The organism is Acetobacterium sp. UBA5834 (genome assembly GCF_002435675.1).
GTDB lineage: Bacteria > Bacillota > Clostridia > Eubacteriales > Eubacteriaceae > Acetobacterium > Acetobacterium wieringae.
In genome coordinates this window covers 1-57,671 of record NZ_DJGY01000034.1, presented here as the reverse complement: position 1 = coordinate 57,671, position 57,671 = coordinate 1, and the positions used below count along the sequence as shown (strand labels likewise).

At 43.2% G+C, this 57,671-nt stretch carries 48 protein-coding genes and 1 pseudogene; 14 read left to right on the top strand and 35 right to left on the bottom strand.

The window, feature by feature from the left end; translation table 11 throughout:
• Positions 1 to 286: 286 nt before the first annotated feature.
• Both B3F51_RS07335 and B3F51_RS07330 read right to left on the bottom strand, forming a co-directional pair.
• Positions 287 to 826, bottom strand: coding sequence for a DUF2284 domain-containing protein (locus tag B3F51_RS07335; protein WP_070370260.1), 540 nt, complete (start codon positions 824 to 826; stop codon positions 287 to 289).
• Positions 827 to 1,004: 178 nt separating this feature from the next.
• Positions 1,005 to 1,922, bottom strand: coding sequence for an AEC family transporter (locus tag B3F51_RS07330; RefSeq protein ID WP_070370261.1), 918 nt, complete (start codon positions 1,920 to 1,922; stop codon positions 1,005 to 1,007).
• Between the two features lie 290 nt (positions 1,923 to 2,212).
• Between B3F51_RS07330 and B3F51_RS07325 the strand changes: the two genes are divergently transcribed.
• Positions 2,213 to 3,139, top strand: coding sequence for a polysaccharide deacetylase family protein (locus B3F51_RS07325; RefSeq protein WP_286946357.1), 927 nt, complete (start codon positions 2,213 to 2,215; stop codon positions 3,137 to 3,139).
• Positions 3,140 to 3,207: 68 nt separating this feature from the next.
• Here B3F51_RS07325 and B3F51_RS07320 read toward each other — a convergent pair whose 3' ends face one another.
• From B3F51_RS07320 to cls, 7 genes are all read right to left on the bottom strand, one after another.
• On the bottom strand, positions 3,208 to 5,016 hold the full coding sequence (locus tag B3F51_RS07320) for a PocR ligand-binding domain-containing protein (protein WP_250933752.1): 1,809 nt from the start codon (positions 5,014 to 5,016) through the stop codon (positions 3,208 to 3,210).
• Between the two features lie 247 nt (positions 5,017 to 5,263).
• Complete coding sequence (locus tag B3F51_RS07315; RefSeq protein WP_286946356.1) at positions 5,264 to 6,412, bottom strand: iron-containing alcohol dehydrogenase; 1,149 nt, start codon at positions 6,410 to 6,412, stop codon at positions 5,264 to 5,266.
• A gap of 213 nt (positions 6,413 to 6,625) precedes the next feature.
• Complete coding sequence (locus B3F51_RS07310) at positions 6,626 to 7,174, bottom strand: TetR/AcrR family transcriptional regulator C-terminal domain-containing protein (RefSeq protein ID WP_070370265.1); 549 nt, start codon at positions 7,172 to 7,174, stop codon at positions 6,626 to 6,628.
• 287 nt (positions 7,175 to 7,461) lie between these two features.
• Positions 7,462 to 8,727, bottom strand: coding sequence for a carbohydrate-binding domain-containing protein (locus B3F51_RS07305; RefSeq protein WP_228878249.1), 1,266 nt, complete (start codon positions 8,725 to 8,727; stop codon positions 7,462 to 7,464).
• 216 nt (positions 8,728 to 8,943) lie between these two features.
• Positions 8,944 to 10,110, bottom strand: a complete 1,167-nt coding sequence (locus tag B3F51_RS07300; protein WP_286946354.1) for a leucine-rich repeat protein — start codon at positions 10,108 to 10,110, stop codon at positions 8,944 to 8,946.
• 282 nt (positions 10,111 to 10,392) lie between these two features.
• Positions 10,393 to 11,175, bottom strand: a complete 783-nt coding sequence (locus B3F51_RS07295) for a carbon-nitrogen family hydrolase (protein ID WP_286946353.1) — start codon at positions 11,173 to 11,175, stop codon at positions 10,393 to 10,395.
• A gap of 15 nt (positions 11,176 to 11,190) precedes the next feature.
• Complete coding sequence (gene cls / locus B3F51_RS07290) at positions 11,191 to 12,717, bottom strand: cardiolipin synthase (protein ID WP_286946352.1); 1,527 nt, start codon at positions 12,715 to 12,717, stop codon at positions 11,191 to 11,193.
• 442 nt (positions 12,718 to 13,159) lie between these two features.
• Between cls and B3F51_RS07285 the strand changes: the two genes are divergently transcribed.
• The 3 genes from B3F51_RS07285 to B3F51_RS07275 are packed head-to-tail and all read left to right on the top strand — an operon-like array spanning position 13,160 to position 15,240.
• A complete protein-coding gene (locus B3F51_RS07285) occupies positions 13,160 to 14,176 on the top strand; it encodes a uroporphyrinogen decarboxylase family protein (RefSeq protein WP_286946350.1) in 1,017 nt (338 codons plus the stop codon).
• A gap of 1 nt (position 14,177) precedes the next feature.
• Complete coding sequence (locus tag B3F51_RS07280) at positions 14,178 to 14,801, top strand: GTP-binding protein (RefSeq protein WP_070370271.1); 624 nt, start codon at positions 14,178 to 14,180, stop codon at positions 14,799 to 14,801.
• On the top strand, positions 14,794 to 15,240 hold the full coding sequence (locus B3F51_RS07275; RefSeq protein ID WP_286946348.1) for a hypothetical protein: 447 nt from the start codon (positions 14,794 to 14,796) through the stop codon (positions 15,238 to 15,240). The genes B3F51_RS07280 and B3F51_RS07275 overlap by 8 nt, the downstream gene beginning before the upstream one ends.
• A gap of 70 nt (positions 15,241 to 15,310) precedes the next feature.
• On the opposite strand, the gene B3F51_RS07270 is transcribed toward B3F51_RS07275, so the two are convergent.
• The 3 genes from B3F51_RS07270 to B3F51_RS07260 all read right to left on the bottom strand — a co-directional run bounded on the left by B3F51_RS07270 (position 15,311) and on the right by B3F51_RS07260 (position 18,913).
• A complete protein-coding gene (locus tag B3F51_RS07270; RefSeq protein WP_286946346.1) occupies positions 15,311 to 17,125 on the bottom strand; it encodes an alkaline phosphatase in 1,815 nt (604 codons plus the stop codon).
• A 77-nt stretch (positions 17,126 to 17,202) separates the two neighbouring features.
• Positions 17,203 to 17,826 carry a response regulator transcription factor gene (locus B3F51_RS07265; RefSeq protein ID WP_286946344.1) on the bottom strand — a complete coding sequence of 208 codons (624 nt, stop codon included), beginning with the start codon at positions 17,824 to 17,826 and terminating at the stop codon, positions 17,203 to 17,205.
• 22 nt (positions 17,827 to 17,848) lie between these two features.
• Entirely contained in the window at positions 17,849 to 18,913 is a 1,065-nt protein-coding gene (locus tag B3F51_RS07260) for a sensor histidine kinase (RefSeq protein ID WP_148637156.1), read from the bottom strand.
• Between the two features lie 204 nt (positions 18,914 to 19,117).
• On the opposite strand from B3F51_RS07260, the gene B3F51_RS07255 reads away from it, so the two are divergent.
• The 5 genes from B3F51_RS07255 (at position 19,118) to B3F51_RS07235 (ending at position 24,096) form a co-directional block, all read left to right on the top strand.
• Positions 19,118 to 20,050 carry an ABC transporter ATP-binding protein gene (locus B3F51_RS07255; protein WP_148637155.1) on the top strand — a complete coding sequence of 311 codons (933 nt, stop codon included), beginning with the start codon at positions 19,118 to 19,120 and terminating at the stop codon, positions 20,048 to 20,050.
• A gap of 8 nt (positions 20,051 to 20,058) precedes the next feature.
• Positions 20,059 to 21,186, top strand: coding sequence for an ABC transporter permease (locus B3F51_RS07250; protein WP_148637154.1), 1,128 nt, complete (start codon positions 20,059 to 20,061; stop codon positions 21,184 to 21,186).
• Positions 21,173 to 22,339, top strand: a complete 1,167-nt coding sequence (locus tag B3F51_RS07245) for an ABC transporter permease (protein ID WP_148637153.1) — start codon at positions 21,173 to 21,175, stop codon at positions 22,337 to 22,339. The genes B3F51_RS07250 and B3F51_RS07245 overlap by 14 nt, the downstream gene beginning before the upstream one ends.
• A 238-nt stretch (positions 22,340 to 22,577) precedes the next feature.
• Positions 22,578 to 23,192 carry a DUF6088 family protein gene (locus B3F51_RS07240; protein WP_148637152.1) on the top strand — a complete coding sequence of 205 codons (615 nt, stop codon included), beginning with the start codon at positions 22,578 to 22,580 and terminating at the stop codon, positions 23,190 to 23,192.
• Positions 23,179 to 24,096 carry a nucleotidyl transferase AbiEii/AbiGii toxin family protein gene (locus B3F51_RS07235; RefSeq protein WP_228878216.1) on the top strand — a complete coding sequence of 306 codons (918 nt, stop codon included), beginning with the start codon at positions 23,179 to 23,181 and terminating at the stop codon, positions 24,094 to 24,096. Before B3F51_RS07240 ends, B3F51_RS07235 begins: the two co-directional genes overlap by 14 nt.
• A 45-nt stretch (positions 24,097 to 24,141) precedes the next feature.
• On the opposite strand, the gene B3F51_RS07230 is transcribed toward B3F51_RS07235, so the two are convergent.
• From B3F51_RS07230 to B3F51_RS07170, 13 genes are all read right to left on the bottom strand, one after another.
• Positions 24,142 to 25,251 (bottom strand): GTPase, encoded by a 1,110-nt coding sequence (locus B3F51_RS07230; protein ID WP_286946335.1) that lies wholly within the window; start codon positions 25,249 to 25,251, stop codon positions 24,142 to 24,144.
• 121 nt (positions 25,252 to 25,372) lie between these two features.
• Complete coding sequence (locus B3F51_RS07225) at positions 25,373 to 25,681, bottom strand: hypothetical protein (protein ID WP_286946333.1); 309 nt, start codon at positions 25,679 to 25,681, stop codon at positions 25,373 to 25,375.
• Between the two features lie 212 nt (positions 25,682 to 25,893).
• The gene (locus B3F51_RS07220; RefSeq protein WP_286946331.1) at positions 25,894 to 26,313 is read right to left on the bottom strand and encodes an SMI1/KNR4 family protein; all 420 of its coding nucleotides are present in this window, start codon (positions 26,311 to 26,313) and stop codon (positions 25,894 to 25,896) included.
• Entirely contained in the window at positions 26,313 to 26,960 is a 648-nt protein-coding gene (locus tag B3F51_RS07215; RefSeq protein ID WP_286946330.1) for an HNH/ENDO VII family nuclease, read from the bottom strand. Before B3F51_RS07215 ends, B3F51_RS07220 begins: the two co-directional genes overlap by 1 nt.
• Positions 26,957 to 30,112 carry a helicase HerA domain-containing protein gene (locus B3F51_RS07210; RefSeq protein WP_286946329.1) on the bottom strand — a complete coding sequence of 1,052 codons (3,156 nt, stop codon included), beginning with the start codon at positions 30,110 to 30,112 and terminating at the stop codon, positions 26,957 to 26,959. Before B3F51_RS07210 ends, B3F51_RS07215 begins: the two co-directional genes overlap by 4 nt.
• Positions 30,113 to 30,227: 115 nt before the next feature.
• A complete protein-coding gene (locus B3F51_RS07205) occupies positions 30,228 to 30,791 on the bottom strand; it encodes a hypothetical protein (protein ID WP_286946327.1) in 564 nt (187 codons plus the stop codon).
• Between the two features lie 10 nt (positions 30,792 to 30,801).
• Complete coding sequence (locus B3F51_RS07200; RefSeq protein WP_286946325.1) at positions 30,802 to 33,135, bottom strand: dynamin family protein; 2,334 nt, start codon at positions 33,133 to 33,135, stop codon at positions 30,802 to 30,804.
• Between the two features lie 30 nt (positions 33,136 to 33,165).
• The gene (locus B3F51_RS07195) at positions 33,166 to 35,163 is read right to left on the bottom strand and encodes a dynamin family protein (RefSeq protein ID WP_286946323.1); all 1,998 of its coding nucleotides are present in this window, start codon (positions 35,161 to 35,163) and stop codon (positions 33,166 to 33,168) included.
• Between the two features lie 29 nt (positions 35,164 to 35,192).
• Complete coding sequence (locus B3F51_RS07190; RefSeq protein ID WP_286946321.1) at positions 35,193 to 36,170, bottom strand: helix-turn-helix transcriptional regulator; 978 nt, start codon at positions 36,168 to 36,170, stop codon at positions 35,193 to 35,195.
• Between the two features lie 30 nt (positions 36,171 to 36,200).
• Positions 36,201 to 36,350 (bottom strand): hypothetical protein, encoded by a 150-nt coding sequence (locus B3F51_RS07185; protein WP_286946319.1) that lies wholly within the window; start codon positions 36,348 to 36,350, stop codon positions 36,201 to 36,203.
• Between the two features lie 535 nt (positions 36,351 to 36,885).
• Positions 36,886 to 37,647, bottom strand: a complete 762-nt coding sequence (locus B3F51_RS07180) for a hypothetical protein (protein WP_070370290.1) — start codon at positions 37,645 to 37,647, stop codon at positions 36,886 to 36,888.
• Positions 37,640 to 38,740, bottom strand: a complete 1,101-nt coding sequence (locus B3F51_RS07175; RefSeq protein WP_070370291.1) for an AAA family ATPase — start codon at positions 38,738 to 38,740, stop codon at positions 37,640 to 37,642. The genes B3F51_RS07180 and B3F51_RS07175 overlap by 8 nt, the downstream gene beginning before the upstream one ends.
• Before the next feature lie 143 nt (positions 38,741 to 38,883).
• Entirely contained in the window at positions 38,884 to 39,216 is a 333-nt protein-coding gene (locus B3F51_RS07170; RefSeq protein WP_070370292.1) for a CGGC domain-containing protein, read from the bottom strand.
• A gap of 126 nt (positions 39,217 to 39,342) precedes the next feature.
• Between B3F51_RS07170 and B3F51_RS07165 the strand changes: the two genes are divergently transcribed.
• Positions 39,343 to 40,545 (top strand): diaminopropionate ammonia-lyase, encoded by a 1,203-nt coding sequence (locus tag B3F51_RS07165; protein WP_286946315.1) that lies wholly within the window; start codon positions 39,343 to 39,345, stop codon positions 40,543 to 40,545.
• Positions 40,546 to 40,638: 93 nt separating this feature from the next.
• Here the strand turns inward: B3F51_RS07165 and B3F51_RS07160 are convergent, their stop codons facing one another.
• The 7 genes from B3F51_RS07160 to B3F51_RS07130 all read right to left on the bottom strand — a co-directional run bounded on the left by B3F51_RS07160 (position 40,639) and on the right by B3F51_RS07130 (position 48,545).
• Positions 40,639 to 41,553: a DMT family transporter gene (locus B3F51_RS07160; protein ID WP_286804909.1), complete on the bottom strand. Its 915-nt coding sequence runs from the start codon at positions 41,551 to 41,553 to the stop codon at positions 40,639 to 40,641.
• Positions 41,554 to 41,668: 115 nt separating this feature from the next.
• The gene (locus B3F51_RS07155; protein WP_148638086.1) at positions 41,669 to 42,361 is read right to left on the bottom strand and encodes a DUF4956 domain-containing protein; all 693 of its coding nucleotides are present in this window, start codon (positions 42,359 to 42,361) and stop codon (positions 41,669 to 41,671) included.
• A gap of 58 nt (positions 42,362 to 42,419) precedes the next feature.
• Positions 42,420 to 43,139: a polyphosphate polymerase domain-containing protein gene (locus tag B3F51_RS07150; RefSeq protein WP_070370296.1), complete on the bottom strand. Its 720-nt coding sequence runs from the start codon at positions 43,137 to 43,139 to the stop codon at positions 42,420 to 42,422.
• Between the two features lie 183 nt (positions 43,140 to 43,322).
• Positions 43,323 to 45,275, bottom strand: coding sequence for an FAD-dependent oxidoreductase (locus tag B3F51_RS07145; RefSeq protein ID WP_286946312.1), 1,953 nt, complete (start codon positions 45,273 to 45,275; stop codon positions 43,323 to 43,325).
• Complete coding sequence (locus B3F51_RS07140) at positions 45,272 to 45,748, bottom strand: hypothetical protein (RefSeq protein ID WP_148638088.1); 477 nt, start codon at positions 45,746 to 45,748, stop codon at positions 45,272 to 45,274. Before B3F51_RS07140 ends, B3F51_RS07145 begins: the two co-directional genes overlap by 4 nt.
• 30 nt (positions 45,749 to 45,778) lie before the next feature.
• Positions 45,779 to 46,336, bottom strand: coding sequence for a DUF2284 domain-containing protein (locus tag B3F51_RS07135; RefSeq protein ID WP_286804916.1), 558 nt, complete (start codon positions 46,334 to 46,336; stop codon positions 45,779 to 45,781).
• A gap of 43 nt (positions 46,337 to 46,379) precedes the next feature.
• Entirely contained in the window at positions 46,380 to 48,545 is a 2,166-nt protein-coding gene (locus tag B3F51_RS07130; RefSeq protein WP_148638090.1) for a CotH kinase family protein, read from the bottom strand.
• A 335-nt stretch (positions 48,546 to 48,880) separates the two neighbouring features.
• Between B3F51_RS07130 and B3F51_RS07125 the strand changes: the two genes are divergently transcribed.
• Positions 48,881 to 50,794: a sensor domain-containing diguanylate cyclase gene (locus tag B3F51_RS07125; protein WP_286946309.1), complete on the top strand. Its 1,914-nt coding sequence runs from the start codon at positions 48,881 to 48,883 to the stop codon at positions 50,792 to 50,794.
• A gap of 44 nt (positions 50,795 to 50,838) precedes the next feature.
• On the opposite strand, the gene B3F51_RS07120 is transcribed toward B3F51_RS07125, so the two are convergent.
• The 3 genes from B3F51_RS07120 to B3F51_RS07110 all read right to left on the bottom strand — a co-directional run bounded on the left by B3F51_RS07120 (position 50,839) and on the right by B3F51_RS07110 (position 55,301).
• Positions 50,839 to 52,254: a glutamate decarboxylase gene (locus B3F51_RS07120; RefSeq protein ID WP_286946307.1), complete on the bottom strand. Its 1,416-nt coding sequence runs from the start codon at positions 52,252 to 52,254 to the stop codon at positions 50,839 to 50,841.
• Positions 52,255 to 52,406: 152 nt separating this feature from the next.
• Positions 52,407 to 54,323, bottom strand: coding sequence for an FUSC family protein (locus tag B3F51_RS07115; RefSeq protein ID WP_286946305.1), 1,917 nt, complete (start codon positions 54,321 to 54,323; stop codon positions 52,407 to 52,409).
• A gap of 282 nt (positions 54,324 to 54,605) precedes the next feature.
• Positions 54,606 to 55,301, bottom strand: coding sequence for a C39 family peptidase (locus tag B3F51_RS07110; RefSeq protein WP_286946303.1), 696 nt, complete (start codon positions 55,299 to 55,301; stop codon positions 54,606 to 54,608).
• A gap of 483 nt (positions 55,302 to 55,784) precedes the next feature.
• Here B3F51_RS07110 and B3F51_RS07105 point away from each other — a divergent pair, with 483 nt between their 5' ends.
• The 3 genes and pseudogenes from B3F51_RS07105 to B3F51_RS07095 all read left to right on the top strand — a co-directional run.
• Positions 55,785 to 56,612 (top strand): MerR family transcriptional regulator, encoded by an 828-nt coding sequence (locus B3F51_RS07105; protein WP_286946300.1) that lies wholly within the window; start codon positions 55,785 to 55,787, stop codon positions 56,610 to 56,612.
• Positions 56,609 to 57,262: a methyltransferase family protein gene (locus B3F51_RS07100; protein WP_286946298.1), complete on the top strand. Its 654-nt coding sequence runs from the start codon at positions 56,609 to 56,611 to the stop codon at positions 57,260 to 57,262. The genes B3F51_RS07105 and B3F51_RS07100 overlap by 4 nt, the downstream gene beginning before the upstream one ends.
• 145 nt (positions 57,263 to 57,407) lie before the next feature.
• Positions 57,408 to 57,593: pseudogene (locus tag B3F51_RS07095) on the top strand (JAB domain-containing protein); the annotation flags it as partial.
• Positions 57,594 to 57,671: the final 78 nt, after the last annotated feature.

Sequence of the window (57,671 nt, the reverse complement as noted above, 5' to 3'; positions counted from 1 at the left end):
CACTTTTGTGCCATTCTTTTTTACAGCACTCGTTGGCTGCCTGATTTAATCACTTTCGCAACTGAGACAATTTTAAATCAATTTAATGTTTATGTCAACAGTTATTTATAAAATCAATCGCTTTTACTAATTAGGAAATCATGGCTATTTACAAATCAAATCAGTCTCCGTTTTTTCCGACTATTAAGTTAATATAAAAAATCTCCCTTTCCGGGTTGGCGCTTACAGCCAGACGGAAAGGGAGATCATATTTGCTATCTGTTAAAAGGGTTCCGTGGCAAACTGACTAGTTAAATAATACACACCCAACATAGGTTAGGGTATTAGGGCCATAGTAATATTCAAGCTGATTTAGTTTACACAAGTCACTAACAAGAATTCCAAAGGCTTCCATGGATGAGAAGGCTTTCTCGGGAAAGCGGCAGGCATCTTCTGGATAGGTACATTTTTGACACAGTGAACAACATCCATCGCCCAGTGGAAGCATATCCGCTTTTTTTTCAAACAGGGCTTCAACCAGCCGATCAAAGCTGGCATTGTGCTTGTTCTTGATCTCTTCCATCCCTTCAAAATCAAAACTGTCTTCTAATTCGCCGGTGGTTTGAACAATCACGCCATGCTTGTAATTTTTTACCTTTGTTCCACATTCTTCCAATGTTCCGCATCCCGGTGGACATGCCCAATTGGTATCATAGATCTGACACTTATTATCGGCACACATTTGTCTGACTTCGGGGTTTAAATCAATGGTGGAAACCTCAAGTTTGGCTGCTCTCGTAAATCCACTTTTATCGGCCAGATCCAATACTTCTGCTAATTCGATCATTTCGTTTTCTCCGCTTTCCTGTGATAACTATTTTTAGTTTTCACTAAATTAATGATAATTCTAGCACATTTTTTCGTATAAATATAGCCTTTTCTTGAACAACCATACAATAACAAACTCTTACTCGCATTTAATTTCAAAGCTTGAAGAAAGATTATCGGGAATCTGTACCGATCGTTCACATTAACAGAAATGCGATCATTGGAATCGTAACAACCGAAGCCAGGGTCGTGATAAAAACGCCTTTTGTAGCCAGCGCAACATTGTTTTCGTAGCGATTGGCAAAAAGTACCGAAGATGTTGCCACCGGCATCGCAATGATGATAATCACAATTCCCAGTAAATAGGGATTTATGATCACATTTCTTAAAATCACCCAGGCCAATAAGGGCAACAAGACCTGCTTAATAATCACGTAGGGATACAGTCTGAACTCGGCAAAAACGCTCCGAACTGAAATCCCTGATAAAGCAATGCCGATTACAATCATGGCCAGGGGCGTCGTCGTCGACCCGACGGTTTTTAACGTATCGTTAAGAAGCTCCGGAAATTTAAAATGGCAGGCAAACATAATAACTGCAATAATCGATGACACCATCCCCGGGGATAAAAACTTTCTTACATCCAGCGCATTTCGACCCTCTTTTGACATCAGCATAATCCCCAGGGTAAAGTTGCTGACATTAAAAATTAGATTAAAGATCGTTGCATAAAAAATAGCGCTTTCCCCAAAAATCGATGCGATCACAGGAAAACCCATAAAGCCAACATTAGACCAAATGGTCATATACATGTATAAGTAACGGTCTTCTTTTGGCACCATCAGGATTCGGACAATCAAATAAGCAATAAACGGCATCACCACATAAAAAAGAATGGAAATTATAAACATCATAATGACATCCGAATTATTGGTATCGGCTGGCATGGTTGCCACCGAGGCCAGCATCATACATGGCAGCGTAATACTTAAAATAAAATTCGAAAGCTGTGATCCGAAATTCCCACTGACAACTTTTTTCTTTGCTGCAATATATCCAAAAGCCAAAATCAAAAATAATTCCAACATCTGGCTGATCACCACCATTATATCCATCGGCCTGCTCCTCAAATAAAAATAGCCTATCACAAGCTCGGTTTAAATTCAACCCAATTGCCAAAAGGAGCTCAAACTTGAAACCGTTTAAAGGTTTTGGCCGATTCTCTTAAGCCTTGTCTAATGCTGCAGTAATCGCTCTTTGCGGTTACAATGTGAATTCAATATTTTTTTTAAAAAAACAAGAAATAAATTACACATTTAGTTGGTTTTCTGCTACAATCAACTTTAGACGGGTTAGCCTCGGCGAGACTGCCCGATGTTCTGATTTTAAAACAATAGAGGTAGCGATGAGAAAGAAAACCACCCCAAAATTACGAATCAAAAATTTACCCCGTTTCCTGACATTTTCGGCAATGAGTCTGATTATTCTCGTTATCATTACCATGTCTTTGTTTTTTTTAATGAATAAAATGGCCGAAGCCTTTAATACCCAAAAACAGATCCTTCAGACTTCATCTGCTAATTCGTCCGACCCCAATGCTGCCAAAACAGAAACCGTAATCAGTAATAATCAGCAGAATGCCAAAACGGAAACCAAACCCCAGGTGACGGATGATGATCCCCTGGCCGATATAAAAGCTCGACTTCGGAGTGGAGACACTGCCGGGATCAAGGTTGTTTTTCTGACCTTCGATGATGGCCCCAGCGAAAATACCGGAGCACTTCTTGATATACTCAATGAATATGATGCCAAGGGCACCTTTTTTACCACCCTCCATGACAATGACAATGCCAAAGCCATGTATCGCCGGATTGTTGATGAAGGCCATACCCTGGCTAATCATACCAGCAGCCACGATTACGGCCTTTACAGCAATCCGGAAGCCTTTTTTGCCGATGTTGAGGAGCTGGATCAATTCCAAAAATCAATAACGGGTCAAAAAGAAACCAGCCACGTTTTTCGTTTTCCAGGTGGTTCAACAAACTCCAATGAGGCCTGTGTTCAGGGCATCGTTAGTCGGGGTTTTAATTACAGCGACTGGAATGTTTCTTCCGGAGACGGCTGCTCTGATCCACCGCCAAGTGATGTTATTGCCCAAACGATTATTGAAGGATGTCGGGAAAACGATGTATCGGTTGTTTTATGCCATGCTGAACTCAAAGAATCCAGCCGAAATGCCATTCCCATCGTTATTGAAACGCTCCAGGCTGAAGGTTATGTCTTTTTACCGATGGAGAAGGACTATACCTATCCCCGCCATTTAGAAGTTTAACCGGCCGTTTTTACCCGGAATAACCAATAGACCCAAATAGTAAACCCACCGTTTTTGCGGTGGGTTTACTATTTGGGTCTGGGTCGTATTGCCGTACTTTCATATTGCTTATGACGGTACATATCATCTTCCGCCCGTTTAAATATTTCTTCGATATCTTCTGCCTCGTTATTTTTTGTTTCGTAGCCAAAAGAAATGGATACCGCCAATCCACCGACTTTTTCCGCTGCCGCTAGGCTTTTGATCTTATTGATCATCATTTCGATGACCGAACCCGCTGTTCGTGGTAAGATCACAATAAATTCATCCCCGCCCAGTCTGGCAACAATATCGTCCTTGCGACAGACCTGGCTGATAATGCTGGCCGTTTTGATTAACAGCTCATCCCCCATCAAGTGTCCCAACGTATCGTTGACGAATTTTAAGCCATTAACATCTCCCAGCAGAAGGGTCAATGGTAAATTTTCTTTTTTATCCAGTCTCGCCAATTCCTGTTCATAATACCGGCGATTATAAAGCCCCGTTAAATAATCATGATAGCTGAGATAGAGAATCTCTTTTTCATTTTGCCGTTTTTCATTAATAAAGCGGGCTTGAAGCAGATTCTGGAAGGCCATATTTGACAGCTGATTGGCAATGGTATGGAGTAATTTTGCAATTTTTTCAAACCGTTGGATGGACATCCGGGGCACTTCTCTAAATGCCCGCAAGACATCATCTTCATCGGCACCGATTTCCCGGGCATAAGCGACTAATTGGGACTCTTTGATGTTTTCATCCCGGACCTGACCGATCAGCCAATTTGCCACGTGTTTACCACCCACCGTAATCGCCGCCCCGGCATCCCACAGACCACCACTTAAACATCTTTTAATGATGGGCCCGTCGACTGAATAGGCACCAATTGCCGCATCCGATTTATAACAATTCTGACAGCCACGTACAGTCTTGCGAATAATATCCCGACAAAGCCTGGTGAAGTTGGAGGGTTCGGTTATTGGGGTGCCATCGGTCAGGGTGATCACTGAAGCAACACCGGTTGCCTCAGAAAACTGATCCTGCAATCGCTGAATGGTCTCCAGATCGATTAATTCAGAAAAGTCAATTGTGCTGGTATCTTCAGCTGGTCTGGTCAACTCCAGCATCCGCCTTTCTAATCGCTGTTCGATTTTTTTGCGATCCGTAATATCCCGGGCAGCCGCATAAACCAACTTTCCCTGGGGCCGGGAAGACCATTCAATCCAATGATATGTTCCATCTTTGGCCCGGTAACGATTGGTAAAGTTAACCACCGGGTTCTGTTCATTAAGACGATTCATCACCTCCCGGGTTACCTGAACATCATCCGGATGGACAAAATCCAGATATTTTGTCCGGATCAATTCTTCGCAACTGTACCCCAACACCTCTTCCCACGCCCTGTTTGTTTTGACAAAATATCCATCCATATCAGCAATGCACAAAAAATCCAGGCTCAATTCAAAGAAATTGTTCAATTCCTCCAATTGTGTCTTTTCCTTCGTGATATCGATAAAATGGGTAATAAAAAAACCTTTTTTCGGGGCATATGCAAGGACCCGACACCAAATGTTAAGGGCCGCCGTATATTGATCAAACTCTTTTTTGCCACCATTTAAAGCAATGTCACCATAGAAACGAATCCAATCAAAGCTGTCATTAACAATTTCTGGCAAAACCTCTGTGATTCGTTTCCCAAGTATTTTAGCCCCAAAGAGCCCTGTCAGTTTTTCAAAAGCCGGATTGACTTCAATAAACTCATAATCACACGGCTTACCGGCTTCATCACAGACAATTTTGTGATAAGCATAACCCATCGGGGCATGTTCCAGAATCGATTGATACATAGCGTCATTCATGCGGCTTCACCCTTTCAGCTAACTTTTATGAACCATAACAATTCTTATATACCCCAATGCTGGCGATTTATGCCTGGATCTTCTGCCAATCACTTCATTTTCTTCAAATTTTATCCGTTTCTGCATCTGTTCAACTTTGATCCCATTCATTGAAAAAGAGGATCTATCCCGGTTCGGACAAATCCTCTTAACTTATTATCGTGTCTATTTTCTGCTTATCTCAATCAGGCGATTTCCATACCCAAAATTAAAATGCTGCCTTGTAAATGGCAATCACATCATCTTTTGTTGGGCATTTGGGATTTCCACCGGTACAGATATCAGCCAGAGCCAGGTCAGACAATTCACTGAAATCTTCTTCTTTAACGCCGATTTCTGCCAGTCCAGAGGGAATGCCAACATCTTTAGACAATTGTTTGATGGCTTCAATGGCCAGTTCGTTAATTGCTTCTTTGCTTTTGTGCGCTGTATCAACGCCCATTGCTTCTGCCACCGCTTTTAAACGATCACCCACCGCATCAGCATTGAAGGCTGCAACATGAGGAAGCAAAATGGCATTGCAGACGCCGTGAGGCAGATCATAAAAACCACCCAGCTGGTGAGCCATGGAATGAACGATTCCCAAGCCGCCGTTCGAGAAGCCCATACCGGTGACAAATTGTCCATAAGCCATATCATCCCGGGCCGCCACATTTTCTCCGTTGGCAACCGCTTCTCTTAAACTACCAGCGATCGCTTTGATCGCTTCTAAGTTGAATAAATCAGTAAACCGGGAAGCTCCGGCGGTGGTATAGCCTTCAACGGCATGGGTCAAGGCATCCATCCCGGTGGCTGCTGTTAATGATTTTGGCATTTTTACCATTAAATTGGGGTCATTAACCGCCACTGTGGCCAGGCAGTTTGGATCGACAATAACCATTTTCAGTTTACGATCTTCATCAGTGATAACATAATTAATCGTTGCTTCACTGGCGGTTCCCGCCGTTGTATTGATCGCTACGATTGGTAATGATTTATTGGCGGTTTTGCCAACACCTTCATAATCCCGCAGATCCCCGGGATTAGTAGCTAAAATGGCAATTCCCTTGGCCGTATCCTGGGGTGATCCGCCACCGATGCTGATTACAAAATCGCATTCGTTATCTTGCAAGGCCTGAAGACCGGCGTTGACATTGGTAACTGTCGGGTTTGGTTTAACATCAGAAAACATGGCATATGCCACTTCAGCATTATCTAACACATTGAGTACTTCCTGGACAATTCCAGCATCGATGAGCACCTGATCGGTTACAACTAATGCTTTTTTGACATTCATCCGTTTGATTTCCGGGGCAATGAGTTCGATTGCACCGGGTTCCATAATTACGACTGGTGGAAAATAATAGGTTCTTGCCATTTTGGGTACCTCCAAATTTTTTCGACTGTAAACAGTTACATTTCTTTTATCATTTTATCAAATTTTTGATGTGATTCAATTGACATAGCTCTCTAACTGTCACATAAGTGACAGTTAATAAAATGTGTCACTTTTTTCTGCCAACAAAAAAACAATCGTTATCTGATAACAGAGCTGCTGTTATCAGATAACGATTGGTATAAAAATATTAATCTACAAAAACAACAAGTAATGTCTGAGCTTTTCCGGAATTGCCTCAATCAGTAATTTAGCAAATTCAGCTGGCTCCATGACCATCCCCTCGGTCACCCATTTAAAGGTCATATCCATGGATCCCTGACAATACATGTCCAGTAGGAATTGATCATCTTTTTCCAGGGGCTTTCCGGTTTTTTGGACAATCCGATTCGTATAATAATCCGTTATCAGCTTTAAATCGTAATCAAAAATCGAATTGCAGTCACTGGATTTAAATGCCGCTGTAAAAAAATCTTTCTCCGCCCGGACAAAGGCAAATTTACGGGTTAGGCCTTCTTCCAGCGTAAGACTGACCCCCATCTGCTTAATTGATTGTTGCGCCAATTTATCAAAATACCAATTAACCAAATCATATTTATCCTGAAAATAACGATAAAACGTCTGTCTTGTTAATTCACATTGATCAACAATTTCTTTAACGGTTATTTTATCTAAAGGCTTTGTAACCATTAGCGTTTTAATCCCCTGAGCCAACCGTTCTTTTGTTCGATCATTTGCATCCATTGATAACCCTCTTAACTAAATATTTAAATTTTTTACAAATTTATCACCAGTTTCTCTTATTAATCTTATCGACCTCGGTAATCGATGTCAATGAAATATTTTATCAACTCACATAAAATAATCTCGGTTACGCTCTTTTAGATGGGCCACATAAAAAGAACTCCTTTTATTGATCATTTCGTGATGAATCGATCAGTAATCGGAGTTCATTTTTAACAACCAATAAACGCAACTAAAACCAATGGTTTTCGTCTACTGTACTGCTTTTTTGTGAATAGTGTGTGTATTTATGCTTTGATTTCTTTTTTGCTGATTAGATAAGCCATACCCATCAGTGCTAATAATCCCATAGTAGCCATTAATGCATCTTGACCCATGTCTTGAGTACCAGTTTTTGGGTTAGAAGATGATTTCTGGTAACAGAGATATGGTTCCAGATACAAACAGGATGCGGTCAGATCGACATCACCATAGCAAGGACTGATCCAAACACCTTCGCCGCCATAGATAGCTAACGGATTAACACCACCAGAGGTACAAAGATCCAGAATACCATCTCGGATTACAACCCAGCTAGCTGCATATAATGCAGTTGCTACACCAGTTTCGGTGGTTGATTTAACAGTTGTGTATCCGCCTTTAACGATGGCATCATCGCCAGCGCCAATACCCATGCTCTGGCCACTAACTGAATCAGTAATGACATCGACATCGCCGCCGTTGATTACCAGGTCATTGTCTGCCCAGAGACCATAGGCTCCGCCGGTTCCAGTATGGACTGCCGTTGCATCAAGCCATCCGTCATTGATGATTAAATCACCATTGTCAACAAGTATACCATAGGCATTATGGGTATTGTCACTTGTTAAAGCGGTTAATTCATAATCACCATCATTAAGCACGAGATCGCCGTCCATGACATGAATTGCTGAATATTCGCCGACTGCCGTCAGTTCGCCAGGTCCGCCCATGGTCAGGTTTCCGACAACTTCAACTGCGCAGCCATCCGGATTCACAACAAGGTTTTCACCTTTGAGGATCATGGCAAAATTGCTACCCATATCAGCTGCAACAACCTGTTTGCCAACAAAACCGTTTAAGGTTAAAGCATTGGTTATCGCATCATAAGAGTAGTCAGCACCAACGGTGTTCAGGAGTACATCAATAAAAGTTGTTGCATCTCTCCATAAACCGAGTGCGGGAACTGCTTTTACCTCAATGGTTCCTTCATCTGCTGCAGTTTCGATTACTGGTGCTTCTGCAACGGCTACAACCGGTGCATCAGCAGCTGGGGTTTCAGCAGCTGGCGTTTCCACTGCCGGCGCTGCTGCCACTGGTTCAACCGCCGCTGGCGTTTCCACTGCAGGCGTTTCTGCTGCTGGCGTTTCTACTGCGGTATTTAGCACCTCATCAACTGGTGCTCCCTCAACTTCCAGAACCACGAGTGTTGGTTCTTCAACAACTTCTTCTGCGGCAAATGTTGATACCGGTATTAACATTAACACCATCATCACAACCAGCAACAAAGCCATCAATTTCGACATTTTTTTCACTTCACTATTCCTCCTTTCAATGGAATTGTTTTCTGTGTACATCACACCCCAACTGGTGTGAAATTACACAGTTATCACTACGATATTGTTTTTACCCTCTTTTATCATAAATAACAAAAATATTTAAAAAAAATAAATTATTTGAAATCTTTTTTTGTTAGCCGTTGGCATTCAAGTCCAGCATTTCACCAAAGTCTTTTTTTTGACTTAGTTTTGTTAATTCAAGCTGCTGGCAAACGGCATGGCGGTCGCTCCCGGGGCCGCCGAACCACTTGGCACGACGATGATCTGAATGCCTTCCAACCGCAGTGCCATCCCTTCGGTACCGGCACTGGCACCGTTTTTAGCCCAGTCCAACCAGCCATAATTCTGGGCATGGACACGATAATAAACATCATATTTACCCACATCGACACCATCGAGCTCAATCCGGATTCCTTCCAGACGCAGACTAAGACCGGTTGTTCCACTAAGGTCACCGTTGCTGACCATTGGTTGCCAACCGATATTCTGAACATGGGTCTGATACTGAATGGCCACATTGACTTCGCTGTTATCCACCAGAATTTTGATTCCTTCCAGGCGCAGGCCCTGGCCAACCGTCCCACTGATTTCACCATTTTTTTTGGCACTCTGCCAGCCGACATTCTGAACATGCGTGGAATAGTACACATCCACATAGGAAGCAGGCAGGCTGATAAAGGGTCGCATATTTGCATACGCATACGATTCTGCGGTCGATCCGGCATAACCGTAGATGGTAAGATGGGGAATGGTTCCGAACACCTGTCCATCAAAAGTTAGGGTACTGTTAAAAATAGTAATTTTAGTCAGGGCATTGCAATTGGCAAAGGCCGCATAACCAATGGTCGTAACGGAACTGGGGATAATGATGCTGTTCAGCGCCTGGGCACCCCAGAACGAACCATTTCCGATGGTTGTTAAACCGTTTCCTAAAAAGACCGAATCCAGATTGGGACAATTGTAAAACGAACGCATCCCCAAACTTGTCACACTGTTAGGCAGGTTCACACCCGTTAAGCTGGTGTTTCCGTTAAATACATCGTTGCCTATTTCCAGCACACTTTTGCCATCAAGTGTAGCTGGGATATCGACATTACCACCGCTTCCCGTATAGGCAACAATCCTGATTCCCCCGACGATCGTATCATACCAGTAATCCCCGGCATGAATGCTGTTAAGCGAAATTTCTGACCGTTGTGTTCCTTCATTTAAGCTCTGGTTTTCATCACTGGCTTCCAAATCAAGGTTTTTGATTAATTCAGTATCGTGATTCTGTTCTTTAGCCATAATACCGATTGGAAACACACAGATACCAGCAATGATCAGCCCACAAAAAACTTGTTTTACTAACCCGTTCATTTTTGGCCTCCTTTTTTAAAAATACGCATTCGTGCTTGCGAAACTAAAAACACCGCTTACGGTACTTTCGCAATTGTCTAAATTAATTCTTTACCATGTTCTTCAATGAACTAATCTGATCGCGATCTGTTCATCGTCTTCTGTAAAACCTTTGCTTATATGATCATCTTACCCTGAACTCATGGATTTAAACGATGGGTGTCGTTTTACTGATGCCATAAAAAAAGATCCGCTACCAGGTAACGCATCTTTTTTTGGTATAATATCATTATCCAAGCTTTCTTAATACAATTCAGGTCTCCGATCTTTAAAAACGGTCATGCTCTTTCTGGTTTGATCCAGTTCAGCCACGTCCACATCGGCGATAATCAATTTTTCTTCCGGATCAGCTCCAGCATCTGCCAGTAGCTTGCCCAGAGGATCAATGATCATCGAGTTGCCAGCGTTTTGTTGATCCTTTACTGCCGCACCACAGCCATTAACGGCGACCACAAAAAACTGGTTTTCGATGGCCCGGGCCTGATTCAGAACCCGCCAATGACGAACCCGGGGTAAGGGCCATTCAGCCGGGACAAAAAGCACCTTTGTACCAGCCAGCGCCTGTTTTCTGACCCATTCGGGGAAACGGATCTCATAACAGATGATGATCCCGCAGGGAATGCCGTCAAGGTCAAAGGTAACCAACTGCTGGCCCGCCCCGAAACGCTTGTCTTCACCGGCATAACTAAACAGGTGGGCCTTGTCATAATCGGCAATAATTACTCCCTGCCGATTCACCACGTAGCCGGTATTATAAAAATAACTGCCTTTTTTCGTGGCCACCGAACCTCCGACAATGTTTATCTGCAGTTCCTCGGCCAATTGGCTCAGAAACGCTTTCGCCCGTTGCCCATCCGCCAACTGCTCATCCAGATCATCGGTAATAAACCCGCCACTCCACATTTCCGGCAACACCGCTACATCTGCCCCAGCGGCTGCAGCCTGACGAATTAAGCCCTCGGCATTACGATAATTAAGGTCGATCTGTTTTAGGATCACCTGCATTTGAATTGCACATATTTTCATTTGATATCCTTTCAATTACATCAAGGGTGCCATAATTCTTAAAACTGCCTGCCCCACTTTTGTTAAAAATGCGGTTTGCTCCCAATCCGAATAATGCACTTCCCGACTCGCATTGATACAATCCATCAAGTCCGCCTTGATTTCCTGCACTGTTGGCGAGCTGCAAACCCAGGTACCGCATTCGTAATTCCAGGTCAGGCTGCGATAGTCCATATTGATGGAGCCAACGATAGCAACCTGATCGTCGGTGACCAGTACCTTGCCATGAATAAAGCCCGGGGTGTATTCATAAATCCGCACCCCTTCAGCCAGCAGATCGCCGTAAAATGCCCGGGTGGTGGCATAAACCAGTTTTTTATCGGGAATACCCGGGGTAATGATGCGCACATCCACTCCGCTACGGGCTGCCAGCAAAATACAGTTCGTCAGATCCGTATCCAGAATCAGATAAGGGGTCGTCAAATAAAGATACTCTTTAGCGTTGGCAAAAATTGTCATATAGGTGTTGGCCGCCGGATTTCGGGGGTTCATCGGCCCATCACAAAACGGCATCACCAATTCATTGCCTGTTTCCGGGGCGGCTGTCCCCTTAAAAGCGTCCAGTTGCGAAATCGCCCCGGTCGAGTAGTCCCACATATTAATAAACATGGTGGTGAGGCTAAAAACCGCCGCCCCTTCGAGCCGAATGGCCATATCCTTCCAATGGCCGAAACGCACCTTTTGATTGATGTATTCATCACCGATATTAATGCCACCGGTGATGGCCACCCGGCCATCAACTATGGTCATCTTGCGGTGATCCCGAAAGCTGATAAACTTAAACAGTGATGGCGAAAAAGGGTTATACGGAATACTCTTTATCCCGTGTGCCGCACAGCTTTGATAAAAATCTTTGGGCAGGGTCGACAGACTTCCCATCTCGTCCACCAACATCCGGATTTCTACCCCGGCCGCCGCTCTTTCATAGAGGGCGGCCATCAGTTCATCGTACATTTTACCACCGGTAACAATAAAATATTCCAGAAAAATAAATTTTTCAGCCGTTTTAATGGCTGCCAGGTTCGCCCGATGCATGTCCTCGCCCAGCTTCAAATAGGTCGTTCGGGTATTTTGCCAAACCGGCAGATCACTCAGCCGATGAACCAGCTCCACCTGTTTTCTGATGCTCTTGTCATCAATCGATTCCAACACAGCCTGGTTCTGTTCCAATCTTAAAAAGGTACGCTGATTCACTTCATCCCAGCGTTTTTTTGATTTTTTGGGAACCCGCTGCCGTCCCCAGATAAAATAAATAACAATCCCGACGGCTGGAAATGCCAACACAAAAATGATCCATGAAATTTTATAGGCGGCCGTCTTTTTGCGATAGACAATATTAAGCACCACAAAAACAGCCACCCCTTCAATGATCCAATAGGCAACCACTGCATCTTCAGAAAACTGCAGGATAACCAATCCGATGATTCCTAATTGCAAAGCAATTAAAACCACATTGACGATCAACCTGAACCTGTTTTGATAATGGTTCGACGAACTTCTCATTGCAACCTCTCTCCCACTCATTTCATAAAAAATCGGATCTCCCCGATTTCGCTGACTACTTTTTTTGTATTTTTATACTTTTTTAATTATATGCTATGTTTAAGTCAGACACAACCAGCTAACGGCGTTTTTAGCGGATTAACAAAACCTATTGACTAAGCAGCTTTTATCGGTAAGCTCTGCCTTACTTGTCTCACTTACATATTTTGAATTTATTTAATAATCGCAGTCACCATCAATCGATTTTTTTTAACCGAGAAGCTTTTACTTGCTGACCAGTTCACATATTTTTTAGGTATTGCATCATTTTATTATGATATCAGGACAACTATCGTTTATGAAAACGATATTATGGTAAATTTATTTATTATTACAAATGTGTTGACAAAACCGTATTTGAATATTAAACTTGTTTATAATTCAACCATTAAGGAGGACAAGCATGACAGCTCATTTAACTCAGAAGGAAAATTTTTTACGGGTAGCCCGGGGCGAAATGCCGGAATATGTGCCGGTTTCATCTTATTTCGGTCCTAATGCACCGCTTCTTACCATGGCCGACCCCTGTATTTTAGGCAGTTTTCGGGGGCCTGGGGGCGGTGTCGACCCTTGGGGCGTCACCTTTGTAACCGGTGAAGAAATTAATTTTGCCGCCCTGCCAAAACCCAATGACTTTATTTTGACCGATGTGACTAAATGGCGGGATGTGATCAAAGCTCCGGACTATACCGGCTTTGACTGGGAAGCAGCAGCACGGGATGACCGTAAAAAATACGTTCAGGATCCTGACCAAACAGCCTTTGTTCTCAGTGGATTTGCTGACTTATTTCAGCAGTTCATCGGGTTTATGGGCTTTACTGAGGGGCTTTGCGCCATCTATGAAGAACAGGAAGAAGTTGAAGAGCTGCTTGACTACATGCTGGAACACTCCCTCTATATCACCAAAAATCTGCTTCACTTTTATAAACCGGAAGGCTATTACCTGCTCGATGATACCGCTTCAAAACTCAACCCCTTTATTTCGCCCAAATTATTTGAAGAGATCTTTGTACCCCGTTATAAAAAATGTCTGGATCTGGTCAGAAACGAAAATATTCCAATTTTTTACCATAATTGCGGTCGCTGCGAAGATTTGATCCCCTCAATGGTGGACATCGGGGTCAACGTTTGGGATCCGGCTCAGGTTGAAAATGATCTGGTGGGAGTAAAACAAAAATATGGCGCCAAGCTGGCAATCAACGGCGGTTTTGAATTTAGAATGCCCAGCACCTGGCCAGTGGTCGATGAAGAAGAAGTCCGGGAAGCGGTTCGGAACACCTTTGATCGACTTGCACCCAACGGCGGTTTTATCTTCAATGGGATGCTGACCTCGCTGGATTATTTTGACCCCAAGGTTCAGGAAGTCAACGGCTGGATCGTCGATGAAGCAAATCGTCTGAGCAAAACAGTTTACAATTAATATGAACATTATTATCTTAGGGGGATTTCTGGGTTCCGGAAAAACCAGCGTTTTATTGCAGCTGGCTGGCCATCTGATCGGGAATCAGCCTTCCAATACGACCCGGGTGGTCATTCTTGAAAATGAAATCGGTGAGGTCAGTGTTGATGACAGCTTACTCAAAAAAAACGGCTACCAGGTAACCAATCTATTTTCCGGCTGCGTCTGCTGTACCATGTCCGGAGAACTGATTCTGAATCTGCATCGGATCAGAACCGATTTCAATCCCGAGCTGATAATCATGGAAACGACTGGCGTGGCCTTTCCCGATAACATCCGCCAGACCATCAACCAGTCGCTGCCAGAACTTACGGTTCAGGTCACCTGTATCACCGATGCCAAACGCTGGTTGCGGCTGCTGCAGCCTATGGAGATGCTCCTGGAAGGGCAACTGGAAGCTGCTGATGTGATTCTGATCAATAAGATCGATCTGGTCGACGACCAGACCTTGTCCGAAGTGGAGACTTCCATCCGATCCTTTAACGACCACGCCAAATGCTTCAGAATCAGCGCCGCCCAGCCGATTGACCCGGTCATTTGGGGAACCATCTTGAATACCGAACAGGAGGCACCAATCAATGAATAGCCAACAACCTCACCATCGTCATGACGAAAATTGTGGTTGTCATGGTGACCATCACCATGCTGCGCCCGCCCATCAACCTGAGCGCCATCAACACAACCCTCAAGCGATTACGGTAAAAACCCATGATGCCAGCCTGGTTGGCTCATATCGCTTAACGATTGAGTTGAGCTTTGAAGAAGCAGTAACCACCCTGGATGCGGCGCTTAAAAAAATCGCCGCCCAAATTACTGAACTGGGGGGGATCATCGGCCATATCAAGGCCAATCTGACTGCCGAAGGTCAAAGCTGTATGATTTCCCTCACCGAAGAAAAATCCGATTGGCATTACAACGACAGCCGTCGCTGTCAGGTAGAAGGAGTGGCGATTGTCTTCGGTATCTTACCTGAGCAGTTGACTGCGATTCTCAACACCGTTCTGGGCCCTTACCGCTTGGCCTAATGCCGTATCTAAACGAACTTGAAAAATACCTGTTACCGCATTATTATATGCTGCGTAACAGGTATTTTTGTTATTTTAGTAATTCCCGGATCACCCTGGGAATATCGGTGTTATTGATATAGGCACCCCGAACCGGGTCGGAACCCACAGCATATTTTCTAAACAAATCGGAACCCGGCCCTTTGGCAAAAATAGGCACCAGCTGATTCGTATGGCTTTGGCTGTTCCAGACCATCGTCGGCATGACCCCTTTTCCATTATTGACCACCTCATTATAAATACCACTACTGCCTGTTAAATAGCCGGTTTCGTGATCACTGGTGACAATCACCAGGGTTTCTGACCAACTGCTGTTACCTTCCACCCAGTCACACACCGCGGCAACGGCCTGGTTAAACGCAGTTTCTTCTTCAATCATTCGACCACTCTGATTCTTACTGGCGGCCCAATCAACAGCGCCGCCTTCAATCATCAGGAAAAATCCCTCCTCGTTATTGTCCAGTACATTAAGGGAAGCCCGGGCCATTGTCGCCAGCGAGGGCACCTGATTATTCAACGCAACCGCAAAAGGCTGGGCATTAACATCGCCAGTCCGGCCATACTGCAGGGTCGTATAAACCGGCGGTACGCCGATCACCCGATCCGGTGCGGCTCCGCTCTGGAGGGCTTCAAAATCGGCCTTGGTCTGGATCAGCTGCCATGAGTCAGGATCGCCATCACCATCAGCATCATTGCCCAAGGCTCCCGCCTCCAGAGCCTCCCAGGTTTCCTGACCTCCAACAAATTGATAATGCTCGGCTTCAATGCTGCTACGTTTAACGCTGTCATCATTATATAAAGGATTTCCAGCGCCCATGATCACATCAATCCTACTGTCTCTGATCATTTCATTGGCAATCCCACTGTAATTACTGCGATCCGTGTCATGCGCCACAAAAGCTGCCGGGGTGGCATGACTGAGTTCCACTGAGGTGACCACTCCGGTGGATTTTCCGTTTGCTTCAAAATCTTCAGTCAGATTACGTAAATTATTCTGATTGGGATCGACTCCGACCGCGCCATTATAGGTTTTAGTACCGGTGGCCATGGCGGTGGCAGAAGCGGCGGAATCCGTCGGCCTGTTTTTCAACTCATCAAAACTGCTCCAAATCGTGGCTGGATCATAGGTATAACGGGCATCATCTGCAGATTCGATTTTTCCGGTCGAGTAGGTGCTCATAAAATACTGGGTTGGAAAGTTCTCATATACCTGGATTCCGCCCTGACCACCGGTGAAATAGTCGGTAGCTAGAATATGGTTGGCACCGCATCCATCTGAAATCAGCACGATTACGTTTTTAAAAGCAGTTGTGTCGTCCGGCGGGGCTGCTCCTTTGGGGGTGATCACCATCCGGATCGCTTCCATCCGATAGGAAAGCCCTTCGGTTCCTGCTAACTCACCGTTTTTAACCCATTGTTGCCAGCCCTGATTCTGAACATGCGCCTGATAATACACGTCAAATTTCTCCGCTTCAGAACCAGTGAGTTTGATGCGGACTGCTTCCATCCGTAATGACCGGCCTGTCGTCCCAGCCTCGGCACCGTCATCAACCCAGTTCTGCCAGCCGATATTCTGAACATGGGTTTGGTAGGTAATTCCTAAATTAGGGTGATCGTTGATTTTTAATCTGATCCCTTCCAGGCGCAGTGAGCGGCCGGTCGTTCCGCTGACACCAGCATCCGACTGCCATTCCTGCCAGCCGACATTCTGGATATGGGTTTGGTAACTGCTCTGGAAAGTCACAGCCTGCGGCTTTGTTTCCACTGCGTTGACACAAGCCGACAAGGAAATCATTAGCATCAATCCGAGCAGCATCATCCACGTTCCAGTTCTTATCTTTTTCATGGTTTCATCTTCTTTCATCGTAAAGAGATTATCCCCAACATCAGCGATGGCTTTTTTTGCTTTTAACTGCTAAAACCTCAGTTCAGGTTTTTGTAGAAAAAGATGGCCAACTGAGTCCGATCCCGGAGATTCAGTTTTTCCAAAATCACGCTAATGCGGTTTCGCACGGTTCCTTCACTTAAATACAGGCTCTCGGCAATTTCCCGGTTACTAAGCCCCTGGGCCACCCGGTCGAGCAGTTCCCGTTCCTTCTCACTCAGATCAAAACAATCTACCGACCGGGGTTCTTGCTGATTAATCAGTCCTGGAATCTTGGTCACAATATCCTGCCCAAAGACACTTTGACCAATCTGTACTGCTCTCAAGGCAGGCACAATGCTTTCAAAATCCTGTTTGATGATATACCCTTTTGCTCCCAGTTTAAGCGCTTTGATAATATATTCATCATCTAAAAAAGTAGTTAAAAATAAAATTCGGGCCGTTTGATCAATGGCCAGGATGGCCGCAGCGGCTTCCAGCCCGGTCATCACCTCCATCCGGATATCCATCAGCAGCACATCCGGTTTAAGCTTACGGTATAAGGCAATCGCTTCTTCGCCATTGTGCCCGATTCCAATCACTTCAATATCCCCCTGAGCTTCAATAATGGTTTTTAGTGATGCACAGACCAGCCGGTCATCATCGACAACAAGTATTTTCATGGTTCCCCCTTATTTATTTTAATTAGTCATTTTTAGGCACGGAGATAAAGATCCGAAATCCCCGCTCCGTGGTGATATGAACGTTGCCATTCAGGGCAGCCACCCGGTCACCGATATTTTTTAGCCCGATACCATCGCCATTAAGATTTCCGCTGCCGCTGCCGTTATCCTGTACCACCAGCTGGATCAATCCCGGATGTTCCCGAACCACCAGTTCCACTTCATTGGCCTGAGAATGACGGATCGTATTGGAGAAGGCTTCCTTGACCACCGCGATAAAACAATATTTCACTTCTTTATCCAAGGGTGATTCCACATCATAGTCAAATTTAACCGGACAAAATTCAAAATTCTTAATCAGTTTCTGCAGTTCCAGCTGCAAATCCAGTGATTCATCGTGAAGATCGTGGACGCTGTTTCGAATGCTATCCATGGCTTCTGAAAGGGTTTCTTTGATCTGAATTAACCCTTCCCGGGTTTTTGCTTCTTCACTGATTGCCAACAGTGCCCCGGTTTGCAAAATACTCCGGGACAGCATATGGCCAACATTATCATGAATATCCCGGGCGATCCGGTTGCGTTCAGTCAGAGTGGCCAGATTCAGTTCATAATCCTGCTTTTCCAGTAGCATCTGATTCTTTTTTTCCAGCTGCAGGGCCGTTTCCCGGGTGGTATCCCGAAGAGCCTTATAATCGTGTCTCAATTTTTCCAGCGAAAGCGAACGCATTTTAAGAAAATAGGCCACCAGCATAAAGATTGGTATCAGCACCACCGCAGTGCCACTCAGCGCTGTAAAACCGGTTGCGGCTGGCAGCAGCGCCAGCGTCCACAACCATTTATAGCGGGAAATCAAAATGTCATAGCCGATCAGTGGCACAAATAAAAGATAAACCGGCTCAAAAAAACAGATTAGCAGATAGCCGCCAAACAATCCCACCGTCACCGGCCCTTCCGTTAAATAACTGGAGGCCGCTGCAAAAATCACCGCCACCAGTACCGGAGCAATCAGCAGCACATTATCCACCGTGGTTAGATACAAGGCCAGACAGAATCCAAAAACAATTACCTTATCAATCAGCTTATTCATTTTTACCTGCCTTTATCAGAATCGTATCGCTGTTAGCACTACAATTTTATCACTACTTTAACATAAATGGTGACATTTGTCATACCCGATCGGGAGGCTTATCACTATTAAAGCGTGTGCCAATGGCGTAAAATAAAAGCATCAACCAATATAAAACTGTTTGCGCTGCTGCTTAAGCAGGCATACCGATAAAGGAGAAAGAAAATGGTCATTAATGTCAAAAATCTGGTAAAACGTTACGGCGATCTGATCGCTCTCGATCACTTCAATCTGGCGGTACAGGAAGGGGAAGTCCTCGGGCTGCTGGGCCCCAACGGTTCAGGAAAAACCACCGCCATCAACTGTATTTTATCGCTCTTAAAATACGATAAGGGAACAATTGATATCTTCGATCAACCGATGACTCCGGATGCCTACCATCTTAAGCGGGACATCGGGATTGTCATGCAGAATGTCGCTGTTTTTAATGAACTGACTGTATATGAAAATATCGACTACTTTTGCGGTCTGTACATTTCTGATAAACAGACCCGTAAAAAACTGGTGGCCGAGGCCATTGATTTTGTCGGTCTCAACGATTTTAAAAAATTCTACCCCAAAAAACTCAGCGGTGGTCTCCTGCGGCGTCTGAACATCGCCTGTGGAATTGCCCATAAACCGAAACTGATTATTCTGGACGAACCGACGGTAGCCGTCGATCCTCAGAGTCGTAACAATATTCTGGAAGGGATCCAGAAGCTGAATCAGCAAGGCGCTACGATTATTTACACCTCGCATTATATGGAAGAGGTGGAGCAGATCGCCAGCCGCATCGCCATCATGGATAAGGGTAAGATCATTGCCATGGGCACCAACGAAGAGCTTAAGAAAATGATTAAGTCCGGAGAACACATCAACCTTGAACTGCTCAACCCCGAAGATCTCGACCTGGCCGGAATTAACGCCCTACCCCATATCATTTCAGCCGAACGCCGTGACCACCAGCTGGTGATCAAGTCTGAGCGTGGTAAGAATAATCTGATCCCCATTCTGGATCACCTGAAAGATCAACAGATTGCCATTGGAAAAATCTATTCCGAGCCACCGACACTTAACGATGTCTTTCTGGAAATCACCGGCAAAGAGCTGCGAGATTAGGAGGAGTCATGTTTTTATTTAATTATCGCTATCGCCTCAAGTGCATTCTTCGGGATCGGGAATTGATGTTCTGGACCCTGATGTTTCCAATTCTTTTGGCCACCCTGTTCAATCTGGCTTTTTCTAATATTACCAGCGCCGAAGAATTTGTTAAAGTCAAGGTAGCCGTCGTAAAAAATGAAGAGCTTGATGCCAACCCGGCTTTTACCGCCGCTCTGGACGACACCGGTAATATTTTTGAGGCGACCTACACCACCCGAACAGAAGCAGAGGCACTGCTCACCGACAATCAGATTGACGGGTATATTATTTTCGACCCGGATCTCAATCTGGTAGTCAACCGATCTGGTCTTAATCAGACCATTATACGGGGCTTTCTGGATGATTTTTTACAATCTTCGGCTACCATCGTCACCGTCATCACCAAAAATCCCGCTGCCCTGGATCAAGGCATCCTGGCCGGGATTGCCAATCGCTCCGAATACTTGCGGGCTGTTTCGGCCAGCAACTCCAACCCCGATCCGGTTGTCAATTACTTTTATGCGTTAATTGCAATGACCTGTTTATACGGCGGCTTTCTGGGAGTCAAAGAAGTGGTGGCTATCCAGGCTGATCTTTCGGATGTCGGGGCCCGAATCAATCTGGCTCCAACCAATAAGCTAAGTGTCTTTATCTCTTCAATGCTGGCGGCTACCACTGTTCAACTGGCAGAACTGCTGATTCTGCTGGCCTTTGTGATCGGCGTGTTGGGAATCAGCTTCGGCGATCAGCTGGGCTACATTGCTCTGACCTGTGTCGTCGGAAGCCTCACCGGAGTAACCTTCGGGGCCTGCGTCGGTGTCATCGTCAAAAAAGGTGAGGGACTAAAAACAGGAATCCTAATCGGTTCCACCATGACGATGTGCTTTCTGGCCGGAATGATGTTTGCCGACATGAAGTATATTGTCGCCACCAAAGTCCCGATTCTTGGCTACCTCAACCCGGCCAACCTGATCACCGACAGTTTTTATGCCCTCTATTACTATAATACGCACACCCAGTTTTTCACCGATATCCTGCTGTTGTGTGGATTCACCGTTTTATTCAGCGCAATCACGTACTTTGTGTTAAGGAGACAGAAATATGCAAGTTTATAAAGCTTTTTTTCGAATTATCCAGAAAAATCGTGGCCAGATCCTCATCTATCTGGTGGTCTTTATGGTGCTGGCACTGCTATTGACCAACGCCTACAACCCACCCCAGGATACTGATTTTACCAAAACCCGGGTCAATATTGCCTTTATTAATGAAGACGATGATTCTCAACTGGTGGCAGGGCTTAAAAACTATCTGGGCGAATACGCAAACCTGGTGGATCTTCCTGATGATTCCCAAAAACTTCAGGATGCGCTTTTTTTCCGGCAGGTGGTATACATCCTGCGGGTGCCGGAAGGCTTCACCACAGCGATGCTAAACGGCCAGGAAATCCAACTGGAAAAAACCATCGTCCCTGATTCCCCCAGTAACATTTATATGGATCTGCTGATCAACAAATACTTAAATACTGCAAAAACCTATATCACTTATCTACCCGAACTAACCCAGACCGAACTGGTCAGCTACCTGAAAACAGATCTGACCAAAGAAACCGAGGTCACGGTGATCTCGAGTGTTTTCCACTCGGACAACGCCGAAAAATCCGGCTACTATTTTAACTATCTTTCCTATTCGCTGTTTGCCATTCTGATTCTGGGGGTCTGTTCGGTGATGCTGGTCTTTAATGATACCGATCTAAAACGGCGCAACCTCTGTTCGCCGATGCGCGCAGCAACAATGAACGTTCAGATGATTCTCGGCAACCTCAGTTATGCGGTGCTGACCTGGTTGGTGCTGATCTCCGCCAGCTTTGTGATGTATGGCAGCTACATGTTCACCACCAATGGCCTGCTGCTGTTGCTTAATTCCTTTGTCTTTACCCTGGCAGCACTTTCAATCAGCTATCTGATCGGTAATCTGGTTAAAAGCCGGGGCGCCATGTCAGCAGTGGCCAATGTCTTCGCCCTGGGCACCAGCTTTCTCAGCGGTGTCTTTGTACCCCAGGAACTGCTTGGTCCCAATGTCCTGATGATTGCCAGCTTTACCCCAACCTACTGGTATGTTAAGGCCAATAATGAAATCGCAGCTGCCGCCAATTTCAATACCGACACGCTCCAGTCGATTTTTACCAGCATGGTACTGGTGCTGGCCTTTGGGGTAGCGGTCCTGGGGGTAACCCTGGTGCTGATTAAGCAGCGTCGAGTGGAAGGGTGATTGGTTGGATCGATACATAGAAAGTAAAAAACAGGTTCGGGACAACGAGGGGGTTGTCCTGACCTGTTTGTTTTATTCGTTGGAAAATCGTCTCCAACTGCTGAGATAACAACAACTTGAGTCAGATCGATAGCAACCATCATCCTTTGCTTAAACAATGTCACAATTTTATACATTGTTCTTATAAATACTTGCCTATCCTTCCCAAACCAACTATAATAAAGATGAGGTGATACCGATGCTGACACTTGCTCAAATTAAATCTGAATTTAAACCAAATACCCCAATTTTTTTATCTGATCTGGAAAATGCAAACATAATTTCCGGTGATGCGTTAAGAAAATCCTTTTCCCGGATGGCTAAGACCGGAGCGCTCCGACGCTTTCAAAAGGGTATTTACTATATCCCAGAAAAAACCATCTTTGGTGAATCGTCGCTAAATCCCGCTGATGTGATCCGGCGAAAATATCTTAGCGACGATAACAATCAGTACGGCGTTTTAACCGGTCTGGCCTTGCTGAATAAATGGGGGCTCACCACCCAGGTTCCCAACGTCATCGAAATTTCAACCAACAATGAAACCAACCGCAAGCGACAAGTTCTAGTCGGCGGTCAAGCTGTGATTCTCAGGCGTTCCCGAACGCCTATTACCAATGAAAATGGAACCCTGATTGAATTTCTCGAAGCCCTTTCAAGCATCGATTTTAACAATGTCGAACAGCTTAATTATTTGTGTAACTACCTTAAAAGCCAAAGCTTTTCACGGTCGCTACTCGATCAGGCACTCATCGCCTATCCTAAAAAAATTTATCAAGAATTGGTTGAAAGTGGGATGATTAATGATTTTGCATAAGGATGAAGTCAATTTCAGAGAGAGTGTTTTAAGAACCAGTGCATATTTTAAGATTGCCCCTGATATTGTTGTTAAGGATTATTTTGTTACGCTTTTTTTAAAGACGTTGAAAACCAATTTGCCAAATTTTATTTTTAAAGGCGGAACATCTTTATCCAAGTGTTACAAAGCAATCAATCGATTTTCAGAAGATATTGATCTTTCATACTATCCAATCAATGATGGAAAAATCACACAAAGTACAATCAAAGAAACAAACCGAAAAATCAGACAAACAATTGAAGATCTTGGATTTGAATATTTGAATGCTACTGATTTCAAATCAGGACGAAAATTTCAAAGATTTCTGGTTCAGTATACCTATCAGGAAAACCACGTTGTAGTCAGAGATCATATTGTCGTCGAAAATACCCTGCTTTCCCTGGCTTTTCCCGTACAGGAATTAGAAATCAATTGTTTAATGGCAGATTATCTTCTGGTACAACAATTTCCAGAAATCATCAAGACCTACCATTTAGAACCCTTCCCGGTTTATGCTCAGGATATTGGACGTACTTTTATTGATAAGGTCTTCGCCGTCTGTGATTATTACATTGAAAATAATCCAACTGAACATTCCCGACATCTCTATGATTTATCGATGATCATTGACAGACTGGGTAATCTGGAATCTCTTATTCCGCTGATTGCTGAGGTCCGAATTGAACGACACAATAATCCCAGCTGCCATTCAGCCAACCAAAATCTGAATGGCATTCTTACCGAGATTATTGCCGAAAACTTTTACCAAAAAGACTATCAAAAAATCACATTGCAGTTATTATATGACCCAGTAGCCTATGATGATGTCATTCAGACTTTAAGAAGAATAATTGAATCCCGGCTATTCGCTATCGATTGCTGATTTTAATAAGATCGACAACGATTGCCGATAGCATGATGGGCTCTTTTACGTTGCCTGCATCTGCAGCAGCTGGACTCCCAGCTTTTGGGCCTCATGGCTCAGGGTCTCAAGCATCCGCCTGTAGCTGGCATCAATGCCATCTTTAAATTCCTGAACCCGGTTATCCCGGTTGATGGAAGGCAGGAAAAAGATGGCAAAAGGAATCAGGCCGACCACCAGATTGGCCAGTAATTCACAAACCACATCGACCCGATCCCGGGAAAAATCAAAATCAGTGAACTGGCCCCATTCCGGCTTGCCGGTACGCTCTCCCGCCAGGGCATTGAGCTGATCGACAAGCTGGCAATAATAGGTTATAGCCTCAGCCATTTTTTCCTCGCCGTATTGGCTGATCGCCTCATAGACCACCTCGACCGAGCGGCCAGCATAATCATTGATCCGATTCACGGTGGTCTGGGATGAGGCATTAAAAACCGTTACCGTTTCCTTGATATAGTCATACACATCGTTGCGCCACTTTTCCAGCAACAACTGCGCATGGGTCAAGACATTTCCCGGCACCTTAAGACAGATTGATTGCCACAGGTTTTCCCGGATATTGTGGATGATATCCTCCATCCCAAAAGGCTCGGACTGAAGCCCGCCCAGCAGTTTTTTCGAGACCGAACAGGCCCGGACAATATTACGCCGCTCAATGCCGAGATCCTGCAGAATGGCTTCCATCTCATGGATAGCGCCATCCACATTGGGTAGGTCGCAATGCGATAACACCGTCATTACCCGGTTGCCCTGATCGATCAGCTCCCGGATAATGGCTTTTTCAAAGGCTTCGATCCGGGCTGTCTTGGCAGAAAAAACATAGATAATGGTGTGAAACCACTCGGCGATATGGTCGCAGTCATGACGTTTGACCTCCGACACAATCAGATCCTGCCAGCGTTCTGCCTGATTGACTTCCAGCCCCCAGGTATCATAAAGATTGATGGTAAGGGCTGCCCCGCAGTCGTAGGCGTGCTGGTAAAGCCCTTCGGCTGTCACCGGTCGGCCGGTTCCGGTCTCTTCCAGCTCCAGTCCGAAGATATAATTGAGCAGACTGCTTTTACCGACGCCTGATTTTCCAATCATTAACACATTGGTTTTCAGTTTCTTGTCCATTGTTCTTTACCCTCCTCATGGCAACATCAAAAATATCATTAAAGTCATCCGCCTTAAATTCGACTCCCATTTCATTTCCTCCCTTGCTGTTTGCATTTTTTTATAATCATCACCAGCCGCCTTATTTTTCGGCTTCCTGATTGGCCGCTTCGTCTTCTTCTGAGTCCGTTTCATCGTCACTGTTGCCGCCAAAAAGCAAAGCTGCGACCAGTACAATGGCACCAATGATCAGTAGCGGAATACCCAAATAGACAAATACAGTGGCCCAGAACACCAGGCAGAAAAAGAAAATCATTGCCCAGAACGACAGGATCTTCATGCCCAGATCCAGAGTATTTTCACCCCAGATCACTACCTTTAACAAGCCGCAGATTTTAAAGGATGAAACCAGACTGATAATCAGAATAATGATGTAAAAAATTGTTTGCATGTGACACCTCCAGATAACTTATTCTTGGCCAGCCCCACCGATGTGCATGCAGTACCCGGACAGGTTTGTTGGGCGAGTTGCCGCCTGCTGCTGGCTTGAGATTATTATATGATAGGTGGGTGGACAGGAATTGGGTGGGTGACGGGGATTTGTAAGAATTTTGGGAAATAAAAAACCGCCGAAGCGGTTTTTATGGAGGAAGCGTGCTGTTATTATAAATTCTCGACTTCTTCAAAACGATCTAAAATGTAGTCAGCTAATAATTGATTCAAAGCTATAACATCTTTAGAATAAGACGGCTCGTACTCGTAGACATTATCCATTGAATCAATAATAATATAATCTCCATCTCCCTTGTTCTCTAATACTATGTATTTTTTCAAATCTGGAAATGTCAAATGAAAATTGTTTGTGACTTTTATCATATCAGATTCTATTCCCTGTCTCTGATTAATCCCATGTAATTCAACAAATTTATAAATCAAAAAGCCGTAATTTAAGAGATATTTTTTTAGCTGACTACCCATTTCCACATTTATAGCTCTTTCAACAGTATTCAACAGTTTTTCATTAATTCTCTCTTTATCGTACAAAACGTCGTGATTACTAATGAATTTATCCAAATTATCCATTACTCTTGTCCTCCTTCACTTGCTCTTTCTTTCCAATGATTTGGTTTATCATGATTCTGATATTGATTTTTCAACACTGGATCTCTCCTCCAGCTTTCTGTGCTATTATCATGTAATACACTATGATTCTTTCCGCCATGTTCTGAATTTTCACTTAATTCGGCCAAAGGCGAATCATATGATTGACCCATATGATGAAGTTCAATTTTTTCACCAGTTTTTGCATCAATTGGTGATAAACCCTTCTCCATACGTTCACGATTTGACATACCTGTTTTTTCATCTATGTAATCTAAGTCAATATCTTTTACCAAAACCTTCCTGCCATTTATTTCCATTTCTTTGACACCAGCATCTTTATATATTTGATATTGATCCATTGTTCCTATTGCATCGATAACTTCATCCGACCATCCTGTTTCCTCTTTAATCTGATTTTTCTCGTCATCAGTCAAACCTTTTTTTTCCTGGTTCAGATTTTCAACTGCTGTCTCATTCAAATTGCTATTACTAATTTCAGTAGCATCAAATTGCAGTGGTTTATCAAGCTCCTTAAAATCCAATTTCGCTGCAGGCACCTCTTTTGCTAATTCACTGAGTTTGCTCTCAGCCATGCTTTTTCCCATTTCACCAGCAAATTCCATCATAGACGCATCCCTCCATTCTCCACTTGTTCCCGCCATTTTGCATAAATGCCCAAATCAGTTTCATGATTTCGAATTATATTTCTTAACATACATTGACAGGTTCCCAAAAGGATTTGATTATTATCCTCATCAATTCGATGCTTTATCAGCTCAATCATTGACCGTGTCAATTCCTGATAATCACTCGATTCCATAACACTTTTTCTGACGTGTAAATCACTCTCCAGAATTTCAGAGACATAATGCGATAAATCAGTAAATTTATCCGTTGTCCAAATCTCCAGTGAACCGGTGCTTTTAAACTCATCCGTTAATTGTTTTATTAATCGCTTGTGACTAGCCGCCAGGTTTGAATTAATTAAATACTGATCGATATAGTCAAGATCCGGTTCAATTTTCTCGATAATACGGCCATGTACCAAAAATTTAATAATCTCTGTTTTTAGTTTTTTTTCATTTAGACCGTCCCGTTTAAGTTGTTCTTCAAATATATAATGTTTATTACTCAATGTTTGATGTTTATTAACTTTGCATAAAATTGGTTCCAGCCAGTCATTCTGATAAACGGCGGCAACTCCAGTTGGCAGTTTTGCCAATTCTTTGATCTGGTCGTCGTTGAGGGAAGCCGCTCTGCCCACCAGTTCCCGATCTGAATAATCTGGTAATCGTAAAATTATTTTTGTATTCGTATTACGAATCACCGACATATCCATTAAACCTGGTGATTGATCGGCAATAATAAATCCTTCACCATAGGTTCGCATTTCAGCAATGCTGTTCGCCAGCATTTCCACTGATTTACCCAAAAGATTTGAACCTTCATTGCTCTGCTCGGTTGAGGTGCGCTTCAATAAATGGTGAGCTTCTTCCAGAACCGTCACATGTTTGAGATCAGCATTCATACCACCCTGTGCCATTCGGTGTTCCTGCAGGCGCATAACCAAAATCCCCATAACAAGAGCCTTGGTTTCCATTGATCCGACCCGGCTCAAATCGACAATCGTATTGCTATCAAACAATCGTTGATTGTCAATCTCATCACAGCCAAAAATCCGTCCATTAATACCATTGGTTAATGACTTGATTCGTGTCGCCAATGACCCGATATAATTTCCTTTCAGTTCTTCCGAATAAGCAGACTCGCCAATAACCTGATTAAGTTCCAGCAGCACATCTGCAAAAGTTGGAAATAAGGCTTCTGCCGTTTCGTTTTCCGAAAGATCGAGATCCCATCCTGCCGCAACATAAGCCCGTTCGACCGACTCTTTCAAAACGGCGGGCATTGCCGCATACATTGGCCAGCAAACATTGAATATTTCAATTAGTTTATCGATATGTTCCAGGACATGAATCTCTTTAGGAAATTTGAATGGATTGATTTTCAGCAAAGGCATAATCTTAGGATTGGTACCGTAAACATTAACACCCTCTTTATTACCAAAAACATGCTTATACTCGCCCTTTGCCGGTTCAATAACTAAAAAACGAACATCATTTTTTTGTAGTTTATTTAATACCCCGTAGATTGTATTTGATTTACCTGCACCCGTTGAACCGGTAATAAAGGTGTGCATTCCCAAACTATTAATATCCAATTGGATTGGTGTATCATCCGAGGTTTTGCCCATATGATAGACCTTACCCAATTTGATGGACTGTTCCTGCGCTTGTGAAGCTGATAAACGTTGGATATTTCTACCAAAGGGAACACATTCAATAACCGGAAGCCCGGTTATTGACTTCTTTGGCAAACCGATACACAAAGCCAGTTCTTCCGCACTAATCAACGAAGCGGGTGAAACATAGGTCTCAGTTAAATAGCTCTCTGCAAAATTGGGGTGGGTAAAACGTTTCAAGTAATTAAGCACGGCCCCGCTCTTATTCTTATTCCAGGTATTAATATGGGCTGTTTGCAGATACGATGCATCCCCTTTCAACAATGCATTATAGGCACTGGCAACCCGTTTATTATCGCCAAGTTCTTTGGTTATTATATAGGATGCATAATTAAACGCACCATAGCTTTCGCAAAGGTTTAGTCGTTCGATTTTCTGATCAATATTTTTTAGAATGTTTTCTGCTTTTTTATTAATCATAGAAATCTGTAATGAACGCCCCTTTGTCTCGGTTGTTCCGGAAGAAAAACCAGTAATATCAGCGATCACATCGCTGACACCGCTATTATAAGTCACCCCAAAACTGTCACTCGTGTTTCCTGTTTCTGATAAAGTGTCGGAAGAATTTTTGCCTTTACTTACTGAAGCATTAGCACCAACACCAACAGCTCCACCTCCACTTACACCTCCAAAAAGACCCGCTGTGCCAGTGAGCGACTCACCTTCAGTATGGGCTTTGCTCCAACCTTTGGAAATGGTGCTGTTCTGGGTATCACTAACACTGGTATTGATCGCCTTTGAAACACTGTTTGAAGTCGAATCAGTCAGACTTAACCCCTCACTCTCATTGAAATTCAATTCTGTTTTTAAAAACGGGAAAATTTGTGAGTAAAGATTTTCCAGACTATTTTCACACTGATTCAATTGATCAGGTTCAACTGAATCAGCAATGGTCAAAAGGGTATACTGAATACCGGCCAAGGAATCAACCATGTTTTCAATTCCCTGAATATAAGTTGCATTATTCTGTTCCTCTTCATTGCGCAACGAAGGAATACCCGACACTGACGATACCACGGATCGCTCAGCAAAAATATCTTCAAAAAGCTCCGCCATTTCATCGGCACCAATATTCTTCATCTCCGATCCCGGCAGATTGCCACAGAAAGATCCGCATAAGAATTTTCCCATGTTCGACGTGTCCTGTTGGGACTTATTGACCGTCCCCATGTACAAGTCGACATTGCAACCATCGCTGGTAATGATCGTTACAACGGTACTGTTGATTGTATAAAGCCCATTGAGGATCGTTGAAAGCTTGTCTAAGAAACGCTCGTCTTTGTTATAAACCAATTTGGAAACCCTATACAAACGGGTAAACTTACACACCTCACCAATAATGCCCAGTTCATTTGGCAACTCTGCAATCTCATAGCTTTCCAGTTTCGCTAAATAATTCTTAGTAATGATTTCATTTACCGAAATAAATGAACGGGTAAGATCATGGTAGTCTCTGACATCCAATTCATTTTTCATTGTTGCTGCCTTTCCTTCGTCGAATTGTATAGATCACTATTCTTTTTCATAGCTTCTGTTTCAAATTCTAATTTACACTTCAGCTCTACGCTTTTTCCACATTTAACTACTAATTCTAAGCTGACTGTTTTATCATCAGAGCAATTGCTACTGCCACCAATAGTACTGCACCTGCCAGAATCAACACCAGGCCCCCGGAGATTTTCTTTTTCTTCGGAGACCTTCGCTGCTCCCCCATGGGTCTTGTGCTCTTTTGTCGTTCAACTGGCTTTCTTTCGTTCGTTTTAGACACAGGAGCAGTACTATCTGTTTTCTTTTTGGCACTTTCTTTTCTATCATATAAATATTTCCCTAAAACACGAATGTCTTCGATTCGTTCATAACAAAAATTATTTTCAAGTGCAAAAACAGCATCGGCAAAAGTATCTTCGTTTATTTCTTTAAGTATTAACTCTCCATTTTGCGAGAGCCGTTTAAACTGTGCCTCGTCACATTTTTCAATCAACTGCTCATAAACATCTGGATAACTCGTTTTAATATACTTTAGCATCTCCTTCAGCCGACCATCGGACAAGGTTCGATCAGTATAAACCACCACACTTAGATCGCTTGCTACTTTTTTGACCTCTTTCTTTTCTAGATGCTCTTTTAAATACTCGTTCACTTCAAAATTACTCATCTCGTTCCTCCTAAAAACTTAGAATTTCTTTTAGCTGTTGGCTAATGCCATCGATATAACTCATTTTCCACTGATTCGCTTCCAGAGCCTTTTCTTTTTCTTCTTTTTTCATATTTAAATTGTTGTTGATATCGTCATTAATCTCATTGAGCGTGTTATTCACTACCTTCTCGGCTTCGTCCATATTATTTTTAAAATACTCATTAAGTCGCTGCACTTCATTTTCAGCCCGTTTAAAGACCTGATTAATCTGCTCATTCAGTTCGGTCTTCCACCCCGTTACAGCAGTCTCAACTGTTTTATAAACATTGACAAATTCGCCCTCACTGACCATTCTGCTCTTCTCAATTTGCTTAGGTTTCCAGAACTTAAGTTTTCCAAAAAATCCGGAACGCTCGGGATTACTGACGGTATAATACTCTTTATGCTTCTTTTCTTTGGTATTGGCTCTTATCAAACTATTGAGATCTTTGACATCACAGTTTTTAAAGCTGACAATTTTTTCAAAATTAAAATTGTTGATTTTAATACTATTTTTGAATTCATCCATAAACGCTCTGAATTCTTTTAGCATCTCATTCCCTCTAGCAATAATTTCGGTTTCAATTTGATTCGATAGTTTACGTTCTAATCCAACCAGATACTCTTCCTGTTTCTTGGCAAATTCTCTGAAAATCCGATCACTTGCTTCTTTTTTAATTTCAGTTTTACCATTATATTCATCAGTCATCCGTGCTAAATCTCGGTTGATTTCGCCTTTAACCTGGCTTGAATTTAAATCAAATTTGAAGGAACCGATTTTTCCCTCAATTGTTGCTTTTTTATTTTTCAGCTCACTGACTTTGCTTCTGCTGTTTTCAATGTCCTTTCTCACTTGCTCTAGTATCGCCGTATTTTCCTGGATTTCTTTGTGAAATTTATTTTTCATTTCTTCCTGATCAATAATCTCAATTAAGTCCTTCACCGCATCGTTAATTTTCATCGGATAGGCATATTTTTCAAGATATTCCTCAACCGTTTCTTCCAATGCCGGAACGCCGGTGTGGATGAGTGCTTCATATTCTAAATCTTCTTTTTTTCGAGCTTCTTCAATCCGGATTTTAATATTTTCTCTGCCTTCTGGCGATAATGAAGCAAACTGTTCAAAACTTAATAATCGCTGAAAGATGCGATCCTCTGGGTCTTCACTCTCAAAATTCTCAATCCAGTTCGACACTTCTTTTTTATCTCTTCTGGTTATTTTTTCACCCCGTTTATCCATCCGGATCAGTTTTGCAATTTCGGCCGTAACCGGAAACAGATTCGGATAATGAATCCCTTTCTTCACGAGATAATTTTTTGTTGTTTGAATAACATTTTTAACCGTATCATCCTCGTCTTCAGGATCAAGATCATCACATTTATTGATCACAAAAAGAAAACGGTCTTCGGCCTGTTTGCCGTCTTTTTGCATAACTTCAGCAATCGATTGGAGCAACTCGTTATTGTCATCCGATTGGATCGTTTCCGGACTCATGACATAAATAACCATCGTATTTTCATCCGAATGAATAATCTCGTTTGTCAGTTTTTCGTGTTCATCATTTGTCGAATTATTCGGCCCCGGTGTATCCACTAAAAATAATGTCATTTTATCTGATTCAATCCCGGGGATTGGACCAATTAAATCAATCTGTTTAATCTCTGTATCAGCATTAAAATCTTCCAGCGCTTCGAGGGTAACATCTTTTCTTTCAGAAACTGCCTTGCCATTTTTATCAAAACACTTAACATCAAATGTCACCATCTCTTCATGGTCTCTAATGGTTGTGATGGTTGCCGTACATGCGGCTGTATTTGATGGCAACAGATCTCGACCTAAAAGAGCATTGATTAAGGTCGACTTCCCACTGCTCATGGTAGCGATGACACAAACCTTAAAGTCGGCTTTTTTTGCATTTTCATAAGAATTCTGAATCGAATTTAATTGCTCCTTTGTAAAAACATCCATTCCTTTCGAATTAATGTTTTTGATGACATCATCCAATTGTGTCATTATATTCTGATCATTGCTTGATAATTCTGGTTCACTTAAGGTAATTTTTTTTGAGCACTCCTGTTGCAGATAAAGCCTGAGATCCTCGTAATCCACCGCTCTACCTTTAAATTTTACTTCCACACTGCCATTATTGGTCAATTCCAACAGTTCATTACACAATCCATTCCAGTCGCCATTTTTATTCAACCATTGCTGGAGCCTTTTTTCTTTGATCCGTGAAAAGCGACTATCTTCTGTTAGTCGCATACCATCCAAGAAAAACTCCGAACGTAATTCATAGGGGTTGTAGTTAATTCTAAATTCCATGTTGTTACTCCTCAAATCAATTTTTATATGTTACTGAAAAATTGGATGGTTTTGCTTCTGTGCAAATATCAACAATGTCTCAGCATCTTTCGCAACTATTTCGTCACTTACCATCTGACAAAAATCTTCGATTTTTTCATTAAGCGCTACTGTTGGATTCAGTTGATTCTGAATCTCTTTCTTTAAATTTTTAGGCATCCAAATGATCCGTGATAAGTCTTTTTTGTCAAAGTTTTTCAATTCTGATTCTTTCAGGATCTTATATTTAAATCCTTCTGAACCAAAATATTTTTTTCCTTTATCCCGCATTTCCATCAACTTTAGGTTATTTATTCCAATGGGATTGACATTGCAATAATCATTATTAATCACAATCAGACCATCCGAGTTTATCATCCGCACAACTAAACACTCAGTGATTTTAGAGTAATCAAAGCAAACGTTGTCTTCATCTGTAAAATCTTTTTTTTGCATATATTTTGTTTTTTCGTCACTGCTAATCTGCCCTGTTTCTTCTTTGTAATGGTCACTCCCTTTTTCTAAAACATACTGAACCCTCTTAAAAACTTCATTTCCATGCTTAACCAGTTTTAATTTTTCATCAAAATAATGAGCAATTGCTTCCGCTAAAATCGGAAATTTTAAATAAGTATCCACACATGTGATAAACTCATTGATCTTTGCTGGATAAACTAACTTTGCCAAATATTGCTCAATTGATTCTTCCAGCACCGGTACTCCCGTGTGAATCAATCCTTCTGCAACAACATTTTTTTCTGTTTTCGCAGTTTTTAAGCGCTTGGCAAGCGTCTGACGCACTTGCGGGGTTACTGAAGAAAACTCTTCAAAGCTCTTTAGCCTCTGATACTCTTTATCCTCAGGCTTGCTGTTATCAAAAATTTCCAGCCAGTCATCAATTTCATTTCTATCCTTTCTGGTTAATTTTTCCCCACGCTGATTCATCCTGATCAGTTTGGCAATCTCAGCCGTAACCGGATAAATATTTGGTTTATCAATTCCTCTTTTTTTCAGATAGGCCTTTGCGGTTTCCAGAACACTTTCGATGGTATCATCCTCATCTTCTGGATCCAGATTATCGCACTTATTGATTACAAATAAGAACCGCTCGTCAGCTTTTTTTCCCGCTTTTTTCATTGTTTCAGCAATCATCTGGAGCAGTTCATCATTATCGTCAGACTGTATCGTTTCAGGACTCATTACGTAAATGACCATTGCATAGTCATCTGATTCAATCATTTCGAAAGTCAGTTTTTCATGATCATCATTGGTCGAATTGTTTGGCCCAGGCGTATCGATCAGATGTAAGTTAAACCTTGATGTCGTAATTCCCGGAATAGGGCCCTCTAAATCGATGATTTTGATCTCCTCATTTTCGTTATATGATTCCAATTCTTCCAGAGTTACATCCCTTTTCTCAATATAAAGTTTCCCAGTCTGATCAAAGCACCGTACATCAAAAACCTCCATCTCATCATTATCGGTCAAGGTAGTAATGGTTGCCGTACAAGCTGCCGTATTTGAGGGCAGTAAATCGCGGCCTAACATCGCATTGATCAAGGTAGACTTACCGCTGCTCATGGTGGCAATCACACAAATTTTAAATTTATTGCTGTTGATCTTTTCAAATTCATCGGAAAGTTCACATGAGATCGTGTCGTTCTGCTCCAACTTATTGATAAAACTGGATATTTCATTCATCACGATATTTTCGTCTTCAATTAAAACTGGGGCACTCAATAAAACTTGGTCACTCTGATATTTTTGAAAGTTTATTTCTAGCTCCTTGTAGTCAATCATTCTTCCCCAAAATTCTAGATAAAGCCTTTCGTCACCAAATTTTTGTTTAAGTTCTGCAAAAATTCCCTGCCATTCCGATGTCACTTCAAACCAATTCTGAATCTTTTTATTGTAGATATATTTAAAAATACTGTCATTCTCAATTTCATTTCCGTTATATGCAATTTGACTTTTTTTCACATACGGATTATAGCTAATTTTTACTATCATTGATGCCTCACACAATCTGAATTCATTATTTATTCCTCCCCATACTTCCCCCGCATCCGCTCAATCATCGCCACCATCTCTTTTCGGTAACTCGGTGGGCTTAACACCTCAACCCAGTCGCCCTGGGAGAGCAGCCACTTCTTGACCCCTTCACCGTAAACCCGGGCTGACAAGGTGGTGACGCCGTCCTCGTTTTTTTCTACCTTGGCGGTGGGCAATCGGTCCAGAACCGCCTCCAGAGACGGGCCGAAAAAGCGGAAGCGAATGGTCGTCAGTTCACCGGTATACATAAACTGAATCTGCTCCCGAAATTCACCTTCTTTAAAGCGGTTGCCATAGTCAATCGTAAAACGCTGATCGCCCTCACAAAAAGCATAATTGAGAAACCGGTCGAGCCGGAAAACCAGCGAAACGGGGTTCTCCTTGCCATTGATCTCGGCAATGACATAAAAATAATACTCATTGAACATCAGCCCCAGGGGATTGATTTTATAGGCCTTCACCGTACCATCCTGCTTTTGATACTGCACATCCAGCACCTGCTGCTTCTGAACACTCTGGCTGAAAAACCAGATCCGTTCAATTAAATCCTGACCGTGTTTGACCGGCTGATAAAACTGGCGTTCATTGCCGATGGCCACCTCAATGGCCTTGCGGTTATAGGATAAACGCAGCAGATGATCGAGGATTTCCTCCATTTCGTTTTCGCTGAAAGCCCGGGCATCCAGCAAGACCTTGGCCACGGCAAAGATATCATGATCCGACAACGCCATACTGCCTTCCCGATACAACCGGTGGCCCTGACGCTTGCGGTCATAGGCAACCTCACTCTCAGGATAAAGCTCTTGCAGATAAGCTTCTATTTCCTGGAGATGCCGCTGGATGGTTTTGTCCGTGACTTTCTGTTCTTCGGCCCACTTCTGTTTGTTGACGATCTCACCCCGGATGATCTGATCATAGATGGCGAGAATCCGGGCGGTTTTCTTTTTATCATGTTGTGATTTCAATCGACTGTTTCACCCCCCTTTGAGTTTTCTTTAAATCCGCACATTTTTCTTACAGCTTTTACACACCTTAACCAGCCCCAGTGGCCCCTGCATCGTCGTGGTGGCGGGATTCTGATGGCAGATCTGGCACAATGTCTTGTGATTCTTTTTCTGACTCGGATCTTTTTTCTCAAATAACATTGTCATTCCCCTTTTCCATGGATTTATTTGATATTAAAATTATATCGGAACAGCCTGGATAGAATCTGTCCTCTATCATTAATTTATCCATTTTTTATTTGCTCACTAACAGCGACACCTGAATATCTGAAGCCTTTAATCAGCCATCACAATTGCGGCTATTCAAATCTTAAATTTCTCAATTGCTGATTTAATCGACCAATGTGCTCCTGATGTTTTTCATTGCCGTATTCTTTTGATGAAACATCTCTTAATCAGCCATGATTTTAATTCGACAATAAGCCGTATTTTTTTATTATACGCCATTTTGTAACGATTTCAAAACTTTTAGTAGGTAAATTTATGCTTTTTACGCACCATCCTCAAATCTTTAACAAATATCAAAAATTTGAGTATCATTCGCTAAAAATATCATTATATTCTCATCTCTTTCATCATACACGACTCTCTGAAAAAGACAAGATGTGGCAATTCGTGTGCCAGAAAAATTTCTAATAAAAAGAAAAACCGCCGCAGCGGTTAGTAAGTTCCATCCTTATGTCATTTTCAGAAAACCGGGATTATAGTCGGCGATAAAAAAACCACAGGTTGATAATACCTGAAGCTGCTCTTCCTTTTCCAACAAAGCCAATTGCAACTGTAATACTTTAAGATGGTCTATCTCCTGCGTTACGCCATCATGAGACCAGTCAATTCGCTCATCACTTTGGAGCCCGTGGGCTTTTGCCATATTTTGTCTGATCACAATCGTCATTTGATCCCTGGATACCGCAAACTTTCGATAATCGCTTCCCAGCGTTTCTTGCTGAACCCTTAATTTATACTTCTTGTTTTTCAATTCAGCTAAAGCTGTCATACGATGATAATAATCGTCATCTGGAATTGATTTCAGATGATAAAAGGCTTCAACCATCGGATAGTTAAGGTATAATTTGCCCATATCTGAAGAATCCGAAAAATGTTTCTGTAATGCCAGCAAAACATCACTATCATAACGTGAATCCTGTGGATCCAGGTCAAATACCAGTAGAATATCGGTATACTTTTCATCAAACAGTTTTCTGTTTTCTTCACGCTTCTCTCTTGATTTTAGGACAAGCAGAATATCTGTTGCTTCAAGATCTTCCTGTCCAGCCATCATCATTTCCTGATATAATGCATAAATATTGGTACAATAAGATACAATCCGATAATCATCGAGAATTGGATAACTGCTGATTATTTTATTCATCAACAGAACATCAGTTTTTGCTCCTTCAACCAATACGAGAATTTTCTTTATATGTGCTTCATCCATCAAACTCACCACTTACATAGAGTTTTTCCAGATTATTACCTTCCCGTAATTCCCTTTTGGTGGCATTGGCCAGTGAAGTGAGCTGATTAGGGGTCAAAATAAAATAACAATCCGGCCTCATCATCCGATTCGTTAAAAGATTCGTGTTGTGGGATGTCAGCACGGTCTGAAAACCATCCATCGATTCCAATAAAGTAACGATCATCTCGGAAAGTTCAAAATGATAATATGCATCAAACTCGTCAATAAACAGAAAACTCAAGTCTTTTGAAGCAGACAACCAGTAGTATAAGGTATATAAAGCCTTTGTACCATTGGACGCCGTTTTGAAAAACGGCAGTGGTTTTTTGCGTTTAAAATACAACCGCTCCTGTCCATCCGGATCAACTATGATTTCCAACTGTTCGTCGATTCCGGCCCGGTTAATCAGACTTTGAAAGCCACCAAGACGATCATGGTCTAAAATAAACGAAAAATAATCCTTGCTGTCATTTTTAAAACCAATATAACGATTTTCATCCAGACTACGACACCAGAGCATGTTGTTCACAAAGCGCACCATTTCTTTTAACGGCTTGATCCCATCGCCAGCAGTGTTGCTGACAACATATTTTAAGATCGAAAAATGCTCGTTTAAAAATTCATAGTTTAGCGACGGCACCCTTTTTAACAGCCCTTCCAGATTTCCCTGTTTGTTAGAAAAATTATAAGAAAAGACAATTTCAGAGTCCATTCGGACTTCTTCAAATTGAAGCACCTGTTCCTGATTCTTGTGATACCGATATTCAATTTCTGAGTCACCAATCCTAAACACATACTGGAACTCGGCAAAACCGGTATCATTATCGGCATTCAGATAATAGTCATACAATCCCGGGGTGACATTTTTATCCGTCAGATGTGTTATCAGATCAAAAATGGCAAGGCCAATGTTTGATTTACCCACCCCATTTTTCCCATAAATAATGATTTTATTCAAAAAACCATCTTTAATACAATCCTTACTGAAAGAGTAATCCCGAACATCGGAAAAATCCAGTTCAATCTGCTCACTGAAATTTTTAAATCCTTTGACTTTGAAATTCTTAAGCATTTGCGTCTCACCTCTTCTCTTTGCTTAGATTATACCCTACTGACTTGTAGATGCAAGTATAAAAAGAAGGATACTGTAATTTTTTTACGGTATCCTCATCTGGTTATTAGTTTATCAATTTTTTCATTCTCCCATTCAAAATCTCAGTGGGTATACTCTAAAACGGTTATCTCATCACCAAGCTTTTTACGAATAGCGGCCAGCATTTGCTCAGCATGGGGACATTTGAAACCAATCGGATTTCCTTTAGTAATACAGGATGCCAAAGTGATGGTGTCGGCGCCACGCTTGACCATTTCCGCTGCCCGGGTGACAGCTTTTTTTCCCGGACATCCGCCACAGGTATTAAAGCCGATTATTTCGATTTCTCCCTCAACTCCCGCAAAGGCACCCTTCTTCCCTCGGATCACTTTAAAATCAGTCGTTCCCGGACACATATCTTCAGTCTGCAGGCAACGAATTACTCCAACTTTCATACCTAACCTCCATATTTTGATGATGATTATCTTTTTCTCTAATCATTATCGCATTGTGATATAATGACTACAATAAAAAAATCCGAAAACTATTTGCTTGATTCACCCCATAATAAGGAGACCCCGATGAACTCACCCATTACCATCATCTCTGGCGTAGGCCGGAACCCAATCACCGATCCGGAGCCAACCCCAGTGTTATCCCCAAGCGCCGTGGTCGGTGTCCGCCGCTTTCATCAATCATTGCCTCAGTATCAGCCGACGCCGTTGATGGCTCTGCCCGATTTGGCCGAGAAATTAGGCGTTCGCAATATTTTTGTTAAGGATGAATCCCACCGCTTCGGACTCAACGCCTTCAAAAGCCTGGGGGCATCTTACGCCATGGCTACCATCATTGCCGGGCAGATCCAGGCCGATATGGCAGACCTTACTTTTCCGTTACTGAGCTCTACGGCCATTCACCAGCAGATTAAGAATCTGGTTTTTATCACCGCCACCGATGGCAACCACGGCAAGGGAGTGGCCTGGGCTGCTGCGCTTTTTGGCTGCCGGGCGATAGTGCTGATGCCAAAAGGCTCTAAACCCAGCCGGGCGGCGGCGATCCGGGCCATCAATGATACCCCGGTTGAGATCACAGAACTGAATTACGACGAGTGCGTCCGCCGGGCTGCCCAGCTGGCAAAGGAGAAGGGTTACATCCTCATTCAGGACACTGGCTTTGACGACTACGAGGCCATCCCCAACGCCATCACCCAGGGCTATACCACCATGGCAAGCGAAGCTCTGGAGCAATTGCAGGAATGCGGCATTGCCAGGCCCAGCCATGTTTTTCTTCAGGCCGGGGTCGGTTCGATGGCCGAAGGTGTGCTGGGTTATCTGAGCCAGTATTACAATCAGTATCCGCCAATCACCACCATTGTTGAGCCGGACACCGTTGCCTGCATTTTCAAGTCGGTGCAGCAGGGACAGCCAGTGGCGATTGGCGGTCACCCGGAAACGATTATGGCCGGTTTAAACTGCGGCGAACCGAACCCTCTGACCTGGCCGATTCTTAGAGACTTAGCCAGCTTTTATGCCAGCTGCCCGGATTGGGTCACTAAACTGGGGATGCAAACCCTGGCCCATCCCGGAGGCACTGACCCGGCAATTATCTCCGGCGAATCCGGAGCCGTCGGTCTGGGGCTGCTGATTTCTTTGTGTACCGACCAAAGTCTTACCGCCCTGAAACAATCGCTTAATCTTGATCGCAACTCCACCATCTTACTGTTCAGTACCGAAGGCAATACCGATCCCGAAGGGTATCAGGCCATTGTCACGGGTGCTGTTTAAACTGTCCAATAAACCGTAAATGAACATCAAAAGGTGCCCCCGCTTGGCGCTCCGATCGTTATCTCAACCGGATCCAAGCGGATGCACCTTTTTTCAAATCCGTCCCGCCTCCCGGTTGACCAGCCAGATCCCGACACTGACACAAGCCAGGGAAACAAGAATCCGCAGGCTAAGAAATGCCTCACCCAGAAAAAGCCCCGATAAGATTACCCCAAAAACCGGAATCATAAAGCCATAAATGGCCACTACTCCAACCGGGTTGTGCTTTAATAGGATCGTCCAGATGGAAAAAGCGGCAGCTGACAAGGCTGCCAGATAGCCAAGTAAAAGCAGTCCCGGGACGGTAACCTGCGTGATCGACCCCCCCATCAATAACCCGATCATCACCAGCACCACCCCGCCGATCATCAGCTGATAGGCGGTCAGAATCATTGAATCGCTTTTTTGCGTATAGATTCGGGTCATCACTGCCCCCAGCGCCGAGGCGATGCAGACCAGAAAGAGAAAACCATCCCCCAGCAGCGAAAAACTGCTGTCGATCCGGCCACCCTTGAGCTGAATAATGATCACCCCGACCATCCCCAAAATGCAGCCAATGATCTTGGCCCGGGTCATCTTCTCGTTTTTCAGAATCAGATGGGCAAAAAGAATCGCAAAAAAGGTGGAGGTGGCATTGATAATCGATGCCTTCACCCCGGTGGTATTGGCCAGGCCGATGTAAAAGAAAATATACTGGAGGGTCGTCTGCACCAACCCCAAGCTGATCATCCGGCCCCACTCTTCTCTTTGCGGCAGCGCAATTTTCTTTACATAAAGGCTGGTGATGATCCATGTCAGTATTCCTGCCAGAGTAAAACGATAACCGGCAAACAAAACCTGAGCTCCGGTAGTGGTGATTCCAAAAAGCTCATAGCCAATTTTAACCGCCGGATAGGCGCTGCCCCAGAGCAGGCAGCAAAGGGTTGCCAGGGCCAAAACCACGCCCTTGTTTTGCAGTCGATCTTTCAAATTTTTCCTCCACTCTTATTTTTATAGCATACTTGCAAACTAAAAAACCTGCTACTTTCGCAGCAGATTTGATTTATTTTATGAAACCAGCTAAATTGATTCTGATTTTTAAATACTATCCCAGATAGACCATATCGTTATTGATTTGAGTATTAAGGACAATGTTCAGATTTCCGTTTCGACAGCGCAACTGGTCAATGAACGCTTTCTGATCCATCGCATCTTTTGGCTGGATGGTATAAATAATTTCAAACAACGACCCAAAATCCGTCGTTTTGACCCGTTGCAGCTTATAACTCTGGGTATACTGCTCTAGAATATCTTCAAAGCAATTCTGAAAATCGATATCTTCGGGGATGGTAATTTTAAGTTGCATCATATTGACTCGCGGTTTGGCATATTTCGTCACGCTGAGAATAACCATCACTGCGCATAGAATGACGGCAAAAAGCATTCCATAGCCGATATAACCCATCCCGCAGGCCAGTCCGACGGCCAGGGTAAAAAAGACATAGGAAATATCAATGGGATCCCCCGGTGCGCTTCGAAAGCGGATCAGACTGAAGGCTCCAGCCAAACTAAAGGCCCGGGCAATATTATTGCCCACCAGAAGAATGATAATGGCAATGATGGCTGGCAGCATAATCAGAGTTACCGTAAAGCCATGGGAATAACCTTCTTTACCCCGGGTTTTGATATAAATAACGCTAATAAATAATCCCATCAATAAAGAAGCAAAAATAATATTGACAGTTGTTGATAAGGTCAGCGTCTCACTGGTTGCTGATGAAAATAGTGTCTCCCACATGTCTGATCTCCCTTTATAAGTCTGTTATGAAATTGGTTTTGTCAGGCTGCGACAGATCCTACTCGGCCCGACTTAGATACTCCTGATAGGTTCTACCATATTTTGAAAAGCTGGAACTATAGATTTTCAGTTCCGATAGCGCCCGGGCCAGCCATAAGGGCATCGCCCCGAGAATCTTGATTTCCATGACATACTGATTGGGCGGAATCACAAAATCACCATAGTCACCCTTTTCTAAAAACAGGTGCGTTTGCCGGCTTTTAATATTGCAGTCAAAGGTCACCCGGAGGTTGGGATCATTTTTTCCCACATAGGCGGTCCGCTGATAGCTGATATACGCCTTTGCTTCAATTGAACGATTTTCCAGAAAATACTCAATTTCTTTTAAAACCTGTACTTCACTCTGGTTCAATCCTTCGGGATACTCTCTTTTAGACACAAAATTATAGGCATCATTTAATCGCAATGAGGCCCGCCGTTTATTGACAATCCCACCGATTTTTTTCTTCAGCTCCAAAAACACTCTTTCCTCAAGGGTTTCGGGAATGGTATAGCTTCGCAGCCGCAGTTTTTCTTTATAATAGGGCTTGGACAGAGAATGTCTGATCACATCATAATGCTGGGTATCGTAATAAATATTATAGATCATATAGCTGTCATTTTTTGAGGTGTAGGTATCCGGCTTCATTTCTGTCAGCAATATCGGCAAGATCTTCTCATATTGAACCGCATCTAATTGATATTTTTTCTCATAGCGCTTAAAGGTCGTTGTGATCATTTTATGTCTCCATTATTGCTAATTTTAGGAAAACAAACCCGCTGCCAATCGACTCAATTAACGATGGAACGTAAAGCTGCAGCACCAGCTGTTTTACGTTATTTGATAAGTCCCTAATTTTGGATTTTACCACACTTATGCAACAACCGTCAATTTATTAATTTCATATTAAATTTTGATTAACTAAAGCGTCCGGGCCACGTCGTTGGCCGCCCAGATCGCCGCCCGAATATTTTTGATCGCCTGACTATCGCCAATATTATAAACCTGGGGGTAGTCGTTCTGTATTTCTTCATATAAAGAAGGTGCTGGTTCAAAACCTACCGCAATCATCACGTGATGGGCCGGAAGCAACCGTTCCTCTCCGTTTTTTTCAATTACGGCGCCTTCTTCAGTGACCGATTTTAGGGTGGCAGAGGTGATAATTTCGCTACGATAAAAGACCAGTAAATCCTTCAGCATCTGTTGGTTAGCCGGAGCCATGGGGATACCGGCGGCCAGAATCTCCGGGGCTGAGTCCACGATGACCATCTTATGACGATGCATGGCCAGATGGAGGGCCGCCTCACAGCTGGCCAGACCGCCGCCAATGGCCGGACAGCGGGGTCCGACAAAGGTCTTGTCGGTCAGCACATCAATAGCATTGGTCACTTTTTCGCTGTCCATCCCCGGGAATTCAAGCTGCTTGGCTTCGGAGCCCTGGGCAATAAAAACGATCTCCGGATTGATGGCAGCTATTTTTTCTGGGGTTGCCGGTTCATCAAGACGAATCTCGACAGTTAAGCCTTCCAGCTGATTTTCATACCAATGGATCAGCTGGCGGTCGGCGGTTTTTAAGATCCGCTGGCTGCTGTATTTCAGCTTGCCCCCCAGTCCGTAGCTTTTTTCAAAGAGGGTCACCTGATGGCCCCTCAGTGCGCTGACCCGGGCCGCTTCCATCCCAGCCGGTCCGCCACCAACCACCACTACCTTTTTCAGGCTTTCGGCCGCTACAATCCTGGTACGCAGTTCCCGACTGCAGTCCGGATTAACGGTGCAGGAGGCTTTCTGCCCGGCAATCAGCTGGGCCAGACAACCGTCATTACAGCCCAAACAGGGCCGGATCACTTGGCTTTCAGCGTTTTCTAACTTGACAGGCAGCTCGGGATCAGCCAGCAGCGGCCGACCCAGCCCCACCATATCCAGCTTACCTTGGGCCAGCGCCTCGGCCGCCAGCTCCGAATCATCCATTTTTCCGGCGGCCAGGACCGGCACTGTAACAACTTTTTTAAGGGTCTCACTAAGATTCAGATAAACCCCTTTGTCAAAATAGACCGGCGGATATTTCCAATAGGAGGATTTCTCCGGCGTATCGATGCCGGCTGTCACGTCAAAACCGTCACAGTCGGCTGTAACCAACAGCACTGCGGCCGCCAGGGCTTCATCGACGTCACGTCCCTGTTCGGCAAATTCTTCCAGCGGCAAGGCTTGCTGTCCCCCGGCTTTAAGATAGCTTTTCATTGCCAACCGCACAATCACCGGAAAATCACGGCCACAGGTGGTCTTGATGGCAGCAATGATTTCCGTCACGATCCGAAAACGGTTTGGCAGCTCGCCGCCGTAATCATCCCGACGCTGATTATAAAGCGCCAGGGTAAAACCATCGAGCATAGATCCCGTTTCGATTTCAACGCCATCAAAACCGGCCGCTTTGACAATTTTGGCCGCCTCGGCAAAGGATGCCACCAGCTGCCGGATTTCGGCAAGGGTCATCGTCTGGCAACGTTTACTTTGTTCTAACCAGCTATCTCCAACCAAACCAGCCGCCAGCTGTACAAAGATCATGGTGCCGTGGTCATGGATCTGCCGGGTCATTTTCTGTCCGGCCGCAATATAAGCCTCGGGGTTAAACCCAGGAGTGGGGTCCGTACAAACCGTCTGTTGAGGGTCTAAGGCGGTCACCGCATTGGCACCGGCAATGATCAGACCCACCCCGCCCTTAGCCCGGGTCACATAAAAAGCGCTAGCCGCATCGGTATAAGCCCCGTTTTCATCAGCCGTCGCAATCCCCATTGCCGGCATAAACAGCCGGTTCTTGAGCTTCAGCTGCTTGATTGTAAAGGGCTCAAATAAAGCTCTGACCTTCTTATCCATCATATTACTGCCGCTCCGAATCTGCGGACATGATCCACCAGTTCCTGATAAGTGCTCTTCATTAAATCTGCTGGCAACTCGTAGAGTTCGATGCTGTGGCGCAGCTTGACCATGCCGTTCGGTACAATTTCATCCGCTGCTGTCATCTCAAAATCGGCTTCATAGACCACCTTACAATCGATGCTAGCATTAAATTTGCTGGCCAGCGATCCCAACAGTAGCTGGGCCAACTGGTACTGCTCGTCGATCACATAAAAGTCTACATAAGTTTCCGGACAATGATCGTCCCGCTCTTCCTCAATCAGAAAACCCTGGCAGGCGCTCATCGAAAAGAACACCGGAATGGCGTTAATGGCATCTACCAGTTCCCGAATCCCGCCATCAATATCTTCGGGATTCTGTAAATAAGCTGTCTTGTCGGCCTGGGTAAAAACTGTAATGGGATTACTCGCAATCCCTAAAAATGATAAATCCATCTGATCCCCGCTTTCTGGTAATTTAAAATTCTAAACCGCATGAACGCCCTGGCGGTTGTTGAAAAAGATCATCCCGAACCAGGTAATAACATTATAGCCATTTAAAAACGACAGTTGATGTTTTTCGCAGATATCCGTCACCGAGATGGCATGGCTTTCGACACAGGGATACATTTTGTCCTGATGCTTACAGGCCTCATCCGGGTAGCCACAGTCCTCACAGATGGCACATGATTCGGCCGTCAGAATCAGCTTGTCCTCGTGTTCGCCAAAAATATTGGTCTTGATTGCTTCGACAATTTCAATATGCTCACAACGGGTTGCCAGCATTTCGTCCATATTTAGGATATCGCTGACCTCCGAGATGGTGCTAAAAATAAAGGCGTGTTCATAACCCAGACACCGTTCTTTGCATTCTGCCAGGGTCCCGACCGCCGGCGGACAGGACCAGGAGTTTCCGTATTGCGGACATTCCAACTTACAGATGGTTCGCACTGCTTCATAAAAATTAATTTCTGATGGATCAAAAAACGCATATTCAAATATCGGATATTCAGTAATTTTCGTTTCGATATATTCTCTTGTCATTCGTTTCCTCTTAACTTTTCGGTGCAACTGGCAGCCATAAACATTATACCACTGGCGCCGTGGATAATTCAAAATAACGGTTGGATGTGTTCTTAATAAAGGTTCCCTTGGTAACAAGTTTGACCTGAATCGCTTCAGCCCGAAGATTCATTCCTACTGTTCCAGCAATCTCATCATTCTTGGCCCAGCCCAGCCAGCCGTAGTTTTGCGAATGAATCCGATAATAGACATCATATTTGTCGGCCAATTCGCCGGTTAGCCGTATTTTTACGGCTTCCAGGCCCAAGGCCTGACCGGTCGTGCCAGCCACTGTGCCAGTCGGGACATAATCCTGCCACCCGATATTCTGAACATGGGTGCTGTATTCCAGAGAGCCAGCACTTTCATCGCTATTAATGGCTAGTTCCAATGCTTCCAGACAGAGTGCCTGGCCGGTGGTTCCGGCCTGCATCCCCGTGGTAACCGCCGACTGCCAGCCCTGATTTTGCACATGGCTCAAGTAAGTGAGCGTCGGCATTTCTGCCCCATAGGCCCCGGCCAGATAATTACTGCGATCAACAATCCAGTTTCGCAAATAGGAAATTTCCCCGACAAAAGAATGCTCAATGATCCGACTGTTGGTGGTTTCCAGCGTCGGCACCCCCAGCACCGGCCACTTGCCAAAATTATTTTCGGCTGATCCCGCAACCAGTTTTGCTACTGCATTGAGATTATCATCAGTGTTATCGATCGCTTTTTTTACATCCGTGGCATAGAGTTGATTCGCTCTTGCCACAAATTCCTCATTGCGACACAGCTGGGCATACCAGTCATTGCGAACAATTCCCTCTTCAACCCGCAGCGTAATATTTTTGGCATAGTCTTCCGAGACTGTCCCTTTGGCAATATTCCCCAATGACAAATCGTAGTCCCAGACCGGACCGGCATGGAGCTTGTCACTGTCGCCATCCTTATAGAAATAAATACTGGACATCCCAATCTCAATATTTTTGGCAAATTCATCGACAAAATAGCGCTTAACAAATGAATCCACGTCAATTATTTCGCTGATCGCCGCCCAGTCGGGATCGTCGGCATACAACAAGGTTTCCAACTCATTGATCTGTGCCTGGATATTTACAAATGCCTGTTGTACCTCCGGACTGTCCGCCGCATCAACAGAATCCTTTAAGGTAAAGATGGTGCCGCTTTTGGTGGTGGTAAAATAATAGGGTTCTGCCGTCCCATAATGGTTATCCATTTCCAGCAGTAGCCCATCGGGATTTTTAAGCTCAACCCGATTACTGCCCACCTCAACCTTTTCACAAATCAGATAATTACCCAGATATTCGCCGTTGATATAAAGATCCACAAACCGGGATTCCGAGGAATAAGCCAACCCCATGTCATTGGCCAGATCAAAAATCAGCCGATTTCTGGCAAAGGACCGATCGGTGTGATTAGCCAGCAAGACCCAGGTTTTAGCCGGAGCCATGCCAAGAAGCCCTTTTTTGCCATCAAATTTAATCTGATACGGTCGCTTTTCAAGACTCCAGGTGAAATTTCCCCGGCCTTTGATAACCGCTGATTCCCCACTGAAATTGTTGTTAGGATCGGCACTGTCGTCAAGACTTATCATAGCACTGATTTTATTTTCTTTATCAGCATGAAGGTACTCCAGATTGTTTTTGTTGCTATCCGTATCTGACATGGTAATCGATAGAACCGGGATACCATTACTCATCGCCGCTACCGTGGCCAGGTCAGTCTCCGGCGTCACCACAGCGGTAGGCTGAAGCGCTGTCCCCTTCACCGCCACACAGGCATTTCCCTGATATCCGGCATCCCCATCTTCGATGGTGGTATCTTCTTCCGGCGTATAGGCCGATACATAAATTTGAATGTTTTCCCCAGCCGGAACCGTTGCCAATACGGCGGACAGATCAATAATCTGTGTTCCCGACTGCAGACCGGAGGTGCGCTCCACATACAGTTGCGCCACTGAAGCTTTAAAAGGCCCGACCAGATCATCCCCAGGTTCATCCCGACAAATGTCAATCATCCATCCTGATGCATAGTTGTTGTCAAAGGTGACTGACAGACTCGTTGCTGTTTCATCATATACCGCCCTGATTGTCCCCAAACCATAAACCGGCCCAGCCAGCACTACCAACAACATGATCCATAATACGACAAGACAGTCTATTTTTTTTACTCTTTTCCTATTCATTTAAACCCCTTTATTAGCCATTGTTAACTTTTAACACAATAGCATTAATGAGCTATTTTGTCAATTGAATTGGCCGCACCATCGGCTTGGATTCAATCATGCATCTTCACCGTTTTGGGGCATGTGATTTAAGCGATGGTATCCTAAATCTGAATTGACGGGATTGAACCTGTCAATGTATAATGAAACAATCCACTTCACATCCGTTTGTAATGTTTTTTATTTTAAAACGGCAGCATACACCACTATTAAAATACTTCACCGTAAATTCAAGCACTCCAATGCTTAGCCCATTATTTTAATTACCGCTTTTCTCGACCGAAAGGAGTCCCAACGTGAATAAACGCAGTATCTCATTGACCCTTATTCTTATCATACTTTTTTTCCTGGGAGGTTGCTCTATTCAAGAAGCGACAATCGAGAAAAAATCCGAAAATGGTCGGCTTGACTTAACACAATTTAATATTAAAAATGAAATCATTCCGCTGGATGGTGACTGGGCTTTTTATTGGAACCAGCTACTGGAACCCGCCAATATCGACCAGGGTACGCTCAGCGCTTATGTCCCCTTTCCTTCCTCATGGAATAAATATCAAATCGACGACGAAAAAATACCCGGATCCGGGTATGCTACCTATCGACTGAAATTTACTGCTGCCGACAATCAAATCCTGGCGCTGAAGATTCCCAAGGTTCGCACCGCATACAAGCTTTTTATCAATGGTGAGCCGATTACCACCGTCGGTACCATCGGTACCACCCGGGAAACCATGGTTCCCAAATATCAGCCCCAGGTCGTCGCTTTTAATGCCGTGTCGGGAGAAAACGAGATTGTCCTGGAAGTATCCAATTTCTACCGCCCCAGTGGCGGTCTGCTCAATAGCATTCAACTGGGCGGAGAAAGCCAACTCCTTACTATTCGCTACTTCGGCCTGACCTATGAATTGTTCCTTTTTGGTGCCCTGATGATGATGGGGGTTTATCACCTGGCCTTATTCTGTTTTAGAAGAAAAGACCGGGCTCCACTGTATTTTGGGCTGTTTTGCACGCTGGTGGCTATCAGAACATTGTTTATCGGCGAAGCCTTCTTATTCTCATTTTTTCAAAATCTGAATTTTGAGATTATTTATAAAGTGCAGACTCTGTCATTCTATTTAGGGGTTCCATTGATTCTGATGTTTTTTCGATCGATTTTACCACAGTATTTCAATCAACTCATTGTCCGAACCACACAGATAATTGCTGGTGCCTATACCCTCGTCGTTCTTTTTACCCCAACTTGGATCGCCGCCATCATCAATCCTCTTTATCAGATATGGACAGTTTTGATGATTGTCTATCTTTTTGCGATGCTGATTAAAATTGCGCTTCATCGGGAAAAAAACAGCGGCCTGATCATACTCGGTGGTCTGTTTCTGATTGCGACCTGTCTGATGGACATCATTACCCTTAGTCCCTGGATCAGCGACAACTGGCTATCGTTCCTTCAAACAATCTTTCAGGGCGATGCTAACTCTTCTACCGGCCAACTGATCTTTGCGGTCCTCTATTCGCTGTTACTGGCTAAAACCTTTACCGAGTCGCTGGAGCAACGCACCGTCATGAGTGAACAGCTGGCCGAGATGAACGATCATCTCGATGAACTGGTGGCCCAGCGTACCCGGGAGCTAACCGCCTCCAATGACCGGATTGAACAACAGAATTATGAACTGGAATTGATCAACCATGAGTTGCAGCGTCTTTCCCTCCGGGATCCGCTGACCGAACTGTGGAACCGCCGGAAATATGATGAAACCATTGTCATGGAATGGAATCGCTGTTTAAGACAGCACCGTCCGATCTCGCTGCTTTTTATTGATGTCGATTATTTTAAAAACTATAACGATTTGTATGGCCACGTGGCTGGAGATGCCACCCTGATTAAAATCGGGAATACCCTGCGAACCGCTTTGTCCCGCCCCACCGATATGGTGGTTCGTTATGGAGGTGAAGAATTTATCGTTCTCCTTGCCGAAACCGACAAAGAAGAAGCTCTGAGTAATGCCCATCGCCTGCTAAAAAAAGTCGAAGCTCTGGCCATTCCCCATGAGGGATCGGTGGTTAAAAATTGTATTACCGTCAGCATTGGGGTTGCCACCCTGCTACCCGATCATCATTCCCGTCATGAAGACCTTGTCAAAATGGCTGACGAGGCGCTCTATCAGGCTAAATCCAATGGTCGCAACCAGGTTGTCACTCTGAATCAATAACAAACAACAAGACCCAGCCGACAAAACAGCTGGGTCTTGTTAATTTAATGAATAAAACCGGATGGTCCTTTATTTCCGGTATCCTCGCCATGAACGAGTAGCTTCGCCGCATCCAGTTCTTTGATCGCCTGGTTAAAATCATTGATAAATTGGGTTGCAATTTGCATATTGAAGTCCTGCCTTACAACCACCCGTTGAATGATGCAATCCGCCATATTTTCCGGTAATGGGTAGGCCGGAACCTGCCACCCGTTCATTCTCACCCGATCTGCCAAGTCATACAGACTCCAGGGTTTATTTGCCGTCTCCCTGAGCGTCCAGCAGACAATGGGGATATTTTTCCCATCGTTGTAGATTTCAAAGAGACCCGTTTTCTCAATTTCGGCAGCGATATAAACCGCCACATCCCGGGTTCGCTGATGGATGCTGATATACCCCTGTCGGCCATAGCGCAGGAAATTATAATACTGGCCAATGATCTGACTGGCCGAACGGGAAAAATTAATGGCCATGGTCGGCATGCTCCCTCCCAGATAGCTGACGTTAAAAATCAGCTCGGTCGGCAAATATTGTTTATCCTTCCACAGAATCCAACCGACCCCAGGATAAACCAGGCCATATTTATGCCCCGAGGTATTAATGGAAACAACGTTTTTGAGTCTAAAATCCCACTTTAAATCGGGATAGATAAATGGCGCAAACATTCCTCCCGATGCCCCGTCGACATGGATATAGACCGGAAGATCATGGCTGTTGTTATATTCCTCCAGAAGGTTATTCAGACCTTCCACATCATCATATTTACCGGTATAGGTAATCCCCATTATAGCGACAACACCAATGGTATAATCATCGACGAATTCTAACACGCGATCCAGATTAAGGCTCATATGATTTTTATCCAGGGGCACCAGGCGCATTTCAATATCCCAATAGACACAGAATTTTTCCCAGCAAACCTGGTAACCTGAAGATATAACCAGATTCGGCTTCCGAGCCTGAATATCCACCCCTTTTTCTGCGGCCCGTTTGCGCCAGGCAAACTTCATGGCCATCCCACCAAGCATGCAGGCCTCTGATGAACCCACCGTTGATGTTCCGATAAAATCATCCTGATCTGCGGCATGCCACAGATCGGCAATAATATTGACACAACGATTCTCCAGATCGGCGGTTTGAGGGTATTCCGATTTGTCGATGGCGTTCTTTTCCAGCGTTTCCGCCATTAGGTTCACCGCTTCCGGTTCCATATAGGACTGACAAAATGTTGCCAGATTCTGGCGGGCGTTACCTTCATCGATCAGGTCATCCTTAATCAGACGGTAGGCGATTTCCGGCGCCAATGGATTTTCCGGCAGCGTATACTGGGGAATCGGTTCATCACTGGCCACCGAGCCCATCACCGGGGTCGCGTAAACATTTTGCAGTTGTTCTTCCTGACATTTTCTTGATACTAACATTCTTTCCTCCTTTTGATGCGGTCTAAAACGATTGTATTTTATATACCCATTATCGCCGCTGGAACATAGCATTTGCAAAGTCGTTTTTTCTGCCGGTTCTCAGAAAAAATTTATAATGACCTTGTCAAAGACCATTTAAAATTTTACATGCGCTAATTCCCACTCGACCGTTTAAACAGATCCAATTGATTCATTGATCTTATTATTTCGATACTTTCCCAAACGACGACTTTATTTTTTAATGAATATTGACTAATTATTTCTCCAATTAACTGTTCATCATTTTCGGTATTTCGATACTTGTCATTTTTGCTGATATCCTGGCAGATATTTTTATAATCTTTGATGCAGTTTTTATTTGCCAGCAACCAGCGGTATTCGTTATAGATATTAAGGATCAATGCATGTCTGACGCCAATAAAAGACGTGATCATTTCCGCATTTGAAACTTTTATCAACGCCGATAATTTATCCTCAATCATGCCGGTAAAAAGCATAAAATTCATTATCTTATGTTTAAAATCATCCGTATAATTCTGCGCACTTCCAATATCATTGAAAAAGCCAACAATAATCTCGTCATACATTTTCTTCAAATCTTTTTCTGCGTCAGATTCTTGATAGGGTAAAACGAGTTTACTCAATAACACGGCACACACGCCCCCAATAATAACATAGATAATTCTGTCAAGGCTCAGATTAGTTGAATTCTCCACTAACACAAACGAACTGATTGCCGTTATTGTTGAAAAAATCATTGAATAGGTGTAATTATCCATAAAGAAAATTGTCAAAAATAAGGTGATTACCATCACGATTATTCCTGCATCTCTTAGTTGTAAAAACGAAAAGAGTATAATAACAATAATTCCGCCAATTATTGTACCAAAAATTCGTTTTCCCGTTCTTTGCCTTGAGATTTCATAGAATGGATAGGTTAGTGAAGAAATTGTGAACAGAATCCAATTGCCATGTTGAAGGTTAAAATAGTTTACGATAAATGCAAATACAGAAATTGCAAAGGCCAATCGAAACGCATATGACCGACTTAATGGATCGATCGAAAGTTTTACCTTAAATTTTTTTGTTGACTTAAAATTATTTGTTCGTTGTTCATTTTTTGTAATCTCTTTTTTATTAATTTGATCCGACTTCTTCATTTTATTTAAATAATCGCTTAAGCACTGCAACTGATAAACCAATTTCATCATTACTAGATCTTTTGTATTATCGAGATTATATTTTTGAAAAAAGGCATCAAACAAAGGATCTAAATGATTTGTTTGATTGACATCGCAATCTTTTACAGATCGTTTAAAACTATTTATTAAAGCCACTGCCTCATCAAGGAAAGCGTCCGCTTCGCTGTCTTTTTTAAGGCGACTTAACAGGTCATTTATATTTTCCAAAGCAATCAGAACATTAAATTTGATTTCACTTTCATTATTAAAATAATAGTTGTCCTTTCTCGATTCATAAATCACTTGTTTCAGACGACTGATATATGCTTTTATTTTACAATCAACCAATTCATCATTCAGATTATTTTTGACATTGCTGATCTTATTTTCGAGACCACTGCAAATTTCTGGAATTATAATTTTAGTTTGTTTTTTAACACTGTCCTTGTTTACCACTAATTGCACAAACATGATGCAAACAGCGCTCGCTGCTAAAGCAGCCAGTCGCAGTGGCATTTCTTCCAAACTAACTGGAAATGAAATTAAAAACACATACTGTAAGCTAAACGGGGTAGACATTGGTGAACTAATGGTGTAGCTTAGTGCGCTTGCAATCATGAACAGACTTAAAAAATCAATCGGAATGGCCAAAAGAATATTAATCGAAGAAATATATGCAACAATGCCCATGACAACATTAAATGTTACCAATCTTATAAGATTTTTTATCGGATTCGCAGTCATATTTTTCGACAAGTATATCAGTATTGCAAAGACGGTACTAATTGCAATGACAAGATTCGCACTCCCGAACACCATTGCGAAAAGTGCAATAAATGTTACGATACTGATAAATAAAACTGCTGTTTTAATAAGTTTCTTTTTCATCTTCACGTCCTTATCTCTGTCTTTTTTGATAAAACCTACTTTCTATCGGCGCAGTGTCTGGGATGTGGGGATCACTTAATTTGGGTTAATTCCATATAATATGCTTTCTACCTCCATTTTCTGTCATAACTCATATAGCCATTTCCATCGATTTTAAACAGCTCGCAATATTCATCACCTTCAAAAAGCAGTTGATCAATGACACCAAACATGACTGGATAAACAATACTGCATGACAACTATCAGAATAATCCTAAAAATTAGCTTATTGACAGAATACCTTTAATTGAGATAGAACACCCCACTATTATTAAATTCAGATGCACCCTTTATGACTAAGCCAAAGCGCGTGTAGATCGTACCTGATTCATCCATGTCAATCCAACGGTTTTCGAGATCACTCTGAGACATCAGGCAATAACCAACGCAGGCTGGATCATTAAAATAGAATTGATATCCATCATTTGTCTTTTGATAGCCCACACAAATCACCCAGTGACCATCGGCAAGATAGGCCTGGTCTGATGCATTGGGATCGGTTGTGTTATATTTATCACTCCAGGCTTGAATACACATCATCACCGGATCGCCAGCATCAATCAATGAAACCAGTTCTTCAATTGAAATATTTTCTTTTTTCTCAACATTAACCCCTTGGGATTTAAAATAATTGTAAATCTGCTGAGGCGTCGTACCATTCTCAGGCGTGGTTCCCAGATCATGTTCGTAGGTTGACAGATTCTTATCCCCAATCTGTGGATATAGATAATTCATCAGCATCTGCACACAGGTGGTACCGCAGGTATAATCGCCATATTGGCGGAGATTCGGGACATCAATGAATTGATCGGCATCGGTTGTGTAACCAACATAAATATCACTTTTTTCATTCGCTGACTTTTCTTTGGTTTGAGTACTGCAAGCCGCGAGTGTGACAACCATACATAACACCAGAAGCACTGCCAATTTCTTTTTCATAAATAATACCTCGTACTGTTTTATTTTTAATTATATCGTCACATCAAACAAAATACCAGATAATCGCCAAAAGTAAGAATAGCATTTCTTTTTTCCAAATAAAAAAACCTGCTACAATCGTAACAGATTCTATCTAACATCATATTTGATGCGAGTTCATGGTGGCGGAGAAGGTCATACTCAAAATCAAAAACCGCTTCAAAATTAGTCGTTTTTATACAACTAAATCTCTTAACACGCATCTGCTACATCTATAATTTAATCCGTAAAAATACCATAATGCTAGGATACCTATACCTTGTATTCTTGGCATTCCTTCTGATATCAACTGACATGACCTATGAATAACCGTATTCACATTCAATCAAACCAACTTGCCAGACCGGGCATTTACCTTATTAATGTGCTTAATGAATATATCATATTTTTCTTGACCTCACCCTAAGAGTGAGGTTTATAATGTTTTTAAGGAGGACGAGTGTGATGAGCGATATAACAATTGGAGAATTTGCAAAACTGACAAGATGTACAAGTAAGACCATTTTGTATTATCATAAAATCGGACTGTTACAAACACCAAGGCGATCAACAAATGGGTATCGTATCTATGGGGCAGAAGAGATGGCAAGGATGAGTATGATTCAGCATTTAAAGGGGTTTGGTTTGGATTTGACAAAAATCAAAGAAATTTTGGGTGATGCAGGAGAACCGCATAATCTAGGAGAATTTCTTTCTTATTGGAAACAGGAGCTAATAAGAGAAAAGGTAAGAATTGAAATGCAGTTATTGAAGGTGGATGAGTTGCTAAAAGACACACTTATTCCAATAGAGCAGGCCACTTTTCACTCTGATACTTTCCAAGAGATAACTAAGATACTTGAGCCCATACAAGAGGCTTATAAAATTCGGGAAAGTCCAGAAGCAATTCAACAGCATCATAAAGCCTTTGGGATCATAGAGGATTTTCAGTGGGGCGACCAGTTTAAGGAGAATTTACACGGTATTGCGCAATATTTCAAAGAACATCCCAATGACTATCAGAGAGCGGTGGCATTTGGGGAACGTTTAGCTGCTTTACGTACAATGGCAGAGAATGATCCAGAAGTGGAGCGTCTTGCCAGAGAAGGAAGCGAATTTATTAAGGCAGCGCCAGAACTGAAAGAAATGCTTTATGGTCAGATTGGCTTGGGTGAGTCCAAAGAACAACTGATGGATGATATGGCAAAGCAAGTGCTATCACCAGCACAAATGCGTCACAAGGCACTTATTCAAAAATATTTAAATTATAAAGGAACGGAGGATTATTTATGAAAGAAAAAAAGATTCTAGTTCCATTAATACTGACTATATTATTGTGGGTAATCTTTTTTCTGCCAGCAGGAAGTCTGCATTTTTGGGAGGCTTGGATGGTATGGGGTGGTTTCACTCTGATTACACTTGGAATCACTCTTTACTTTTCAAAAAAAGCACCTGAATTTCTAGAGCGAAGATCAACGGTTCAAAAAAAAGATAAAACCAATCAATCGCCAGCTATATTTAAATTATTTTATCTCGGATTTATTTTACCAGGACTTGATTATCGTTTTCACTGGTCAGTAGTGCCACTATGGCTTATCTTTACATCAGCTGTCTTGGCACTTTTGGGATATCTGTTTATATTTATTGTCTTTCGGGAAAATATGTTTGCGTCCGCAGTTATCCGGGTGGAAAGAGAACAGAAAGTGATAGAATCAGGGCCGTATGCACTGGTGCGACATCCGATGTATACGGGAATGATTGTAATATCCCTATTTCTTCCGTTGGCTTTGGGCTCTTACGTTGCGATTGTACCGATGCTTTTAATCGTACCAATGTTAGTGCTTCGCATCCAAAAAGAAGAAGCCTTGCTTAAAGATGAGCTAAAGGGATATGATGCGTATTGCAAAAAGGTAAGATATCGATTGTTGCCGTTGGTTTGGTAACTGTTGTTAAGCGCTTACGAAAGAAGTTAATGAACGGGAGAAGCAAAAACAGAATTCCCGGGAACACGTAACGAGGAATTTCGAAACCCCTTTAAATCAAAGGTTTTGAGAGGAGATATCTTGAAATGAAATAGGGAGTGTTTCAAATGCCGCCAGCATCATCCTTTTCCATAATCATCCTTCCGGTGATCCCGAACCTTCCCATGAAGATATTTCTGTTTCTAAACGGATTAAAGATTCTGGAAAAATTCTTGGGATTGAACTGCTGGATCACATCATTATTGGTTCAAACGATGACTTCTTAAGTTTAAAAGAAAACGGTCATATATAACCTACATTCCCGGATTGTGTAATGAGCATGTCTGTTTGTTATTCAGCAAATTATACGCTTTAAATTTCATCATTATCA

Excerpts from the sequence above, each read along its gene's own strand:
- B3F51_RS07280 (WP_070370271.1), top strand. The coding sequence starts at position 14,178 with ATGAACATTATTATCTTAGGGGGATTTCTGGGTTCCGGAAAAACCAGC.
- B3F51_RS07195 (WP_286946323.1), bottom strand. The coding sequence starts at position 35,163 with ATGATAGTAAAAATTAGCTATAATCCGTATGTGAAAAAAAGTCAAATT.
- B3F51_RS07220 (WP_286946331.1), bottom strand. The coding sequence starts at position 26,313 with ATGGATAATTTGGATAAATTCATTAGTAATCACGACGTTTTGTACGAT.
- B3F51_RS07240 (WP_148637152.1), top strand. The coding sequence starts at position 22,578 with ATGCTGACACTTGCTCAAATTAAATCTGAATTTAAACCAAATACCCCA.
- B3F51_RS07325 (WP_286946357.1), top strand. The coding sequence starts at position 2,213 with ATGAGAAAGAAAACCACCCCAAAATTACGAATCAAAAATTTACCCCGT.
- B3F51_RS07245 (WP_148637153.1), top strand. The coding sequence starts at position 21,173 with ATGCAAGTTTATAAAGCTTTTTTTCGAATTATCCAGAAAAATCGTGGC.
- B3F51_RS07145 (WP_286946312.1), bottom strand. The coding sequence starts at position 45,275 with ATGATGGATAAGAAGGTCAGAGCTTTATTTGAGCCCTTTACAATCAAG.
- B3F51_RS07225 (WP_286946333.1), bottom strand. The coding sequence starts at position 25,681 with ATGCAAACAATTTTTTACATCATTATTCTGATTATCAGTCTGGTTTCA.
- B3F51_RS07120 (WP_286946307.1), bottom strand. The coding sequence starts at position 52,254 with ATGTTAGTATCAAGAAAATGTCAGGAAGAACAACTGCAAAATGTTTAC.
- B3F51_RS07165 (WP_286946315.1), top strand. The coding sequence starts at position 39,343 with ATGAACTCACCCATTACCATCATCTCTGGCGTAGGCCGGAACCCAATC.
- B3F51_RS07215 (WP_286946330.1), bottom strand. The coding sequence starts at position 26,960 with ATGATGGAATTTGCTGGTGAAATGGGAAAAAGCATGGCTGAGAGCAAA.
- B3F51_RS07255 (WP_148637155.1), top strand. The coding sequence starts at position 19,118 with ATGGTCATTAATGTCAAAAATCTGGTAAAACGTTACGGCGATCTGATC.
- B3F51_RS07310 (WP_070370265.1), bottom strand. The coding sequence starts at position 7,174 with ATGGATGCAAATGATCGAACAAAAGAACGGTTGGCTCAGGGGATTAAA.
- B3F51_RS07110 (WP_286946303.1), bottom strand. The coding sequence starts at position 55,301 with ATGAAAAAGAAATTGGCAGTGCTTCTGGTGTTATGTATGGTTGTCACA.
- B3F51_RS07230 (WP_286946335.1), bottom strand. The coding sequence starts at position 25,251 with ATGGACAAGAAACTGAAAACCAATGTGTTAATGATTGGAAAATCAGGC.
- B3F51_RS07250 (WP_148637154.1), top strand. The coding sequence starts at position 20,059 with ATGTTTTTATTTAATTATCGCTATCGCCTCAAGTGCATTCTTCGGGAT.
- B3F51_RS07300 (WP_286946354.1), bottom strand. The coding sequence starts at position 10,110 with ATGAACGGGTTAGTAAAACAAGTTTTTTGTGGGCTGATCATTGCTGGT.
- B3F51_RS07270 (WP_286946346.1), bottom strand. The coding sequence starts at position 17,125 with ATGAAAAAGATAAGAACTGGAACGTGGATGATGCTGCTCGGATTGATG.
- cls (WP_286946352.1), bottom strand. The coding sequence starts at position 12,717 with ATGAGAAGTTCGTCGAACCATTATCAAAACAGGTTCAGGTTGATCGTC.
- B3F51_RS07100 (WP_286946298.1), top strand. The coding sequence starts at position 56,609 with ATGAAAGAAAAAAAGATTCTAGTTCCATTAATACTGACTATATTATTG.
- B3F51_RS07265 (WP_286946344.1), bottom strand. The coding sequence starts at position 17,826 with ATGAAAATACTTGTTGTCGATGATGACCGGCTGGTCTGTGCATCACTA.
- B3F51_RS07260 (WP_148637156.1), bottom strand. The coding sequence starts at position 18,913 with ATGAATAAGCTGATTGATAAGGTAATTGTTTTTGGATTCTGTCTGGCC.
- B3F51_RS07140 (WP_148638088.1), bottom strand. The coding sequence starts at position 45,748 with ATGGATTTATCATTTTTAGGGATTGCGAGTAATCCCATTACAGTTTTT.
- B3F51_RS07200 (WP_286946325.1), bottom strand. The coding sequence starts at position 33,135 with ATGGAATTTAGAATTAACTACAACCCCTATGAATTACGTTCGGAGTTT.
- B3F51_RS07285 (WP_286946350.1), top strand. The coding sequence starts at position 13,160 with ATGACAGCTCATTTAACTCAGAAGGAAAATTTTTTACGGGTAGCCCGG.
- B3F51_RS07135 (WP_286804916.1), bottom strand. The coding sequence starts at position 46,336 with ATGACAAGAGAATATATCGAAACGAAAATTACTGAATATCCGATATTT.
- B3F51_RS07295 (WP_286946353.1), bottom strand. The coding sequence starts at position 11,175 with ATGAAAATATGTGCAATTCAAATGCAGGTGATCCTAAAACAGATCGAC.
- B3F51_RS07180 (WP_070370290.1), bottom strand. The coding sequence starts at position 37,647 with ATGGATGAAGCACATATAAAGAAAATTCTCGTATTGGTTGAAGGAGCA.
- B3F51_RS07150 (WP_070370296.1), bottom strand. The coding sequence starts at position 43,139 with ATGATCACAACGACCTTTAAGCGCTATGAGAAAAAATATCAATTAGAT.
- B3F51_RS07210 (WP_286946329.1), bottom strand. The coding sequence starts at position 30,112 with ATGAAAAATGAATTGGATGTCAGAGACTACCATGATCTTACCCGTTCA.
- B3F51_RS07170 (WP_070370292.1), bottom strand. The coding sequence starts at position 39,216 with ATGAAAGTTGGAGTAATTCGTTGCCTGCAGACTGAAGATATGTGTCCG.
- B3F51_RS07320 (WP_250933752.1), bottom strand. The coding sequence starts at position 5,016 with ATGAATGACGCTATGTATCAATCGATTCTGGAACATGCCCCGATGGGT.
- B3F51_RS07105 (WP_286946300.1), top strand. The coding sequence starts at position 55,785 with ATGAGCGATATAACAATTGGAGAATTTGCAAAACTGACAAGATGTACA.
- B3F51_RS07130 (WP_148638090.1), bottom strand. The coding sequence starts at position 48,545 with ATGAATAGGAAAAGAGTAAAAAAAATAGACTGTCTTGTCGTATTATGG.
- B3F51_RS07155 (WP_148638086.1), bottom strand. The coding sequence starts at position 42,361 with ATGTGGGAGACACTATTTTCATCAGCAACCAGTGAGACGCTGACCTTA.
- B3F51_RS07315 (WP_286946356.1), bottom strand. The coding sequence starts at position 6,412 with ATGGCAAGAACCTATTATTTTCCACCAGTCGTAATTATGGAACCCGGT.
- B3F51_RS07115 (WP_286946305.1), bottom strand. The coding sequence starts at position 54,323 with ATGAAAAAGAAACTTATTAAAACAGCAGTTTTATTTATCAGTATCGTA.
- B3F51_RS07330 (WP_070370261.1), bottom strand. The coding sequence starts at position 1,922 with ATGGATATAATGGTGGTGATCAGCCAGATGTTGGAATTATTTTTGATT.
- B3F51_RS07175 (WP_070370291.1), bottom strand. The coding sequence starts at position 38,740 with ATGCTTAAGAATTTCAAAGTCAAAGGATTTAAAAATTTCAGTGAGCAG.
- B3F51_RS07275 (WP_286946348.1), top strand. The coding sequence starts at position 14,794 with ATGAATAGCCAACAACCTCACCATCGTCATGACGAAAATTGTGGTTGT.
- B3F51_RS07235 (WP_228878216.1), top strand. The coding sequence starts at position 23,179 with ATGATTTTGCATAAGGATGAAGTCAATTTCAGAGAGAGTGTTTTAAGA.
- B3F51_RS07205 (WP_286946327.1), bottom strand. The coding sequence starts at position 30,791 with ATGAGTAATTTTGAAGTGAACGAGTATTTAAAAGAGCATCTAGAAAAG.
- B3F51_RS07185 (WP_286946319.1), bottom strand. The coding sequence starts at position 36,350 with ATGTTATTTGAGAAAAAAGATCCGAGTCAGAAAAAGAATCACAAGACA.
- B3F51_RS07335 (WP_070370260.1), bottom strand. The coding sequence starts at position 826 with ATGATCGAATTAGCAGAAGTATTGGATCTGGCCGATAAAAGTGGATTT.